The organism is Streptomyces sp. NPDC050636, from assembly GCF_040654775.1.
Taxonomy (GTDB): domain Bacteria; phylum Actinomycetota; class Actinomycetes; order Streptomycetales; family Streptomycetaceae; genus Streptomyces.
The window spans coordinates 1-54,775 of sequence record NZ_JBFAIP010000043.1; the positions used below are offsets into that span (position 1 = coordinate 1).

Here is a 54,775-nt window from a genome sequence, read left to right on the forward strand (position 1 = left end):
GGCCGGCTCACAACCGAGGAACTGGAGGAGCGCGTGGCGGCGGCGCTGGCCGCGCGCACCATTGACGATCTGGCCGGGCTGACCGATTAATCAGCTTCGTACTCGTCCTGCTCGTCGGGTGACTCGCTGGAGATGAAGTCGTCCTGCTCGTCGGGCTCGTTCTTGACCAGGATGTCGTACACCTTGTGCGCGGTGCTTTTCACGTGCTCCCAGTCGTCGTGGCTCCCGAAGGGGTGGGGTGGGGGCGACACCTTGGAGTCCCGCAGAGCGAGAGCTGCGTCGTGTGCGACGTCCAATGCCATGCCGAGCCGCTCCCGGTTCTCTCGGTCACGGTCCTCAGGGCTGTCCTGGTTCTTGGCCTTGCGGGTGTCCTGCTGTTTGAGGAAGCCCGCCATGGCCTTCGCCGGACTGGCGATTTCGTACAGCCGATACTCGGTGAGCCGCTGGGGGCGCCGGGTCTCCCGCGTCTCGCCTGCGATGATGACGGCGCCGTACTTGTCGACGTCGGGGATGTCGTACTCGTGTGCCGGCAGATCGGGGTTCCAGTACATCCAGGCCATGGCGAGCGTCCGCAGTCCGTGCTCGTGGCTGGCCAGGTCCGCGAGGATCGTGGGAGGCGAACCACGGAACGGGGCTGTGCCCTCGAAGAACTTGGATTCGCGGTCACGGGTGAGGTATCCATCCATGATCAGGGCGAAGCCACCCCCGATCATCAGGGTAATCCGTGCGTTGGCGTCGCCGGCGAGAGCGAGTTCGAGGAGGGTGCTGGGCTCCTTGTACACAGGGGACCAACGCTTGCCGGGAATACTGTCGGTGAGGAATCCACCATCGCCGAACGCGTTGCGAGCGGTCTGCAGCGTCGCTGGTTTGCGGACGCCCTTCAACTTGCGGTTCTTGGACCGACGCACGTCCCGGTCGATCAGCACACCGAGCATGAAGCTGAATTGCTTCGTGGTGACCGCCCGGCGCGCCATGATGTTGCGGATCTCGTACTTCGTCTCCGCGAACGCGACGCCGCTGGCGAGCCAGTAGGTCGAGTAGATACACCGCCAGATCGGGGAGGCCGTTGGGCAGCCGATTACGTCCGGCAGTTCCTCGAGGGGGGTGGCAGCGGTGATGATGTTCGCGTCGTCTCGACGCAGTTCACCGCGGACCACCAATGCCTCGACGACCTGGTTGGCGATGTTGTGCCACATCGCGTCCGGCGTCCATGGGTTCTTCTCCAAGTGCTCGCCCGCGACAAGGTTCTCCACCATGGTGACGAAGGAGAACCCGGCTGCGACATCCGTCTGCGTACTCACTGGCCGGCCTCCATGGTGTCGCCGTTGCGGGAACCGACGACCAGACGAACGGGCACGGTCGTGGACTGGCCGATCCGCACGACCTGATCAGTCAGGCCTCGCGGGTACGCGGCGTTGTAGGACGAGACCTCGTCCCGGATCGAGCGGCGAAGCGAGTTCGAATCGCGCAGCAGGTCCGCCACTACGGCGTCGGCCGCGCCGGCCTCTCCCTTGCCCGTACGCGTCTTAGCGGCAGAGGACAGCCGGGAGATGCCGTCCACGACTACTGGGAGGACTCGGCTGGGACTGTTGTCAGCGAACGTGACCCGGACGAGGATCACCAGCAAGGGGTCGGAGACTCCCCGCTGCATGATCGAGTCGGAGTAGTCGGCCTTGGGGACGCGCAGCGTGTGGGTGACGGTCTCCCGGACAAGGTCTGCCAGTTCCTTGGGAGACGAGAACTCGCAGTGGGCCTGCGCCAGCGGTCCCTCGGAGTCGTGGTCGTCCAGCAACTTCGGCGGCGGTACGGCCAAGGACAGCGCCGCGATCCGGGGCTGGTAGAGGGGAAACAGCATGCGGGTCCATGCCTGGCACTCGATGACGTAGAGGGACCCGCCCGGCACGCCCACCTCGCTCAGCAAGGAGACGCCGTTCGGCTGCGCGGTCACCAGCATTGCCGCCCGCTCGGGCTGCACCTGCAGACCTGCCGCGGCCTTGCGCGCACCCTCGCTGAGGTTCGTGAGGGGGTTCTTGTCCAAGCGTGTCGCGACCTTGCGCAGCGCCGCGGATTCGGCAACGTCGGCGAGGAGGGACGGCTTGCGGGTAATGCTGAGTTCGTCCGAGTCCCGGCCCTTGTCGGGGTCCTCGAAGAGAGGGATGTTCATGGTCACTGGCTAGCTACCTAACGTGACCCCTGCGGGCACAGCGTTACTGTGCGCACACTTTGGCGATTACTGCCAACGAGAAAGTTCGTCCGCCCACGGATTGATGGGGATCATCAGCCTAGGCAACTGACGATGTAGTCCGTGGCGCCTGCTGCAACAGGTTTCCTGCCGAACCTTCACCGCGGTGCAGCCGGGGCCCTATGCCCATGGCGTTCCGTTGGATCGCAGTGCCCCAGCGGGGCCGCCCGGATTTGGTGGTCCAGGCGTTGTGCAGTACTGGTGGTGCAGATCGACGCGGTTCATGTTTACACCGGCGCCGGACGTCCGTCAACTGGTCTAGTTTCGCGTGCCGTTACTGAATCGCCCACGTCTTCATGAAGCGCTCCACGTCGAACTGTCAGTGGCGCGACATAGTGTGCTGGCATGACGAGATCGGATGGCGACCATGGTGACGTGACGGGTCGGACGTATGCCCCTACCTCGGGCGTCCAGCCGTACTACGTGCTGGCTGCGGACGAACTGGCTGAGCGTTACGAGAGCTTGACGTTCGAGGCCGTGCACAAGGCGATCCTGCGCTTGCTGCCCGACGCCCCGGTGCGGGCGGTCGACATTGGGGCGGGTACCGGCCGGGACGCGGCAGCTATCGCCGGGCTGGGTCACGAGGTCACTGCGGTCGAGCCCGTGCAGGAGCTGCGGTTGGTGGCTCAGCGGTTGCACACCGACGCGCCCATCGTCTGGTTGGAGGACTCGCTGCCGGACCTCGAGCGGCTGGACGGCGAGTTTGGGCTGATTCTGCTGTCCGCGGTGTGGATGCATCTCGATGACGAGGAACGCGTGGTGGCGATGCGCCGGCTGGCCGAACTCCTGGCTGTCGGTGGCCTGCTCATCATCTCGCTGCGCCACGGGCCGCCGCCGGCGGATCGCAGGATGTTCGACGTGCCCGCCGACGAGACGGCCGCCCTGGCCAGAGAATGCGGCCTGTGCGTCCTTCATGTCAGTGGCGGGCAGGATCAGCTGGGCCGGGGAGAGATCCACTGGAGTGAGCTTGCCCTGCGGAAGGAGCAGGCGTGACGGCCGACGCATTCTTCTCGGCCGAGCCGTCGGCACGGGCGTCCTGGCGCTTGGCGATCTTGATGGGGGCCAACTCCCGCACGTACAAGTTCGCCCTGGGAGACGCGCTCCTCGAACATGCAGCGCACGGGCACCCCGAGATCCTGCTCAGTGAGCTTGCCGCGCCTTACGCCATGAGCCTGGTCGCACACGTGGCCCAGGCCCCGCAAGCACCCGAGGGCACCTCGATCGGCGAGTCGGATTTCCTCGCTGTCGCCACGGCCGAGAGCGAGGAGACGCAGAGGCTCAGCCGGCCCACGGACCGGCTACTGGAGGCCGCGATCAAGTCCATGCCGGCCATGGTCATGCAGAAGTTCCACAACCTGCGCGGCGGCAGCGAAGTCCCGCATCGCTTCTACGAGTTGGCCGGTAGCCCGCGCCAGCGCGTGGTACGCCTCACGCCGGACCTCCTGCAGGTGGCGCGTTCGGAACAGGCGGCCGGACTACGCGCGGAGCTCGTCGCGCGGTGGAGCATTGTGGAATGCTCCTTCGCCGCCGGCATCGGCCGTGCACTCATCGAGGAGGGCGTCGGCGTGGACTGGGCGTCGCTGAAGCTCACCGACAAGCGCCGACGCCGCCCGGTCACCGGCGTCGCCGATGCGCTGATCGGCTTCCAGCATGGCCGCTGCCTCATCTGCGACACCGTGCTCGACCTCGCCGACGCGGTCGCCGTCGACCATGTCTTTCCGTACTCGCTCATGCAGAGGTATGCGAGCGTGGGCGGTTGGCGCGGCCCCGATCTGGACGTTCTGTGGAACCTCGCCCCGGCGCACGAGGCGTGCAATAGCACCAAGAGTGATCGCCTCCCGCGCGCCGGCGAGCTCGAGCGGCTGGCGCGGCGGAACATCGCGATCATGGGATCGCCTCATCCTTTGAGGAAGACTCTCGAGCTTGCACTGGGACAGGCGCCACGACACCGGCACGGTGACCCGTGGCCGGACTTCCTGCGTGAGGTTCAGAAGTGCTGTAGCTGACTCGCCACCGCCACCGCCACCGGCTTCTAACTGAAGATCGTCGCCTCTTGCCCAGGCCAGGCCAGGGTGACCCCGACCCGGTGACACAGGTTGATCCATCGTGGATCCGACGGTTCCCGTTCCACCCAGAGCACGGCTCGAACTCCCTTGCCACGTCCTTGGAGTTGGTCGTGGTAGTCCAGGATCTGGCCCAGCCCGGTACGCAGCTGCCGCGCCTCGTTCGAAAGCGTCAACGACTTGACCTCGCAAACGGTGAGGTTGTTGCTGGAGTCCCGCCACGCGACGTCGAAGTCCGGATCCGATGCCATGGGCGAGAGGACTTCCATCCCCCGGGCCCGTGCGGATGCTGCCAGCTCATTTTGAAGGCGGCGGTGAGCCTTGAGGTTCCGTCCAGTGAGGTCCGGATCGGGGGTGCCGGGCTGCGCGGCGGCGGGCTGGACGTTCTCGTCGACGGGCCGGTAGCCGGTGCCCACGGGAACTTCCGGGGCCTGTGATGTGGTGCCGGCCGGCACCATGTGGAAGCGGATGACCTTACGCAGAGGGCCGCCACCTGTCTCTACGGCTTGGCCATCCGAGTGGGGGGCCACCGGGTCCAACACAAATTCCCCGACGTAGCGGACCGTGTCGCGGGAGCCCTCGAAGAGCCGCAGTCGCTTTCCCGTGATGCTGTGGTCGCGAATCGCCTTGTTGCCCTTGGTGAAGACCTGCTCGCCCTTCTGGCCTTCTCCCGTGTAGTGGAACGTGCCGTCCTCGCTCCACTCGTCGTAGTAGCCATGCTGATGGCCGGAACGCGAATCCGTGAAGATCAGCACGTTCGGGGTGCGCTTCGATGGGCAGATCCCGCCCTGACCGCTGCCGCCATAGCGCTCATGCAGTTTGACGCGTCGGATGGTCTCGCCCGGCTTCAGGTGCCACGTCGGGTCCTCGTCCCGAGCGTGATCCAAAGTGTTGGCGATCAAGTCCCATTGGGCGGCATCGAGTCGATGGGGGTTGCCGGCGAAGGGCTGCTTACGCAGGGAGGAGTCAGCGAAGCGCGGATCGTCGATAATCCGGCTGCGGGGGACAGAGCGTTCCAGCCACTCGTCGACGATCAGAGGGACGTACCAACGGGTCCCGGGATCCTTCTTCCAGTACTCCTCGTTGGCTGACGTGCTGAGGGATGGAGTCCCGGTGAGGTGGCCGCGGGCGACAAGTCCGCCATCGGCGCCTGTGATCCACAACGCGAACGTGTCGCCTGCAGCCAGCTCGTCCCGGTAGCGGTGCACGCTCCACGATGGGAGTTCCTGACCATCGCGCCGAAAGGCCTCAAGATCAAAAGTGTCCAGATTGCAGGTCAGAATCCACGCAGTCACAGTATCCCCGTCAGGCAGTCGAAATGATTTCTCAGCTGCATCCGAGGCTACGACATGCCACTGACACACAACCTTGGCTGCTTGGTTGGCCGGGGGGCAATGGGCTACGGCCGCCGCCCCACCTCTGTCGAGAGGCAAGAGCAGCGGCCGATTCAGCGCGTTTGCTGGGTGAGCGGCTAGGGAGAACCATCCTCGCCCGAGGAGTAACGGGGGGAGCGCCGGGGCGATCAACGGCAGTGCGTCGTGAACGCCCCGAAGCGCAAGGTCTCCCAGGCCAGGGCGAGTTGGCTCAGCACTCGATGACGTTGACCGCGAGCCCGCCCCGCGCCGTCTCCTTGTGCTTGACGTCCATGCGGTTGTCTTGACGGAGTCGGAGCGCTTTCGGCAGTCTCAATGGGTTGTCTTGGCGGAGGTTGGTGGATACCAATATCGACAATGTCAACCGTCAGGTGCGGCTGAGCTTCCTGGGTTGATGAAGATCGTCCTGGGGGTGGCCGGGAAATCTCCGTGCTCTGCGTGCTCGAAACGGAGAAGCTTTGCGCGGTACGGACTTGAACATGATCGAACGCCCCTACGGCGGATGCGGAAAGTGCCTGCTCGGCGTGTGTCGACTGTCACGGATGAAGGCAGCTACGTCGTCTCCCGAGCGCCAGAAGTAGGACGTTCTCACGGCCGCCGCATCCGTCGGTGGGCACATCATTGGCTGGGCGGATGACTGGGAGGTCTCGGGTGCCGCGGATCCGGTGACGCGGCCGAAGCTGGGCCCGTGGCTTCGTGACGAGCGGGGTCCGTACGACGGTCTCGTGGTTGCAGCCGTGGACCGCCTTGGGCGCAACGTCGTCGACTGCCTGAACACGGGCTACAAGATGCGTGATGAGGGGAAGCTGCGCGTCACGTACGGCCACGAAGGCTCGTGGGAGCTGGGCGACCCGACCGACGAGATCCGCTTCACCATGGAGGCGGGGGGCGCGCAGATGGAGCTGCGTGCCATCCGGCGCCGCAACCGCAACGCCACCATCAAGGCGCGGGCCGTCGGCAGGCCGAAGGGGAAACCGTCGTACGGGTTTCAGTACGTGCGGGTCGTGATGGGCGGCGAGATCGATCGGGAAGGTGAGTTGGCGCCTGTGGACCATCAGGCCGTCATGTACGGCAAGCCAGCGCGTGGCCGTCCGTGGTATCCGACGAGCCTGCGGAGCATTCTTCTCTCCGAGGCGGCCTGGGCTATCTGATGCACAACGGTAAGCCCGTCATCGGCCAGGAAGGGAACCCCGTTCGTCTATGCGAAGGCTTGTGGGATCGTGCCACCCACGAGGCCCTGAAGCGTGTTCTTGCGGCTAGGACTACGCCGTGGATGGGGCGCCGGTCGAACCGTGGCTACATGCTGATGGAGGTGGCGTTGTGCGGGCAGTGCCATCATCGGCTGTTCACGCAAACCTCCGTCAGCGAGCCGCTGCGGTATGCGTGCACCGTCCGGAACAAGGGATGGTTGAGCGCCAAGGACTGCCGCCCCGCGCCACTCATTCGCGGCCATCTCTTGGAGGAGTTCGTGGATGAGTTCGTGTCGGAATGGTTCCTGCAGAGGTTCGGCGACGGCGCGATATTCGAGACCGTCTACGACCCAGGAAACGGGGTGCCCGAACGTATCGCTGAAGTGCAGGCGACGCGGGAGCGACTCCGCGCTGACCGCGAGGCAGGTCTGTACGACGCCGCCGACGACTCCGAGTGGTTCCGGGACCGATACGCGGCGTTGGGGCGTGAACTGGCGGCTTTGGAGGCCGAACCGCGGCGTCCGCCGGGCACGGTCCAACGGCCGACGGGAGAGACAGTCGCGGACCGCTGGGAAACGGCGGTAGATGTCCAGGCCCGTAAGGAGATCTTGTTGGAATTCGGGGTGCGAGTCACGCTCTTCCCAGCTGGTGCTCCGGTCCGCTGTGTGGCCGGCGTCTTGCATGGGCCGGAGCGAGATCCTTCTGGTAACCCGTAGCCGAGGGGGCACTATACGACTATCCCGGCTCAGCCAAATTCTGGATTTCTTTGATCATCGGACCCCTGACTCTTGATCGTGTGTAGGGGTGACGTGGTGGTTGAAGGTGTTGGGTTCGGAACGACTGTCGGCCGATTTCAGGCCGAGGAGGAATGACTTGGTGGAAAGCCCGCGGCTCTGTCGTCGTGGTTGCTGACGGCACAGCGCGAAGAGGTGGGAGCAGTAGTGGCCTGGCTCTATGGCGGGCTGCCTCGAAGTCGTGACCGAGAGCATCGCATCGTCGTAGAGGACGTGATCAGGCGCAGCCATCCGCCCGGTCCAGCAGTCGGCGAAACGCTCCATCGTGCGGGCCGGGGTGAACAGATGGCTGCCCACGTCCGCCAGGAACTCGTGCAGCGGCTCCCAGGGACTACTGCACGGGGGGGTGCTCCTCGGTGTCAACGAAGCGGTTGACCAGGAGTGTGAGACGGCTGGGGATCCGGTCGGCGGGAAGCCGGCCGGCGCGGGTGAGGGTGATCAGGCCGTGCAGCGCGGCCCAGAAGGTCTCGACGTAGAGGCCGGGCTCCTCGTCCGGGCCCGCGTGCGCTTCCAGCGGGTCCAGCAGCGCCTGGAAGGCCTCGCGTAGGGGCGCGGGGGTGGCCTCGGCGGCGAAGGGGAGGCCGTTTTCGAGGCTGAACATCGCGTCGTACAGAGCCGGGCTGCCGGTGGCGAAGTCGGTGTAGGCGCGGGCCAGCGCGGCCACAGCCGGCCGTCCGGCGGGCTGCTCGGCCACCGCCGCGCGCAGGGCAGCGGTCAGCTCGGTCATGCCCTCCAGCGCGACCGCCCCGAGGATCTCGCGCTTGCCCCGGAAGTGGCTGTAGAGGACGGGCTGGCTGTACTCGATCCGCTCGGCGAGCTTGCGCGTGGTGACTGCGTCCCAGCCCTGGGCCTCGGCGAGCTCCCGGGCCGTGGAGACGATCAGCTGATGGCGGTTGGCCCGCTCTCGTTCCTTGCGTTCCTGTACAGACATGCCCCGATTCTAGCATCGCTAGACAAGCGAGCAATGGCATGTCTAGTATCGCTTCGGAATCTAGCACCGCTAGAAAAAGCCCTGGGGAGGGGTCATGCAGAACGCATTGGCAGTCGTCACGGTCGTCGTGGTCGGAATGATGGTGGGCGTGGAGTTCGCGGTGGCGGCGTTCGTCAACCCGATGCTGAACCGGCTCCCCGACGACAGCTGCATCGCCGCCCGCAGCGACGGGGCCCGAGTGCTCGGCCGGGTCATGCCGGTCTGGTACATCGGCTCGATGGTGCTCGGCGCGGTCTGGGCCGCCATGGCCTGGGGAGGCGCGGGCGCCTCGCTGGTCACGGCGGCCACCGCGCTGCTGGCGGTGAGCGTGGTGATGTCGGTGCTGCTCCTGGTCCCGATCAACAACCGGGCCAAGACCTGGACCGCGGAGGGCAGGCCCGCCGACTGGAAGCAGCAGGCGGGTCGCTGGGAGCGCTACCACTATGTCCGGGTGGGCGTGATCGTGCTCGCCTTCGCCCTGTTCGCGGTCGCCCTCAGCCGGTGACGGCGTCGGCGCCGTGTTCAGTCTTGCCGAATATGGTCAGGCGTCGTGTGATGCGGCGGAGGATCATCCGCCAGGGTCCGGTGAGGCGGATGAACGGTTGGGCAGGGCTGCTTGCGATCAGCGCTGTGCGGCGGCTGCGTGTGGGGCGTGGAGCAGTGGCAATGCGGTTGGTCGTGGGAAGGACTGCGGCGTGGAGGGCCGGGGCCAGCCGGATGAGTCGGGCAGTGAGGACGGGGCCGTGCAGCGCGACGCCTGCGAGGGCGAGCGCGGAGCACAGGGGGCCAGCCCACCAGGCGGAGATGACCGCAGTGGCGATCAGCGGGGCGCCGGTGAGCCAGGCGACCTCGTCGGTCCATTCCCGAAGTACCAAAAGTGCCTTGCTGGTTCGGGAGAGAGCGCTGGGCAGGTGAGCGACGGCAGCCTGGGCGACGACGCCGCCATGATCGCGCTCGCGCGCAGCCCCAAATCCTCGACGGCACCGGCAGCCAACTGAGCCGGAGAATCCGGCAGATCTTGTCGTCGAACCACGTAATGGGGATCGTGACGGCAGCCTTCAGGGCCAGCTCCTGACAGAGCCGCCCGCGCGCCGGCGAGCTCTGCGATGCGTTAATCGACCTCAGGCAGATGCTCCGTGACCAGTGCGCCGACGTGTTCGCACGGCGCCATGCTGTCGTCGCGGATCTCGAGGACGCTGCGGATGAAGGCCAGATGATCGTCGGCCGATGCTGGAGCAGTCCGCCGTAAGCTACCCCGCCAGACGCCCCGTACCGCGGCCGACGCCGCCGACGCCGTGGTGTTCCAGGCCGGCAATGAGGCTTCCCACACCTACGGGGTAGTCCTTCCAGGTCGGCACCGACGGAGCTCCGGTTCCAGCTCGGCGTTCTGGAGGCGACCGGCGAATCGGCTTCCGCGGACTTGGCGCGTACGGACCGGGCACCCACGGTGCGCAGGGTTGGGGACCTGGTCGAGCAAGCCCGACCGTCGGGTCAGCCCGTCGAGTTGAGCGAGCCGGGCGAGTGGCAAGCGCGGACCGTGGGCGTGAAGCTGGCTTCCTGCCGCGTGGTGCAGGAGGCGCTCACCAACGAGATGAAGTACGCGGCCGGACGGTGGTCCGGATCCGGCACGGTGAGGAGCACATCGAGATTGAGGTGACCACCGACGGGCCTGCCCTCTCGGCTCAAGCCGCGCCAGCGAGGCGGGCGCCGGGCCCTGGGGGAGGACGGGGCTGGGTGAGCTGCGTGAAAGGGTGCGGATGCTCGATGGTGAACTGGTCGCCGGCGCCGGCCCGAGGGCGGGTTCCGTCTCCGCGTCGTGATTCCCTCCCAGCCCGTTCAGGAGTGCCCCATGAGCGACTCGTTGCCACCGATACGGGTGCTCGTCTGCGACGACCGTGCACTGGTGCGCACCGGCTACGTCACCCATCTTCTCCGCGCAGCCCGACATGGAGGTCGCCGGGGAGGCCGAGAACGCGCACGCGGCAGTGGAGGCCGCGCGACGCCTGCGCCCCGAAGTGGTCGTGGTGGACATACGGATGCGCTTGCTCAACGGCATCGCGGCAACCAGGCTGCTGGCCGGTCCCGATGCCGTGGCACCACCCGAGGTTCTGGTCGTCACCATGTTCAACGTCGACGCCTACGCCTACGCCTACGACGCGTTGCGGGCCGGCCAGGAAAGACCTCGTGCGAGCGCTGACCCGCCGTGGGTTTCAGGTGCTGGAACTGATCGCCGAGGGGCTGTCCAGCGCGGAGATCGCCGCGGCCTTGTTCATCACGCGCGTACGGCCAAGACCTACGTGTCGCGGACCCTGATGAGGCTCGGCCTGCGCGACCGTGCCCAGGCCGTCGTTCCTCGCCTACCGGGTGGGGCCGGTGTCAGGCACCGACTGAAGCGGCGCGGTCGAGCCGCAGGGCGGCAGGCGAGTGCTCGACCAGTCAGGCGTCGAAGCGGTAGCGGGAGGCTTCGATGTGGCCGAGGTAGTGGTGGGTCCAGTCGCACAGTCCGTCGATCGTCACCCGCAAGGCCTGGCCCGCCTCGGTGAGGGTGTACTCGACCCGCGGCGGCACGACGGGGTGCACCGTCCGCTCGACCAGACCGTTGCGCTCCAGCATGCGCAGGTTCTGGGTGAGCATCTTGTGACTGACGCCTTCGATCTCGTTCCGCAACTCGCTGAAGCGCAGGGTGCGTTCACCGAGAGACTCGATGATCAGGAGCGCCCACTTGTTGGCGACGTCCGAGAAGATCTCCCGCGCCAGAGAGTCCGCGCGCCTCAGGTCCGCATCCTCGGGCGAGCCGCTGAACTGCTTGGTCACCATCAGGTTCCCCAGTCACTGAAAAGTGCGTTCTTCCATGTCAGCGGCCACTCTCCTACGGTTCCTGAGTAACCACAAGAGAGCGGCTAGAGAGCGGCTCTCATGGCAATGGAGGCGGGCAGCATGGCTATCACCCTGGTGAACCCCAATGGAATGCCGGAAATCGACGCCTACCGACAGGTGTCGATCGCGACCGGGTCGAGGCTGGTCTTCATCGCCGGGCAGGTCGCCTGGGACGCTGACGGTGTCACGGTCGGCGAAGGCGACCTCGCCGCGCAGGTCGAGCAGTGCTACCTCAACATCAACGCCGCCCTGGCCGCGGCCGGTGGCTCCTTCGACGACGTGGCGAAACTGACCGTGTATGTCGTCGACTGGACCCCCGACAAGATGCCTCTGCTCTTTGAGGGGATCACCCGGGCGGCCACGAAGCTGGGCGTCACCCCGGTACCGCCGGCCACGCTGCTGGGCGTTGCGGCACTGGACGTACCCGAGCACCTGGTCGAGATCGAAGCCACCGCCGTCATCGACTGAACGAATGTTCAACGATGTTCTTCGCGCTGGAACTGTCTGATGCCATTCCGTGGGCGTTCACGGATGCCCGCGCTCGACGGGGTCCGGGGCGGCGGTGGACGGGGGCCGGGGCCGAGCCGCAGCGGCTCGGGGCGATCGGCCGGCTGCCTATCAGCCGCTGAAGGTCGTCTTCGCCGGCTGGTAGCACGGCAACGCCCAAGCCCCGGGCGGCGAGCTTCGCGAGCACTTGTGGGGCTGCCGCCTCAAAGGCGACTCGGGGCCGGAATCCTGCCTGCGTACAGCCGCGTTCGAACACCTCGCGCACCCCGGTGCCGCGCGGCAGGCAGATCAGCGGCCGATCGCTCAGATCGGCCAGCGGGACGCTCGTGCGGTCTACGCGGTCGAGAAGCGGATCGCCAGGCGCAACAGCGGCAACCAGCGGAACGTCGATCACCGTCTGGAAGGCCAGTCCGGGCGGGGGCGCCTCCTCGGTCAGCCCGAGGAGGGCGATATCGAGCTCGCCGGTCAGGAGCGCGGCCTGCATCCGCTCCGTGGTGTCCTCGGTGAGTGCCACGTCCATTGCGGGGTGGGCGTCGTGGAAGTCCGCGAGGAAGGCGGCGATGTCGAATGCGTGGCCGGTGGCGCCGGAGACCAGCCCGAGCGTGACCCGGCCGCGCAGCAGCCCCGTGTACGCATCCACCGTCTGCCGCACCGCGTCCGCCGCGGCCAGTGCGGCGCGGGCGTACGGCAGGACCGCCCGGCCCACCTCGGTTGGCGTCACCGACCGGCCGGAGCGGTCGAGCAGGGGCTGGCCCAGCTCCTTCTCCAGCTGGCGGATCTGGGCGCTGAGGCCGGGCTGCGCCAGATGCAGCCGGGCGGCAGCACGGGTGAAGCTGCCCTCCTCGACGACGGAGACGAAGTAGCGCAACTGACGAAGCTCGATAACTAGTGATTCTAGGTGTCAGCAGAACCATCTATTGGAGATATCGCCCGCTCGGCCGCAGGCTTGATCACATGGAGAACGCGACAGAGCGCACGCGATCGAAGGCCGAAGTCAGTGCCGCTATCGCGGCAGAACGCCGAGAACTGGCCGACCTGTTCGACAGCCTGCGAGCCGATGAGTGGAACGAGCCGAGCCTCTGCACGGGATGGCGGGTTCGCGAGGTAGCGGCTCACATGTCGATGGGCTTCCGGCTCTCCTTGCCTGCCACGCTCGCCGAACTGGCCAAGGCACGCGGGAATCTCCACCGGATGACCGACCAGGTCGCACGCAGCACCGGCGGCCGCCCCACCGGCTTCGACAAGACGCTCTACAAGCGCCGCAACGAAGTTGAGCGGACGATCAATGCGCTCAAGGGATTCCGCGCCGTAGCTACCCGGTTCGACAAGAGGGCGTACATCTTCCACGGCACCGTGACTATCGCTGCCATTCGCCTTTGGCTTCGCTCGTGACCCGGCGGCCAGTGCCTAGGTGAGGGGCCTGTCCGAGAGGCCGTGAGGTGAAGCTGGGGGCTGTCGCGCCCACCAGCTTCAAGGCGCCCGGCCCGCCCGCCGTGTGCCTCCACACGCCCCGTGACCTTATGTGACTGATCCCATACGGTTAGTTGCGTCGGCTGGTCACATTCCAGTGACCCTGGCGCAACAGGAGGCATCATCATGCGACGCATCACCACTCTGGTCGGCACCCTCGCCGCAACCGCAACCCTCGCGCTGGCTCCCACCGCCACCGCAGCGCCCGCCGCAGCCAAGGTCCCCGTCAACGTGTGGGCGAGCGACGTCAATACACACGCCGACCCGTACACCACCTCCCCAGTCACGGGACAGGCAGGGCCGGGAACCGTCGAAGCCGTCTGCCAGGCCCCTGGCGGCAGCGTGTCCTACGGCGAGTACTACAACTACTGGTGGACCCAACTCGACAACGGCAGTTGGATCTCGGACATCTTCATCTCCGGCGGCAATAACGACGAACCCGTCCCCGGCATCCCCTACTGCTGAATCCGCTCAAACTCCGCGCTGCGGAGGCCCACTTCGCCCTTCGCCGGACCATGAACCTCTGAGGGGGCCAGTCATGACAGCTGCGCGCTACTTTCTGAGGCGGTGCCCGGCAGTTGCGGCGCTCGCGTCGTCCGTCGTCCTAGTCGTGTCGCTTGCGACCAGTGCCCAGGCGGCCAGCGGCCAGCTTACGTACATCAGGGCCGACAATGGAACGGTGGATGCCTTCGTCAACCCGCCCAACGACGTCTGTCTGCAGATTCCCGGGGGCGCAGTGCGCCTCGGCAATGACACGGACGCCACGGTGTTCGTCTATCCGGACCCCTCCTGTAGCCAGGGCTGGGACCTGGTGGGGGTCGGGGCACAGTGGGATGCGCCGACGGGTATGGCGGCACAGAGTGTGCGCTTCGGCTCAACGGGCTAAGCCTGCCTACTCGTAGCGCAGCCGCGTCTACGGCTTGTCCGACGGATTCCGGGTGCGGGACCCGTCGGACAAGCCCTAGTGCTGTGACCACATAGGTTCGCCGAGTTGGTGGTCATGTCGATCGGATGTGCCGTGATGTCCGGTCCGACTGCTGGAGGCGTGTAAGTCTGGACGGCGGAGGGAGGTAGTCGCGGATCGCTTGGTGCCGTGCTCGTTCCGGCTCAAGCAACCTTCGCGAGCGCCGGACAGTCTTGCCATATGCCGAGGCCGGGGAGGTGCCCTGGCCGACGCACCGGCTATATGGGAAGAAGACGCCTTGTTGAGTGTCTGAGTGAGGGTGGAGATGGCGAATCTGAACACCGTGGTGACGTGGGTTGACGCGCGCGAGAAACTGCCTCGGAGCGGTACACCGGTGGCAGCAGCGATCACGGGCCGGTATCCAGTTGATGGCGCCACTGAGTCCGATATGGCGTTGGGTGAGGAATTCTGGCTGGTGAGGCCGATGGTCTTCACGACTCTGCACTGGAGTGAGGACGGGGCAGAGCACAGAGACTGCTTCGTCGACTCCGACGGGGTTGTCCGTTTGCCCTACGGCCTTGCCAGTGATGAAACCGTGACTCACTGGGCTGAGCTGCCCACCCTGCCAGGAGGGATGACGCACGCCGTTCTTGGGGAAGACGTGCAGTCAGCTCTCCATAACGCGTGGGGCGCTGGTCCCATCACCTGACCCACAGCCTTGCTCGGACACTTTATGCGAGTGCCTACATAGCCGATCGGTCCAACTTGTGCTGTGACCTCGTAGGTTTGACGGGGGTGTTCAGGCTGCGGTTTTGAAGGGGGCGTCCGCCCCAGGGGATGCCCTTCTCGCTTCGGATGCGGGCGCGTTCCTTGCACGTGCAACCGGGTGATCAACTCGGCTCCGTCGGCGGGCGCAAGGGCGGCTTGCTCGGCGTCGTCGGCCAGCCGCTCCCGCTCCGCCGGTACCTCCCGAGGATGCTTGCTGTGCTTGAGGTAGTAGGGGCCATCCGAGGTCATCACCGCAACGTGCCCACTGCTGCGCCACGTCCTCTTGATCAGCCACGCTTCTCCAACGCCCCAGCCGTATCGATGGCTTCCTGAGGGAGAGCCACGACGTCGGCTGCCGCCGCACTCTCTCGCAGCAACGCGGCCTGCGGCTCCGTCAACGCATACTTCACTGCCCCGGGCTCCACTTGAATCGCTGTGGGCTGCCAAGATAGAGCGAGCGCGGTGACGCTGGGCCATCCATCGTTCCGCGTAGGGGTTCATGTCTCCGAAGCTGCCTCCACGGATCGCGCCGATGGAGTACACGGCCGTCCGGATCGCGGAATCCCACAGAGGAGGTCAGCCGTGCCTCGCTCGTGACGCTCATATGACGCTCCGAGGGCCTGACCGCCCACCCGAAGAGTCAGAGATGGGCCTCTGAACTGGTGTTTTTCTTGCCTCTGCAACATGTGGCGCGTTTGCTATGACCCACCATGTTCGGCATGCGGTCGGGATCACGATGAGCCCCGCCCAGGCCGCCTGGGCCAACGGCCAACACTGGCCGGGCTGCGAGGTCCGGGTCGAGAATTGGTTCGATCACAAGGCGGACGGGCCCTACGACGCGATCATCGCGATCGAGGCTGTTGAGCGCTTCGCCGGCAACACCGTGTGGCGGGCCCGGCGCGTGGCCCGGTACCGGGAGCTCTTCCAGCGCTGCGATGCCTGGCTGCGGCCGGCGGGACGGCTGTCTCTGCCGGCCAACGCCTGGAACGACCGCGGCTGGCTGCCGTCCATGCTGCTGCCGCCCCAACTGCTCACGCCGCATGCAAGGGGCCGGGGCAACCCGGTTCGCGTCGGCCTCCTGGCGATCCGCGACGGCGTCACGAACGTCCGTGAGGGCCTGCACGCGTCGCGGAAGGTGTTCCTTGAATGCTTCCTGCCGACCTGTGCCGAGCTGGTCGAAGCCGGCCGCGGCCTTTTCCGCGTCGTGGAAGCGCGAACCGACACCGGCGACGGCGTGAAGACGGTACGAGCGTGGCTGGAGCGGTCAGAGGCCAACCGGGCGCGCGGGGCGGAACTCATCGGCGAAAGCGCGGTGTCCGACATCATCAGGGAGCAGCGGACGGCACTCAGGTTCCTGAGCGAGGGCCGCTTCACGGTCCTGCGCATGGTGTTCGAGAAGGCATGAGCCGACTTCCGCGTCGAGGGCCCCTCTCGCGCCGTAACCGGGGTGGTCGGGTCGCTCATCGGTGATGACGAACCGGGTGCCCGGAAGCGCACCGCGCGTCGGACAGACCGGAACTCCGGGCCACCCTCGATGCTTGCGGAAGGGCCTACCGGTGGTCGTGGGGACGGGTGTGCGCCGGCTCTTCCGAGTATTCGGGGCAGTCGGGATTGCGGCAGGGGCCCGGTCGCCACACGGGGACGAAGATCCCGCATGTCTTGTGCCGTCGCTTGATGACCATCTTGACGGGCTGCTCGCAGACCGGGCACTCAAGCAAGCCATGCGGCTCAGTCTCATGCTCAATTTTGCCCATTCTTTAACGATAGTGTGCGGTGAGGGATGGCGACAGTGGACGTGCGGCAATCGTCTGCCGCCAGGCGGTGATGCGGTCAGTTTGCCGGCCGGGGCGGGTCGTCGGGCCGCTCATCCCGCCCAGCCTCAGAGCTCGCGTTGTGCCCGCGGTCGGCGGTGTCAGTGCCGGAGAGGACTGCGGCTTGCCCGCTCCGGGTGACGTCACTGGCTCCGGAGGACTTCTGAGGGGCGGGCCGGCGCAGGCTGAGGACGATGGATACGGCGAGGACAGCGGCGATGACGGCCAGGCTCAAGGGGGAGGGGATCTCCGGGATCGCGGGGCTGATCATCTTGTGGGACGCCTGGAGAATGAGCTTGACGCCGATGAAGGACAGGATGACCGCCAGGCCGACGTTGAGGTAGTGGAAGCGGTCCAAGAGGCCGGAGAGCATGAAGTACAGGGCGCGCAGGCCGAGGATGGCGAAGGCATTGCTGGTGTAGACGATGAAAGCGTCGTCGCTGACGGCGAGGACGGCCGGGACGCTGTCGACGGCGAAGATCAGGTCGGCCGCCTCGATCGCGGCGACCACCGCGAGCAGCGGTGTGGCGATGCGTTTGCCGGCCTCCTTGACGAAGAACTTCGTGCCGGCGTACTCGTCCCCGACCGGGATGATCTTTCTCAGCATCCGCACGGCGAAGCTGTTGCCCGGATCGAAGGTGTCCTCCTCTTCCTTGAGGAGTTTGTAGGTGCTGTAGAAGAGGACGGCGGCGAAGGCGAACAGGACCGCGGTGAAGCGGCTGACCACGGCCACGCCGAGGGACAGGAAGATCGCGCGGAAGACCAGGGCCCCGATGACACCGAAGAACAGCACGCGGTGCTGGTAGGCGCGAGGAACCTTGAAGTAGCCGAAGATGACCGCGAAGACGAAGAGGTTGTCGACCGACAGGCTCTTCTCCAGCAGCCAGGCGGTGGTGTACTCGGTGCCGGCGGTTGGGCCGAGGACGAGAAAGACGACCGCACCGAAGATGAGCGCGAGGCCGACCCACAGCCCGCTCCAGGCCGCAGCCTCCTTGAACCCGATGACGTGCGCGGTGCGGTGCGCCAGCAAGTCCACCACCAGCGACACCACCACCGTCGCCGCAAACGCTCCCCACAGCCAGAGCGGAACCTCAAGCACGCCAGCCACTCTCCCGCGGCCGGTGCCGGAGGCGCACCGACCTTTACGTAGGAGTCTGCGGCATTTCACCGCGTACGGCACGGCAGCACCGGCGTGGCCGTGGCCGTGGCCGGGCACGGCGCTGGTCGCCCAGCGCGGTCCGCGAAGCGCCGGTTGCCGCGCTCGCAGCTGTGCTTCGGGGAGCGGGGGATAGGCAGATGGCGGCATGCTTCCGTAGGGGCCGGCGGATCCGGTCAGGGAGGTGTGTGATGGCGCGAAACCACCCTTTCCACCTCGACACCGCACGTGGAGCCATCACGGCGAACCGGGCCCGGGGAATCGGGTGGACTTGGTGGACCTGATCGGTGACGTGGACCAGATGCGCGCTGCGTAGGGGCGGCTGCTGACCGAGGCACTGTCTGGGCACCGCGAGCAGTACCCGCCGTGACCGTACGACTGCAAGTCGTCCGTGGCCGTATCCAGCCGACGTTGATCGAGGTCAGCGACGGCGACCAGCTGATCGTGGTGGGCGCGCGCGGACGCGGCGGATTCGCCGGACTCCCGCTGGGCTCGGTCGGCCAGGCCGTCCTGCACCACGCACACTCACTGCCCTGTCACCGTGGTGCGCTCGGGCCTGTGATGCGGCCCGCTGGCAGCCATGCGGCTGAGGCTGTGAACAGCTACCTGTGGGATCTCGCACTCATCGCCGCGCTTGATCGTGCTCATCGCCCTGTTCGTGGCACCGAGATCGCCCTGATCTCGCTGTGCGAGACCTAGCTCCGCCGGCTCCGCGCGGCGCCACCGCTCCCCGGCTGGCTGCGGACCCCAACCGGGATCTCGCCACAATGCAGATCTGGCGGCCAGGGCCAGAGGGTCAGCGGACGTACTTGCGCTCGGCGAGGTCGGCGAGGTCGGCGACGGAGCGTCCGTGTCCGTCTACGGGGCGACCTGGGAATCGTTGATCTGGGGATCACAGGTGGTTACTCGCGGATCAGCGGTCGCCAGGTCTCCGTCGGCCGTAGGCGCCGATCCGGAGTCGTTGTTGTCCTCGCCGCTGTTTCGCGCTGCTTTTTCCGCGTGAGTTCCTTGGCCAGCTTTTCCGAGTGCAGTCTCATTTCTGCCTCGGCCCTGAGGCCGTACACCGTTGCCTCCTGAGCTTTACCGTCCGTGATCGGTGAGGGAGTGCCCGGGATGTGCTGTCCCTCGCCCGACGTCGGGCGAGGGACAGCGGTGGACGGGGCTCGCGTGTCTGTTGTGAGGGCGAGCTGTCCGCAGGTGGTGTGTTTGAGATGAGCTGCCGGTCAGGCTTTCACGAGCATCTCGATCGTGGTTCCCCGCTGTTTTGCCCAGTTCTCCAGTGTAATGCGGCAGGCGTGGTCGAGATGGCGCAGCTCGGAGAGGTCGAGTTCGACCGGCTTGTCGTGAGGGAGGGCTTCGAGGGTTTCGAGCATTCGGGGCAGGCGGAGGAACGTGGCGGAGCCGGTGAGGGTGACGAGGAGCCTGCCGTCGGTCGTCTCGTAGGTGTCGAGGTGGATGTGGGAGGTTTCCCAGGCGCTTTTGATCACGGCGAGGGCGATGCCGAGGAGGACGCCTTCGAACATGTTGGTGGTGATGATGGCGATCGCGGTGACGGCCAGGACAACGGCCTCGCCACGGTGCGCGCGCCACAGGGGCAACAGGTCCTTGACGGGGATGAGTTTGCAGCCGGCGTGGACGAGGACCCCGGCGAGTGCGGCCAGCGGAATGACGCCGATCGCGGCCGGCAGGAGGGCCGCGAACAGCACGAGCCACAGTCCGTGCAGGATGCGGGAGACCTTCGTTTTGGCTCCGGCCTGGACGTTGGCCGCGCTGCGCACGATGACAGCGGTCAGCGGCAGGGCACCGAGTACGCCGCAGATGGCGTTACCCACGCCCTGGGCCATCAGTTCCTTGTCGAAGTCGGTTCGCGGGCCGTCGTGCATGCGGTCGACGGCGGCGGCACTGAAGAGGCTTTCGGCCGAGGCGATGAGGGCGAAGGCGACTACCGTGCCAAGGGCGGCGAGGCTGCCCAGCGAGGCGAAGTCGGACATCCCCGGCGGCTGGATGGCGGAGAGGAGTCCTTGGACTTCGACGCGCGGGACGGTCCAGCCGGCCACTGCGGTCGCGGCGGTGGCCAGGACGACCGCGGCGAGCGGTGCGGGGAGCAGCTGGGCCTGGGCCGGGAGCTTCTTCCACAGGACGAGGACAGCGATGGTCGCTGCCCCGATGGCGAACGCGGTCAGGGCTTCGCCGGAGGTGGCGATCTCGGCGACCAGGTGCGGCACTCCCAGGATCTTGTCGATTCCGGAGCGGGGCTGCTTGACGCCGGCCATGGTGTAGAGCTGACCGAAGATCAGAACGAGTCCGATGCCGGCGAGCATGCCCTGTACGACCGCGACCGTGATCGCGCGGAAGAAGCGGCCGAACCGTAGTGCTCCCAAAGCGAGTTGGACCAGTCCGGCGATCAGGACGAGGGCACCCAGAACGCCGAGCCCGAACTCCTGAACCGCTTCGAAGACCAGGACGGTCAGGCCGGCGGCCGGGCCGCTGACCTGGAGGCTGCTGCCGGGCAGGAAGCCGACGACCAGGCCGCCGACGATGCCGGTTATCAGGCCGAGTTCGGCGGGCACTCCGGAGGCTACGGCCACTCCCACGCACAGGGGCAGGGCGACCAGGAAGACAACGAGAGAGGCTAGGACATCACGCCGCAGATGGGCGGGTTTTTTGAGGGTGGAGAGCATCAGTGGACTTCCTCGCACAACGGAAGCGGAAGGGGGGTACTCGGCGGCCCGTGGGGCGGGCGGATGCGGGTCACAGCGGCCGGAAAGACTTGTCGTCCGGCCCGTACTCCTGCACGGCTCCGGTGTGCACCTCGTAGTACCAAGCGTGCACCGCCAAGGTGCCCTCCGCGACCCGTTCCGCGATGCAGGGGTGGGAGTGCAGCCGCTCCAGCTGGGCGACCGCGTGGAGCTGGACCGCCTCTGCAACGTCCGGGGAGTGAGGTGCGGTCGTCTCGGGCTGGGATGCCGCCCGCTCCAACCAGCCTTGTACAGCAGGCAGGTTGGAAAGATCGCCTCCGCTCACCAGGGCGTTGACCGCGCCGCAGTGGGAGTGTCCGCACACGATGATGTCGCGGACGCCGAGCACGCGCACCGCGTACTCGATGGTGGCGGTTTCGGAGGCGGGGTGGTCGCTGCTGTACTCGGGCACGATGTTGCCCGCCGTTCGCAGCTCGAACAGTTCGCCGGGGCGTGCGCCGGTGATCAGGGACGGCACCACGCGCGAGTCGGAGCACGTGATGAACAGGACCTCGGGGCTCTGCCCGGCCTCAAGGGCGCTGAACTCCTCAGCGCGCTCTGCCACATGCGTCGTGAAGGAACGTGCGTTGTCAACCAGGGACTTCATGGTGGCCTTTCTCCTGCGCCCACGAGCGTGCTCACGGGCGCGGTGTGTTCAGGTCATCAGTCGATGGGATGTACGTCGGCGTGCCCGAAGAGCGGGACAGCCGATGTGCTTGTGCGTCTTCGTCGACGCGAAGAGGTCATCCGAGACGGGATGGCGCCCGCGCCTACAGCGCGGAACGCGTCACCATCGCTAGCGGCAGCAGCGGGAGCATCTGTGGTCGGGGAGGGACCATGCCGACCAGTGGCCGGAATCGCATGGAATCCGTCGCCGCTCCATCAGTACATCTCCCCCCGGATAACGTGGCCGTTGGCCAGGCCACATGCCTGCCACTGCGTCAAGGCTGTCCGCTTGGTGCAACCGCGAACACCTCTTTGCTCGGAGATTACCTCATGACTGAAGGTCAAGTCGCGGTCAATCATCGGATCATACGGGTGATTGGCGCATTGCCGACTGTGATGTGCCCAGGCGTACGCCCCATAGGGTGAGAGTGGAAGAGCGCTTCCATGAGCGCCCCGACTCTTCGGAGTCCGTCTTCGTCAAAGTGGCACGGCCTGCTCACCCATCGTTCGCTTGCGCTAATTGGGCTCGGCGGCGTGCGTGTCGGGGCGGTATGCGCCCGAGTGGCCAGGGCGAGAGGCAGGAGTACCAGTGTCGATGCTCTTCCGGCTGCCAGTAGAGGAGTATCTGACGGATGCGGCAGCCATGCCCGAGGTCATTCCCGCTGTGTCCCGTGGCGGCGAGCGCGTCAACGATCCCGTGGCTTCGCGCGGCCGTCAGGTCGTGGGTGGCTCCGGGCAGGGCAGGGCAGGGCAGGGGAAGCCCAGAGGAGTCGGCCGAGCGGGTCGGTGAGGACCTGCACATTCATGCCGTGCCGCTTGTGTTTGCCCGAGTAGTAGGGGTGTCGGCGGCGATCCGGTCGATCGGTAGCAGGGTGCCGTCCAGGATCACGAATTCCTTCGTCCGGGCCGTCTCCATCGCCTTGGCCAGGGTCGGTGCGCGAGCGGCCAGGACTTCGATGGCCTCGCGTTTGTACCGGTAGACGGTCGCGATGCCGATTCCGAACCCGGCGGCAAGCTGGGCGTAGGTGTCGCCGCACCGCAGGTGGGCCAGGGCGAGCAGCGCCTGACGGCCGGCGGGCAGTCGTCGCCACCGCGTACCAATCGCCCGTTGCCGGACCGCGAGCTGCTCGGTCAGGTGCCGCAGGGTGCTGCTGGACAGATCGATCGCGGACGGGTAGACAAGCACGCGAAGCTCCTGGCGGACACGGGTGATCTTGGTCGAGAACCCGTCTACCAGGAGCTTCGTCGTTACGTACAGTCCTTGCCCCCAACAGCCCGACGTCGCGGACAGGTTGAAAGGGCTCATTGTCAGACCCGTGCGCCATGTTTGATCTATGCGAACACTCTTCAGCGGCGAAGTGCACGTGGCCTACGGGCAGATCTATGTCTGCAGCGACGACGGCCACTCCCTCGAAGATTCTTTCGCCGGGCAGCGGGCCGGGCTGTGCGGCGGGGCGGTGCCAGGCCAGCTCTTTCTGCTGACCGGAATGCACACCGGCTCCGTCCCGTTCACCGTCGAGCTGCACGAGAGGGAGCCGCCCCTGGACGCCGACGTCTGGGAGGACATCGTCGAGGTGTCGTTCCGGCCCGAATCGGACGAGATCGAGCTCGTGGAGTGGGACAGCGGCCGGTATCCGCTCCCCCTCTCCGAGACCTCGTACCGGGTCCGGTACCACTGCCGGGGCATGGACGAGGCGCACAACGCCGTACGCGACGCGGGCGAACCCGTGCTGGATGAGTATCTGCTGCGATTCTGGCCGAGCCCGCCGGCCCCGGACCGCGTGGTCAAGGAGACCAGCCAAGCCGCCGCCTATTACCACGAGTTCGCGCGCAAGCAGCCCCCGGGCCCCACCCCCGAGGAGCGAGCCGAGGCCGAGCGCCAGGCCCGCGAGGAGGAGGAGCGCACCAAGCTGCAACAGGAGATGGACGCGTGGGGTGGGCGCCTGCCCAGCGACCGGCTGCGGGATGTCCGGGACAAGCTCCGGGGGGTCCAGGGCTATCCGAAGGGCCTCGTGGGCCTTGATGCCGCACTTGTGCACGCGATCGACGCCGCAGGTCCCAAGCAACAGCGCGCGCTCGCCCGCTGGGCAGCGCACCGCGCCTGTGCGACAGCAGGGCTCAGCGAAATCGACTGGGTAGCGCGTGGCCTAGTGGAGCTCGACCGGGGCGAGCCCTACTCGCCGCCGCTGGACGACCCACGACGGCTGCGGGACGCCGCACTCTCCGACGCGCGCGTTCCACGGTCCCACGACGGAACCCCCGGCTTGCCCCAGGCCGCCGCCTTCGCCGCTCTCTTCGATGCTGCAGCCCCCGACCCCCTCAAGGCGGCGCTGGACGCCCTCCTCGCCGCGGCGGTTACCCATGAAACCGACTGCCCCCACCTCTTCGCGGAGGTCCGCCACACCTTCCCAGCGACGGCCATCGCGCCAGAGGCGGAGAGGAGCGACCGCCAGTAGCGGAACCACGTGCTGACCTTCCGTATCGCGCCCCGAGCGCAGCACCTGTGCCCGGCTGGCCAGCTCAGACTGAGGATGGAAAACGCTCACTCTCCCGTTCTCCACGTTCCGTGGTCTCCTCGGCGCACAACGACGAACCAAGGTCGACGGCACCGCGTGAGCGAAGGCTGCGCGAAAGGCGTCACGGCGGCACCGGGGAACACCGCCAAGGCGGCCTGGCTCAGCGTAGAACCCGCAGGCCCTACCCCGACTGGCCGGTCACCGCCGGGCGTTGCCTGGTGCGAGCGGACTGGTGACCTCGGCGATCGCCTCCGGCGACGGCTTGAAGTGGCGACGGGCGTTCTCCGGCTTGTTGTGCTTCGATTTCCTATGAGGATCAGCAGCGAGGCGCCCTGCTTCCCCGAGGTGGGACAGGACGGAGTGGAAGGCGTCGCAACGAGACCTCCGTCTAGCGTCTTGGCAGCTGCCTCCGGGACCGGGGCCGCCTAACGTCCGCAGATTCGCTGACTGCAAGGCTCGCTGGCCAAGACACGGACATGCTCTGGCCGGCTCTGCCCCTAAACGAATGAGTCCAAGGGGTGCTGTTGCGGTCAGTGATCGTAGGCGGTCAGTGACCGCTTGATGGGCTGCCCGGTCTTGTCGTTGTGCCAGATCGCCGCCGTGAGCGCAAGGATCCGGCACAAGACCCGGGCCGCCACCCCTGTCGGGCTCTTGCCGCCGTGTCGTTCCCGGTCGAGCTGCCCCTCTCGTCCTATGTCCGCAGGCGATTTCATGGATTCATTCAGCTAGCGGGTACGGGCGCGGGCGCGGAGTACCTCGTGGTACTCCTCGACCGCTTCCCCCAGCGCTCCCAAGCGGTCTCGCATGCCACCGCACGTGCGTGTTTCCACGAGGGTCCGCAGGACGTAGTCGGGCGAGAACCCCGCCCCGAAACCATTGGGGGTGTTGGCACTGATCAACGGCTCGTTGGTGAACACCGACTCCTCGTCGTCGGAGTGTTGGTAGGTCCAGCGGCACGGCCAGAGCCGCAGCGCGGTCTCTCCGACGTACCTGACCGCGCCCTCGAAGAACGCGTCTCCGGCCGCCGCCTCCAGTGCGGCGGGGCCATCGAAGCGGTCCAGCACCAGCCGTTCCAGCGCCGCGAGCGAGTCCAGCGAGTGGTCGAAGGGGAAGTCGTCGGGCAGATGGGTCGTCCGCCACCGCTCCAGCGCGGCGTCCATGGGCGCGAGCCACTCGTCGAGACACCGGCGGGACTCCTCGCTCGCATGCAGGCGGTCGTCCTCCGCGTACCACGCGGGCGTATCGGGTTCCGCCGTGGGGACCCCGTCGCGCGCCCCGTGGCCGAGGTCCACCGGCATCGGCAGACCGAACTCCTTCAGACCCTCGGCCTGGTCGGGCGTCAGCAGGAGCCACCAGGCGTCATAGGAGTCCTCTTCCAGTTGGTAGAAGGCCCGGGGATCGTCGTTGCCGGGCACGAGGTCGCCGATGATGTCGAAGGCGGTGTTCCAGTCCATGTAGCGGTAGTTGTCCGAGGGGTCCTTCGTCCGGTGCCATATCGACCGCCCATTGCGCCGGAAGTGCAGGTACTCGAGTCCCTCCGCGACCTCCACCCGCTCGACCTCATCGACCACCACCGATCCGCCCGTGCTCGCCGCTATCTCGAACACCATCTCCTCGAGATCGACACCCATCTTTTCGGGCGTCTGGAAGCCGAGGCCGTCGCAGAAGTCGAGGAGGCAGGTCAGCTCGTCGGCGTCCTCGGCGTCCTCGAATTCTTCGTCGAGGTCCATGCCGATGCCGGCCGCCTCCGCCAGGCCGGCTGCGGTCTGTTCCTCCGTCGCTATGCCCAGCCGGACCAACGTCTCCGCAAACCCCTGGAGGGTGCGTGGTATTGGGTTGTCCATGACAGCACCCTCGCACATTCCGGCCGCCGCGCGGCACGGATCTCCCGTTAGATGAATGAGTCCATGGGATGGCCTGCGGACATAGGACGAGGATGTCCAATGTCAGTGTGTGAAGACAGACCTGGACACCCTCGCGACGGCACCCTATGCCAGGATCGACGACGAGTTGAAGGCTTCGCCATGGTTGGCCCCATGGCGACCTACCGTCGGAATCATGCCCACGCTCAGTGACGCCGAACTGATCACCATCGCGGTCATGTCAGCGCTGCTCGGGTACACCTCCGAGCGGCGCTGGCTGCGCCGCGTCGGGCGGGACTTCGGTCACCTGTTCCCCCGCGTACCCCAGCAGTCCGGCTACAACAAGCGGCTACGCGCAGCATCCTCGCTGCTCACCAGCATGATCCGGATCCCGGCCCGGGACACCTCGCTGTGGAGCGACGATGTGTGGCTGGTCGACTCCCCCCGGTCGGCTGCGGATGCTCCCGCGAGACGGCCAAACGCTCGGACCTGGCAGGCTGGGCCCAGTACGGCTACTGCGCGTCGCACTCACGGTACTTCTGGGGCTGCGGCTGCACCTGGTGTGGACACTCGGTGGGCTGCCGATCCTGTTTGCTCTCACCGGCGCGAAGGCCGACGAGCGCGAGACACTGCGCGACATGCTCGATGCCGCGCCCGATGTCGAAGCAGCCGACAGGGGTGGCGGCCCGGGTCTTGTGCCGGATCCTTGCGCTCACGGCGGCGATCTGGCACAACGACAAGACTGGGCAGCCCATCAAGCGGTCACTGACCGCAACGGCACCCCTTGGGCCGTGCCCCGTCCGCAGTTGCTCGGATGGTGCGACTGGACGGGCGACGGCTGGGACTACCGGGCCGAGCTCTACCAGCATGTCGACATGCCCCCGGTGTCCCACAGCCCGGTCCTCCACCATGGGGTGAACCTGCCGGATGTCTGGTGGCACGGCCTCCACCAGGCCCTCGGTCACCTCGCGCTCGTCCACACCGGACGCCAGGCGGTGCGCGAGCAGTACATCCGCCGCCGGGTCCCGGAATACACCGGCATCACCCCCGGCGAGATCACCTGGACCACCGCACACGGGGACCTCCACTGGGCCAACCTCACCGGACCACAGCTGACCCTCATGGACTGGGAGGGCTGGGGCACCGCCCCCGTCGGCTACGACGCCGCGAACCTGTACTTGCACTCCCTGCCCGTACCGGAACTTGCAGAACGGGTCCGCAAAGAGTTCGCCCACATCCTGGGCACCCCCGCCGGCCGGGTCGGTGAGCTGACTGCCTGCACCGAAGTCCTTCAGGCAGCCGCCCGCGTGCCGTTCTACGGCGATCTCGCCGACCACGTACGGCAGCACGTCGACCACTTGAGGCAGGTCGCCGGGCCCGGCGACCAACCTAGCTGCCCAACAACCGGTTCCTGACCGCGGCGAGGACTTCCGTGCGGCTGCGCGGGCCGTTGTCGGCTGCGATGAGGTGGTCGCCGATGCGCAGCGAGAAGGTGATGCGGACGGCCCACCGGGCCGCGGACCTTGACTTTTTCCAGGATGGGGATGAACCGGGGACTGTCGGCGACCTGCCCCTCGGTCACCTCGAAGACCAGCGGGCGGCAACGCCGGTCGGATGCCAGGTGAACCTTGCTGGTCAGCCCGCCGCGCGAACGGCCGAGCGCCGCGGCCTTCAGCCTCGCGCGGCGTCGGTGCCGGATGCGCCGCCGCTCAGCCCGGCCGGCCTCTTCCTCTCCCCTCAAGAGTCAGAACCCAACAACCACTGATCACGACTCCGAAGAGGCCCTAGCTCGGAGAGTCGAGCAACCACCTCGTTGTCAGTTCGTGGACGTCGGCACGGCTGCGATCGCCGTGGTCGGCGAACATGAACTGGTCGGCGATGTACAGCGAGAAGGTGATCAGGCAGCGTGCCTCGACTTCGCCCTCGTCGGCGCAGAAGGCGCGGAACAGCGAACGCAGGTAGTCCATGTGACGGTTGTCGACGCGCCGAACGCGTTCGGCGACCGCCGGATCGCGCCGGGCCCAGTCGCGAATCGCCAGGTCGGTCGTGATGTCTGTGTCGAGCCCGTCGCCGGTGTCAACGATCGCGAACAGGTAGCGCAGCCGGGCTTTCGCATCGCCGCCTTCCTTCTCGACGCGTGCTTCCACGTCGTCGGTGATCTCGCGTTCCCAGCGGTCGAGCATCTCCTGGAGCAGGGCGCGCCGGTCGGCGAAGTATCCGTAGAAGCCGCCCTTGGACACGCCGAGAGCCTTCGCCAGCGCCTCGATCTGGACGGCATCCGGGCCGCCTGTCGCGAGCGCACGCAATCCTTCATCGATCCATTTGTGACGCGGGGTGCGAGCCACCGCCATGATCTGCTCCGTTCCGCCTCGATCACCCATCTGTACGCCATCGTATAGATGGGTGCTAGGCTTCATTTATACGATGCCGTATAGATAGGGGGAGTCATGGCCCTCCCACACGCCACGCGCACATCCCGTCTGAACAAGCCGAAGCTCACGCGCGCGGCCGGCTGGATAGCCGTGGCCTTGGGCGTGATTCACATTGTCGTGTCGCCGCTGGACAATCAGGACGTCTGGTCGGACATCTTTGACCAAGGGCCGTGGCAGACCATCTCGCTGGACGTCACCCCCGAGAACCTGGCCTACTCCGAGGCATTCTGGGTCGCGCCAGGCAGCTTCGGGGTGCCGGTGCTGCTGCTCGGCGCTTTCGTGCTGTGGACGGCGAAGCGGGGCGAGCGGGTGCCCGCCCCGTTCGGCTGGGCCATGACCGCCTGGGGCGTGGTTCTGGTTGCCCTGCTTCCCGCCTCACCGGCATGGGCCTTGCTGCTGGTCGGGGTGCTGCTCGTACTGGCCGCGCGTGGCCCCAGCACAAGGGACGCCGAAGACCATTGAAAAATCCCACTGAGTCGGAGGAACTGGATATGGTCCGCACTGTGGTCCCTATGGTGTTGACGATTGTCCTCATAGCAATCGGCTTGTTGCACTTCATCTGGGCGTTCTCCCCCTGGCCGATGAAGGATGCAATGACGTTTACCAAGACGATTGGCGGCAGCGACGACGGCAAGATGCCGCCGGCACCGAGCACCGTTCTGGTGGGTCTGGCGCTGATCGGCGGCGCAGCGCTCACCCTCATGGTCAATGAGTCCATCCCGGCGATCGGCCCGGACTGGCTGCGGTTGGCGGGCATGTACGGCCTGACGGTGGTTCTGCTCGCCCGTGGCCTGGGTGGCTACTTCATGAACTCCGGAGCCGCCAGCGAATTCCAGCGGTTGAACACTGTCCTGTACTCGCCATTGTGTATGGCACTCGCAGCCCTGAGCGGCATTGTCGCGGTAGCCGCGAGCAGGCGTTAATCTCGATCTTGCATGAAGGCCCGTCAGTTAGCTGGCGGGTCCTTTTCATTCGTTGGTGGCTTGGGTTTCTGCGGGTGGGCAGGCTGTCGGCCCACCCAACGCGACAGCCGGGCCCACAGCACGTCAGCACTTCGTACACCTCGGGAATGTCCCGTCACGGACTGCCCGTGCGAAAGCGCCACACCACCCCGTTGAGCTGGTCCCGCAGTCGCTGCGGGTTGGGACCGCGCTCCCCGATCGGGAGGAACGGCTCGACCAACTCTCACTCGCCACCGCTCAGATCGCCACGCGTCATACCGGCCTTCTACCCGGCCGCACCCCTCTCACGGGAGCAGACCGCGGCCCTGAAGATCAGAACTCAGAACAGGCCCTAACGCCTCGACTGGATGTGTAGGTACTCATGGTTCGTGACACAGGTGGTGCCTGTTGGCCTACGGTTCTTCCACTGTCTCAGGTCGATGGCACGCAGCTCAGTCTCACGAACGTGGCATCTCCCTACGCCCAGTGTTCGATAGCTCCAGTCGGCTGTTTGTAATCGCCGACGACGGGGGGCGACCCGAAGGCTGTTCCGTCACTGCCGTGCGGTTGCCGCGTTCGCCTGGCATGGCTTGGGTGATCTGCGCGGATGATCGGAAGTGGATGGGCAACGCAGCGTCATGTCGTGGGTGGGGCTCAGCGGACGGGCAGAGGACGCGGCCCGGCGCTCCCCGCCAAGCACGCCAACCTCAACGTGCTGGGCCGCTACAGCATCCGCGCTTCGGCCCCGGCAGACGGCGGGCTGCGGCCCCTGCGCGATCCGGACGCGGTCGACCCCGCGGACGAGGACGGCGCCAGCGGCTGACGGCGGCCGTCAGCCGACCTACCCACGAGGGCCACTTCGCCTTCGCGTTGTCACTGCTCAGCTCGGCGGCCTTGCGGCAGGCCGGTCGGTCGTAGACGGCGTCTTTGCGGTGGCCCTGCCCGAGGGCGAGCCGTCCGCACTTCGGGCACCACACCATGGCGTCGCCCGCCCGTCACGGTGATGCCGTGCTCACGGGCCAGGCGGTCCACCGCCTGCCGCACACGCCGGCGCGTCTTGAGCTCCGCCTGCCACGGTGGGGTGTGCGGCAGGCGTCAGTGGCCGGCGGGGGTGGGCGAGATCTGCTGCATGAGGCTGAGCAGGTCCGGAGCGACCCACTCCTCGGCGATCTGGTCGCCCTCGAAGCGGTAGACCTCGACGCTCCGATAGCTGACCTCGCGGCCGGTCGCCTCGAACTGCTGGAACGCACCCTGGTGAGTGCCCTGGAAGTGGACCAGCACCGTCACCTTGTCGCCGACGCCGAACATGTCCTGGACGTTGATCCTCAGGTCGGGGAAAGCTTCCTTCATGATCTTGGTGCCCTGATGCCAGACGTCACGGCCGTGCAGCGGGTCGGGGCACCCGGGGACGTTGGCGATGAAGTTTTCGGTCAGCATCTGCGCGGCCTCGTCGAAGTCGCCGCTCTCCACGAGCTGGTACGCGGTGCGCATCAAGGCCATGTTCTTCTCGACGGTGGTGGTCATCTCAGGGGTCCTCTCGGGGATCGTCCCGCTGCTCGGTGATTGCTTCGGGCCGGATGCCACTCAGTAGAAACTGTTACGTCGCGGCAAGGTCAAACCGGACGCGGCTCCCCCTGGCGCCCTCCACCGCGGGTGCGCTGTGCAGGCCATCCGCCGTTCAAGGGCGCCCTTGACCGTGCCGCGACGTCACGGTTTGTACTGGGGACCATTCGAATTGGCGAGATCGTCGCGCTCGTCGGGGTCGCCCCACGGGCCGTGCGGAACTACCACCATCTAGGGCTGTTGCCCGCGCCCCTACGGCGTAATAACGGTTACCGCGATTACGGCATTCGGGAGGCTGTCCGGCTCGCCCGGATCCGGCCCGTCGCAGACATCCGCGTTGATGCAGCGTGACGCGACGCGTCCTACGACACAGAGGCGGTCACACCCTCAACTGCCCTCGGGGGCGCCCTTATCACGGGAGACAGCCGGAAGTGGATGGGGTCCGAGTAGGAAATGGACCAGGAAACCGGTGTAGCTGTCGGAAGTCTTGGCAGGCCGTGGTCCAGGCCATGACGTCGGAATTTGCCCGTCGGAACTCGTACACGGGCCGCAGGCGGCCAGCGCAGCGGAGATTGCGATCAAGAACCGGCTCCTGCCCTTGTGAGCCTGTCTCGTTGTGCGTACGGGGCAGGCTCACGCAGCCGCTTCCCTCAGGCTCCGACGTAGTCCGCCAGGTGCTCGCCCGTGAGGGTGGAGCGGGCGGCGACGAGGTCGGCGGGGGTGCCCTCGAAGACGACCTGGCCGCCGTCGTGGCCGGCGCCGGGGCCGAGGTCGATGATCCAGTCGGCGTGGGCCATGACGGCCTGGTGGTGCTCGATGACGATCACCGACTTGCCGAACTCGACGAGCCGGTCGAGCAGGCCGAGCAGCTGCTCGACGTCGGCGAGGTGCAGGCCGGTGGTCGGCTCGTCGAGGACGTAGACGCCGCCGCCCTTCTCTCCCATGTGCGTGGCCAGCTTGAGGCGTTGGCGCTCGCCGCCGGAGAGGGTGGTGAGGGGCTGGCCGAGGCTGAGGTAGCCGAGCCCGACGTCCGCGAGGCGTTCCAGGATCTTGTGCGCGGCCGGGATACGGGCCTCGCCGGAGTTGAAGAACTTCTCTGCCTCGGTGACCGACATCGCGAGGACCTCGCTGATGTCGCGGCCACCGAGGTGGTAGTCGAGCACCGATGCCTGGAACCGCTTGCCCTCGCAGTCCTCGCAGGGGCCGGAGACGCCGGCCATCATGCCCAGGTCGGTGAAGATGACGCCGGCGCCGTTGCAGGTGGGGCAGGCGCCCTCGGAGTTGGCGCTGAACAGCGCGGGCTTCACGCCGTTGGCCTTGGCGAACGCCTTGCGGATCGGGTCGAGGAGTCCGGTGTACGTGGCCGGGTTGCTGCGCCTGGAGCTGCGGATGAGGCTCTGGTCGATGGACACCACGCCCTCGCCGGCCGGGATCGAGGCGTGGACGAGGGAGCTCTTTCCGGAGCCGGCGACGCCGGTGATGACGGTGAGCACGCCGAGCGGGATGTCGACGTCGACGTTGCGGAGGTTGTGCGCCGTGGCGCCGCGGATCTCCAGCGCGCCGGTGGACTTGCGCACCTCGTCCTTGAGGACGGCCCGGTCGTCGAGGTGGCGGCCGGTGACGGTGTCGGAGGCGCGCAGTCCTTCCAGGGTTCCTTCGAAGCAGACGGTGCCGCCTGCCGTGCCGGCCCCGGGGCCCAGGTCGACGACGTGGTCGGCGATGGCGATGGCCTCCGGCTTGTGCTCCACGACGAGCACGGTGTTGCCTTTGTCCCGCAGCCGCAGGAGCAGGTTGTTCATGCGCTGGATGTCGTGGGGGTGCAGGCCGATGGTGGGCTCGTCGAAAACGTACGTGACGTCGGTGAGCGCGGAGCCGAGGTGGCGGATCATCTTGACGCGCTGCGCCTCGCCGCCGGACAGCGTGCCCGAGGGCCTCTCCAGCGAGAGGTAGCCGAGCCCGATCTCCACGAACGAGTCGAGGGTCTGTTGGAGCACGGTGAGCAGCGGGGCCACCGAGGGTTCGTCCAGGCCGCGGACCCATTGTGCGAGGTCACGGATCTCCATCGTGCAGGCGTCGGCGATGCTGATCCGCTTGATCTTCGAGGTGCGGGCTCCTTCGCTGAGCCGGGTCCCGTCGCACTCGGGGCAGTCGGTGAAGGTGACAGCGCGGTCCACGAACTCCCGGATGTGCGGCTGCATCGAAGCCCGGTCCTTGGCCAGGATCGACTTCTGGAGCTTGGGGATCAGCCCCTCGTAGGTGAGGGTGGCGCCGCCGCCCTTCACCTTGGTCGCCTCCCGGTACAGGAAGTCCTGCATCTCCTGCTCGGTGTACTTGGCGATCGGCTTGTCCGGGTCGAGGAAGCCGGACTCGGCGTACGTGCGCACGGTCCACCAGTTGTCGGACTTCCAGCCGGGGATGGTGAAGGCGCCCTCGGCGATCGACTTGGAGTCGTCGTAGAGCTGGGTGAGGTCGATGTCGGACACGCTGCCGCGGCCCTCGCAGCGGGGGCACATCCCGCCGGTGCGGCTGAAGTTGGCCTCGACCGCCTTCTTGTTGCCGCCCTCGACGGTGATCGAACCGCTTCCCTTCACCGAAGCGGTGTTGAACGAGTAGGCGCTCGGCGGTCCGATGTGCGGCTGGCCTAGCCGGCTGAAGAGGACGCGCAGCATGGCGTTGGCGTCGGTGGCGGTGCCGACCGTGGAGCGCGGGTCGGAGCCCATCCGCTGCTGGTCGACGATGATCGCTGTCGTCAGCCCGTCGAGCATGTCGACCTCGGGCCTCGCCTGTGAGGGCATGAAGCCCTGCACGAACGTGCTGTAGGTCTCGTTGATCAGCCTCTGGGACTCCGCGGCGATCGTGCCGAACACCAGCGAGCTCTTGCCCGAGCCGGAGACGCCGGTGAAGACCGTCAGCCGGCGCTTCGGGAGCTCGATGCTGACGTCCTTGAGGTTGTTCTCCCGCGCGCCGTGCACGCGGATCAGGTCGTGGCGGTCGGCAGCGTGCGGCGCAGAGGACCGCGGCTGCGACGTGGGGGTGTGCGTGTGCTGAGCCATGCTCGTCGTTCTCCAAGACTGTTGTGCGGCCGAAGTAGCTGTGCGGATCCGTGGCCTTACTGGTGTCGCGGAGCCGCTGTTGCGCGGTAGGTCGGTGCCGACCGCGCCAGGGCGGGCCCGGCCTCCCATCCGGCGAACCGGATCGGAGGCCGGGGCCGGGTTCGTTAGCGGCTCAGGTCCCGGAACCGCTTCACCGCCAGCGGGAAGAACACCGCGATCAGGGCTACCGGGCAGGCCACCGCGAGGAGTTCCGCGTGCTGGGCGGCCCAGGAGTCGCCGACCGCGCCCGGGTTGCCGAACAGGCCGCGTACCGCGGTGGCCGTCGCAGACATCGGGTTCCACTCCACGATCGCGCCCAGCCAGGAGGGCATCGATTCGGGCGAGGCGATGGCGTTGGAGAGAAAGCTGACTGGCCAGACCAGGATCTGCACGGCCTGCACCAGTTCCGGCTTGCCCGCGACCATCGCCAGGTGGATGCCGATCCACAGCATCGCGAACCGCAGCAGCAACAGCAGCCCCACCGCTCCCAGGAAGGAGGCGAAGCCCTCGTGCCAGCGCCAGCCGATCGCGTATCCGACCGCGATCATCACCGTCAGGCCGACCGCCGACTGCAGCATGTCGGCGACGCTCCGGCCGACCAGGACCGCGCCGGAGTTCATCGGCATAGAGCGGAACCGGTCGATGACCCCCTTGCCGAGGTCCTGGGTGACCGAGAGCATCGTCGCCTCAAGACCGAAGGCCATGGTCATGGTGAGCATGCCGGGGACCAGGTAGGACTTGAAGTCCCCCTCGATGCCCTGTCCGCCACCGATCAGGTAGCTGAACATCAGCAGCATCATCACGGGGAAGACCAGCCCGACGACCACCTGAACGGGCTGCCGCGCCCAGTGCGCCAGCTCGCGCCGGGTCATCGTCCAGGAGTCGGCCGCCGCCCAGCTCAGCTTCGAGCCCGTGCCGTGCGTCGTGCTCACACCGTGCGTCGCACTCATACGGCGTCCTCCTTCGTCAGGTGTATGAAGACCTCGTCGAGCGTCGGCCGCCGTACCGCGATGTCCTCCGCCTCGATGCCGGCCGCCTCCAGCGTCCGCACGGTCTCGGTCAGCGCGGCCATCCGGTCACTGACCGAGGCGCTGACCATCCGCCGGTCCTCGTCCACCACCACGTCACCGGGCAGGAGCGAGGCCGCGCGGGCCAGCTGGCCCGTGTCGTGCAGGACCACGTCGATACGGTCGCCGCCCGTCTTGGACTTCAGCTCGTCCGCCGTACCCTCCGCGATGACCTTCCCGTGGTTGATCACCGCGATCTGGTCGGCCAGTTGGTCGGCCTCCTCCAGGTACTGCGTGGTCAGCAGTACGGTCGTGCCGCCGCCGACCAGTGAACGCACCGCGTTCCACACCTCCGTGCGGCCGCGGGGGTCAAGCCCGGTCGTGGGCTCGTCCAGGAAGAGCACCTGGGGCTGGGAAATGAGCGAGGCGGCGAGGTCGAGCCTGCGCCGCATGCCGCCGCTGTACTGCTTGATGGCCTTGTTGCCGGTGTCGGCCAGCCCGAACCGGGCCAGGAGCTCATCAGCCCTGGCGCCGGCGCGGCGCGCGCCCAGGTGGTAGAGGCGCCCGAACATCTCCAGGTTCTGGCGGCCGCTGAGCTCCTCGTCGACGGCGGCGTTCTGTCCGAGCAGCCCGATCCGCGAGCGCACCTCGTCGGCCCGGGTCCTCACGTCGATGCCCGCCACCTCGACACGCCCCGCCTCAGGGCGCAGCAGCGTGGACATGATGCGGACGGCCGTGGTCTTGCCGGCGCCGTTCGGGCCGAGAATCCCCTGGACGGTCCCGGCTCGGACCGTGAGATCGAGGCCGTCCAGGGCCTGCTTGTCCCCGTACTTCTTCCGCAGACCTTCGACGACGATCGCCAGATCGTGGTCAGACAAAACACCCTCCATCGGCCATTGATCAAACTTGACTAGAGGTTGGCAAGGTAGGGCACCTCGGGCTGGTTAGTCAAACTTGACTACGTCGCGAAGGCGTAGGGCTGCAGGGCTAGTCAAGCTTGAATAGAGGTAATCTAGTCAAAATTATCTAGCAGGGAGATACTCATGTCGGCGATCCGGCTACTGGTCCTCGGCGCGGTCCGCCAGCACGGACGGGCGCACGGCTACCAGGTACGCAACGACCTGGAATTCTGGGGCGCTCATGAGTGGTCCAACGCCAAGCCAGGCTCGATCTACCACGCGCTCAAGCAGATGGCGAAGCAAGGACTCCTCATCGCGCACGAGGTCGCGCCGAGCACCGTCGGCGGCCCGCCCCGCGTCGAGTACGAGATCAACAACAAGGGAACCGAGGAGTACTTCACGGTGCTGCGCGAGGCCCTGCGCTCGCACGAGCAGAAGACTGACGTCCTGTCGGCCGGCCTCGGCTTCATCGTCGACCTGGCCCGGGACGAGGCCGTCGCACTCCTCAAGCAGCGGATCACGGGGCTCGAGCAGTGGCGCGCCGGGGTCACCGAGTACTACACGCCGGAGGACGGGCCCGGGCAGTTTGGTCACATCGGCGAGATCATGAATCTGTGGGTGCACTCGGCCGACCTCGGCGTGGAATGGACGCGCGGCCTGATCGAGCGGATCGAAGGCGGCGCGTACACGTTCGCGGGGGAGGGTGAACCCTTTGTGGGCGTGCTCGCGGACGATGAGCCGAACCCGTTCGCGACGGGGCCGCACCCGGAGGACAACCGCTAGCGACACATACTGGCGGCGCCGGCGTCGGATTCGCCGCTCAGCATTGGCGGGCGGGATCGGACGGATGCCCGGTTACCGCCAGTGCATTCCAGCGGGCCCGTGGCTGGAGTGGGTGGCCCAGGTGGTCACCACGATGGCCATCGAGGCCGTCATCACCTGACTCGGCGCCGGACGCCCCGACCCGGACCTGGCAGCCGTCCGCATCCGCCAGTCCGTCGATGGCGTCGTCCTCGCCACAACACCCCTCACCTGCAGAGCCCACGGCTCCTGAAGGACCCGCCCAGAGCCCGGGGCGCGACGACCAGCGGACTTCTGAGTCCTGTGACATGGCAGGAGGCAACGGAACGTTCATCTCCTCCTCGGACGGCCTGGATAGGACCCGGCAGGGCGGAGCTGAGTGCCGTCCTTGAGCAAGGCGAGGCGGACGGTGGCGAGGCTTGTGCCCTCTCGCTCAGCGATGGTCTGGAGGGACAGGCGGTCCTGCTCGTACCAGGTGCGCCATTACGTGCTCACTCGTTGGGGGATGCCCAGGGCACGCTGACGGCCCCCGCATGATCCTGCATTCCGCCACGGAATCAGATTCATACGAAGGCCGCAGAGGTGAGCTTGCTGAACCACGATGCCCGGCGGGACGCGTTCGACATCACGTCACACTTCCGGGAGGACTTCTACGCGTGCCTGACTCTGCGCGGTGACACCCTGTTCGAGCTGTGTGACGCGATGCTCTGCGAGAACGGGCCGGTGACCTCGCCGGTGGACCTGACGTTGCTGGCCGAGCACCGCCGTGGGCACGGTGCGTTGTATGACGCGCTGAACTGCGGCCGCATCGACGCGGACGGGCTTCGCCGCGCTCTGGCTGTGCTTCCGCAGCCCGAGGCCGCCGACAATCGGCTCGCCCTCGCGGTCGACGTGACCAACTGGCTGCGTCCCGACGCCCCGTGCAGCCCAGAGCGCCTGTTCTGCCACGTCTACGGCCGCAGCGGACGCTCCACCGACCAGTTCATCCCGGGCTGGCCGTACTCTTTCGTCGCCGCCCTGGAAACCGGGCGGACCTCGTGATGCCAGCTGCTGGACGCGGTCCGCCTGGGTCCCGACGACGACGTCGCCGAGGTCACCGCGGCCCAGGTCCGCCGCGTCGTGGCCGACCTGATCGACGGCGGCCAGTGGGAGCCGGAAGAGCCCGACATCCTGGTTGTCTTCGACGCCGGCTACGACGCCCCGCGCATCGCCTACTTGCTCGACGGCCTGCCCGTCGAGGTGCTGGGGCGGATGCGTGCGGACCGGGTGATGCGCCGTCCGGCACCTCGCGAAAGGAGTTCGCCCTGACCCATTCCTGCGGTGGTCGCTATCCCAAGTACGGAAGCGAGTTCCGCTTCGCCAAACCCGAGACCTGGGGCGAGCCGGATGCCGCGACGACGCAGGTCACCGACCGGTACGGCACTGCCCAGGCCATGGCCTGGGACCGCATCCACCCCCGGCTCACGACCCGCTCCGCATGGATCGATCACACCGGCGAACTCCCCGTCCTCGAAGGTACGTTGATCCGCCTGGCAGTCGACCACCTGCCTGGCGGCCAAGACCCGCTGCCGCTGTGGCTGTGGTCCTCGAAGACCGGCATGACCAGCGAGGGCATCGACCTGCGCTGGCAGGCGTTCCTCCGCAGGTTCGACCTTGAACACACCTTCAGAATGATCAAGACCACGCTCGGGTGGACCCGCCCCAAGCTCCGTACCTCTGAAGCCGCGGACCGGTGGACGTGGCTCGTGATCGCTGCCCACACCCAGCTCCGGCTTACCCGCGAGGCCGCCGCCGATCTCCGCCACCGCTGGGAAAAAGCGGCTGAGCCCGCCCGGCTCACCCCGGCCCGCGTCCGCCGAGGGTTTCGCCCCCTCCGCCCGCACCTGCACTGCCCAGCCCGTGCGCCGAAACCCTCAACGCCCGGACCAGGCAGGCCAGTCGGGTCGAAGAACCGTCATCCCGCCGCCCGTCACGACGTGGGCAAAACGACCAGCGACCCGAGACCATCACCGAACGCAATCGCCTCAAGGCCGCAAAGATCAAATAACAAGCTGAGTGACTCTGCCGGGGATCTTGGCGCTGTCGATGTCAGCTGACCGGCGTGCTGCCAGGCTCGGACGGTTGTCAGTGCCCGCTGCTACGTTCAAGCCGTTCGAATCACTCACGCCAAGGAGCATCAAATGGGGTCTCAACTCAACCCGTGCCTCGCCTTCAACGGCAACGCACGGCAGGCGATCGAGTTCTATCAGGACATCCTCGGCGGCCAGCTGGATATGGGCACCTACGCCGAATACGGCTCGCCGAACGTGCCTCACCCCGACAAGATCATGCACGCCACGCTCCGCACCCCAGACGGCTACACGCTGATGGCGTGGGACGTTCGGGAAGAGATGCCCCACACCCCGGGCAATAACGTCGCGGTCTTCCTCGACGGCGACGACGCCAAACTCCGCGACTACTTCGAGAGGCTGTCCGCCGGCGGTACCGTGACGCTGCCCCTGGACAAGCAGTCATGGGGTGACGAGGCCGGCTCGCTCGTCGACCAGTTCGGGATCACCTGGATGGTCAACATCACCCAGCAGCCCAGATAGACCACGGGGCAGCATCAACGTCCGATTCCGAGGTTAAAAGGCAAGCTGAGTGCCCATGAACAAACTGATCATTTAGGGGTGTTGGGCGGTCGGTCGGGCCAGTCTGCGGGCCACCGTGATGACGTGACGCTTGCGGCTCGCCACTTTCTTGCCCGCGTCGTAGCCGCGGCTGTCGGCGTCGACGGTCTCCGCGGCCCGTACCGACTGCGAATCGATGATCGCGGGAGTGGGATCCGCGTCCCACCCCTCCGCCTGACGGACCTGGTCACGCAGATCGCTATGGACCGCGTGGACGTCACCATCCTGGTACCACCTGGCGAAGACGGCATGCACAGTGCGCCAGGGCGGGAAGTCCGCGGCAGGTTGCGCCACTTGCACCCGTTGTCGACCACATAGAAGATCGCGTCGACGGCCTGCCGTCGGCAGTACTCCTCCGGGCGTCCGCCGTTGCCGTCCAGCCACGCCGGCCAGGGCATCACCGCCTCGAAAGATCGACGAGGCACCGTTGGGCTGCCGCGGCCGCCATTCCCCCAGTACCGCCCGCACCATTCATTCCCCGGGACCGCCCGCCCCGGTAGCGCTTCCCGGTCGTCGAGCGCCGGCTGGCTCGAAGTCGTTGTCGACGCCGGTCGCGGGACGGTCCCGCCGCGACGCCGTCACCGATAGTGCACCAATGGCGATAAGCGACCAGCCGCCCGAGACCGGTTCCAGCACCGATATCGGGATTCCGACGGCCAGCAGGACCCATCCGGTTTCCGCGGGTATCGCGCCCGTGGCCGTCACCGATCTCCTGACGAGGAGTCCGAACCCGAAGAATGCCAGTCCGCTGACCATGAACCACAGGGCCATCATGCGGGCGTCATCGTCATTGTGGACGGTATTCCACAGCCCGTCGGAGAGGATGCCGCGCCAGTGCGGGTACGCGGCGACGACGCCCACCGCCATGTGCACCACAGCAGCGGCGAGGATCAGGCGGGGAACCCAGTGGCGGAGACCTCTGGTGTCGCGCTTACGGGGTTCCGGGCATACGGGGAAACTCATGATGTCGTGCTCCCTTCAGGGGTGCCGGGTGCCGAGCGTGCACCCGCCTTTGTCATGCCGACGACCACCAGGTGGTGGAAGGGGCGGATGACGTTGAAGTAGAACGGACCGGTCCAGCGGTGGTAGGTGACGACGGTGGTCACCTCGAACCTGGCGCGGCCGTCCGTCAAGGGCGTCCGGACGACGGCGAGGCGACCGGTCAGGTGACTGTCGGTGGCTTCGAGGACGACGTACTGGTCTTCTGAGGCGTCGGTGACGGTGAAGAAGGCGATCCGGCTGCCGGCAGCGAAGGAGATCTCCTCCGGCCGTAACAGCCGACCGGACGGGATGTCGGATTCACGCAGCCGCAGGAGCCTGGCCAGCACCGCCCTGGCGCGGAACAGCGCCCTCACCCAGCCGGGACGCCAGTTGACGGCTCCGGCCACGAACTCCCTTAGGGGTGCTGCGGATTCGGCCGTCTTCACGTCGATGTGGTCGGCGCCGGAGAGGACGGAAGCCAGTTCGGGGGTGGCCTCGATGATGTTCACGATGTGTCCTCCTCGATGCGTGGGTCAGGAGGCCGACTGGTCCGGACGCGGGAGCAGCATTTCGTACATTTCACGCAGCTCCGCTTTCGGGAGTGGGGGCATCACATGCTCCGCCCCCACCAGCAGCAGATAGAGAAGCTTGGCCGTCTGGTCCGGCCTTTCCTGACCGGCCTGTTCGCACAGGTCCCGCAGATATCCGATACGGGTGGCGTCCACCCGCTCCTGCACCCGTGCCGCTTCGGGATCCTGTTTCGCCCAGGCCCGCATGGCGACCTCCAGTGGCGGACTGACGTCCTTGGTCACCTCTGCCAGGAGCCTGCGCAGTCTCTCCGGCGCCGAAAGCATGTCCACGGCTTCCACTTCATCGATGACCGCCGTGGTGCACTTGGACTCGAAGTGGCCCAGCAGCCGGGCCCGGTACTTCGGCATCGAACCGAAGTGGTGGTAGAAGGCCCCCTTCGACATGCCCATGCGCTCACACAGCCGCTCCAGCGTCACCGCCGGGGCACCCTGCTCCGCCAGTAGCACCAGTCCCTGCTCCAGCCACGACGTTTGCTCAGCGCTCACTCTGACTCCCCGCTCCACACCAGTGCTTCATACCAAAAGGTTTGGTATGGAGCACTCTAGCGTGTGCCCGAGGCGGGACCGGGACCGGGTGCTGTGACTGAGTGCCCGTCGTGAACAAACTGATCGCAGAGCAGTTGGGAGCAGAACTGGCGGAATGACCTGACAGGCCAGGACCTCTCGGTAGCAACAGCGGTGTCGCAGCCCTGCCGCACCAAGAGGTCCTGTGATGCCGTCGTACGCGTCTCTTCCTGCCGCTGTCACCCGCGCTGAAGAAACCCGCGGCCCCTGCGTGGCCTGCCGCTTCGGCCACGGTGTCCGGCATCCGGTGCGGCCGAGGAGAGCTCGGGGAGCGGGTCGGCTCCCAGATGGCTCCCGGAGGCAACTTGGGACACCTTCAGACGGCGACACTGAGATGACGACCGCCGCAGCTGCTTAAGGCGCCCCTCGCCATACAGAATCACGTGATTCGGAATCAGTGGACCGGATCGAGCGCCGGGATCAGGAAGCCGCGGGGTCGGGCCTGGGGGCGGCGCTCTCGATGGTCCAGCACACCACGGCGATCTCCGCCTCGGTCGGTTGCCCGGTCCGCCCCGCCCGTCAGCGGCTCGCTGTCAGCGGAAGCGGAGGGAGCCGGGGCCGTCGTGCATACCGTTGTGGTCGCCGAAGTCGCGCACCTTCTCGCCCGGTGCCAGGGGGAAGCGGGCGCCCTTGTAGTTGGTGTGCCGGTAGAACGTGACCGTGCGGTTGCCCTTGTTCTTGGCGGAGCCGATGCGGTTCCAGCCGCGGGGCGGCAGATTCGGCACGTTGCGGGTGAAGGTCGCGTACCTGCCCAGGACCTTGGGGTGCTCGAAGACCTGGACCTTGGGGTTGGGCTTGGCCGCGGCAAGGTCCGGGTGACCGTCGGCGGAGGCCGGCAGCGCGGCGCCGAGCGTGAGTGCAGCAGCGGCGGCGCCTGTAGCGGCTATGTGACCGATACGCATGAGGAACTCCTTTGGTTGGCTATTTTCGGATACGTGGGGGCTATTGGTCGGATGCGTGATGCCGGCCGTGCGTGCGGCCCTCACGGTCCAGGACGCGGCGGGCCGCTGCCATCCAGCGGTCCTTGCGGGCTTTCGCCTCGTGCAGCCGGCCGGCGTTCTCCTTCTGCCGTATCAGGCGACGCTGGATACGGGTCTCGGCCGCTGCCCATACCGTCACCAGCTTCGCCGACTTCTGACAGGCCACGTCGGCGCGGGCGGTGGCGCGTTCGGCCGCGGTGGGCTCGGTCGTCTCCCAGCGCTCGCTGTCGGCGGCGGCGAAGGGGTCCGGGTAGTCGAAGCCTGCCTTCGCCATGCATGTGTGCCATGTACGCAGGGCGTCGCGTACTTCGGGGGCCCGCCGGGAGGTTTCGAGGGCGGTGCCGGTCAGCTGGTTGAAGGCGCGGTAGTCGAGGGGGGCAGTGTCGCCGACGAGTTGGTGTTGGGCGGTCTTGAGGCAGCCGCCCTTGCCGGAGGACCCGTAGGCCGCGCGCTGCACCTCGGCGGGGAGCGCCTCACGCTCGTCCCAGGCCCGGTTGCGCCGTACCACCGACGGCGGGTCGGGGCGCGGGTGGTATCCGTAGCGGACGACTTCCGCCTCGTCGGCTCCGTATCGTCGGAGGTTGGGCGGCTCGGTGTCCTGGGCGTCCACCCGGGGCAGGGTTTTCCACTCCATGTCGAGGTCGTTCATGCACCGGCGCATGAGGATGTCCTGTGCGTCTTCCACGGCGTGGGTCTCAGCCACGGTCGATGCGTAGGCGTCCAGTGGCAGCCGGAGCTGCTGGGCCTGCCGGGACACCGGCGGGGGGTGCGAGGTGGGCGTGGACTCGTGCTGCGCGGCTGTGCAGGCGGTGGTGGCCAGGAGCAGCAGTGCGAGCGCGGTGGTGGCCCGGGCGCGGGAGGGCGACATGGTTGCCTCTCGTCGTGCGGTGTGCGGTGTGCGGTGTGCGGTGCGCGGTGTGTGTTGAGTGGGGTGCGGTGGCAGGTAGGGCAGGGTGCGGCCCCAGTCGCCGCACCCCGCCTGTCAGCAGTTAGTTACTGACGGAACCCGCTGTCAGCTGAACTTGATGGAACTCGTCGCGTCGCTCATGTTGGGGTGGTCGCCGAAGTGGGGCTCCTTCTCGCCCTTCGTCAGGGAGAAGCGGGCGCCCATGTAGTTCTTGTGCTGGTAGAACTTGACCGTGCGGTTGCCCGCGTTCTTGGCGGAGCTGATGGTGTCGTTCCAGCCGTACTTCGACAGCTTCGGAATGTTCTTGGTGAAGGTCGTGCTCCTGTTCTTGTAATTGGCGTCCTGGAAGACGTGGACCTTCCGCTTCGCGGCGGCCGCCTGGTCGGCGGCGACCGGGGCGTGACTGTCGGCGAAGGCCGGCAATGTGACACCGAGCGTGAGTGCGGCGGCGACAGCGCCCGCACTGGCTATGTGACGGATACGCATGATGCGTTCCCCTCTGGTTAGTTCTCACATGAGGCACGTGAGACGGGTGATGTATTGGCCGGTTTCTGTGGCTCGTGTTCGACCGGCACTTCGTACGCTAAGAGCTCCCGTGCGCTGGAGGTTCAAGCAGTTGTGAAAGAGATCACATGGACCATTGGGCAGCTGGCGGCCTGCACCGGGCTGCCGGTGAAGACGGTCCGGTACTACTCCGACGTCGGTCTGTTGCCCGTCGCCGAGCGAAGCGTTGGGGGCCACCGCCGCTACCGGCCGGAGGCGCTGGAACAACTGCGCCTGGTCCAGCGGCTGCGCGCGCTGGACACCCCGATCTCCACCATCACCCAGCTGGCTTCCGGCGAACGCAGCCTCGGCGACCTCATCGCCGACGAGATGGGCCTTGTGCGGAGCCGATTAACCGAACTCCACTGGCGCCAGGCCACCCTGGAGGCACTGGACGACTGCTCCGCACAGGAGCGGCTCCGCCGTCTGGAGGTGTTGTCCCGGGTTCAGCGTCTGCCGGAAGCCCAAGACCGGCTCGCGGGGGCATGGGGGCAGACGATTCCCGCATCCATACCGGCGCGCCTTGCCGATGCCATCACCGCGCAGGCCGTTCCGGAACCTCCGGAGAAACCCACCGCGGAAGTGGTCCTGGCCTACGCCGAACTGCACACACTCACCAGGCACCAGGACTTCCCCGTCTACTGGGCCTGCCACCACGTGCGCGACAAGGCGTCGCTGTACTCAGGACTCCTCGATGCCTCCGAGCTCGCCACCGACACGGTCGCCGACGGCCTGCCACCCCAGCCCGGAGAGGCTCTGGACCACTTCTCCCGAGCCTGCGCCCGCTCCCGTGGCGAGGACGACACACCCGAATTCCGCGCCTTCATGAGTGCGGAGCTGCACAGCACCATCCCCCTCTTTCGCCGCTATTGGCAACTCGTCGCCACGATCACGGCTGCTCAGCGCCCCAACCTGGGGATCACGCACTGCTGGCTGGTCGAAGCCCTCGCTTCGCGGCAACAGGCCGCGCCGGTGTCAGCGCGATAGCGCCGTCCCACCGACGGGCCCCAAGGAGTGAGATCACGACTCCGACAGATCGCGGGTGGACCTGGTGCAGGCTACGAGCCTCGAACATGGCGTGAGGCAAGCAGGCAGGATCCCAAATGAATGCGCGGCAGGGCGAAGAGACGGGTGTCGCCGTCGGAGGTTTTGAGGTCGGCGTCGGGGACTCGACGGCACGCCAGCGGGTGGCGGGCCGTCGACCGGGTACCGGATGTCCAGCGCGGTGATCACGCCGCCCAGGTACCGGTTGACGTCGTCGAACTCGATGAGCGAGGCGAGTACGTCGCGCAACGCGTCGGTCTGCGCCCCCGGTCGGGACAGTGCCGCCTGCGCCCGGGTGTTGTGCAGCACCCGATCCGCGACGGGGTGCCGCTCGGCGTGGTAGTCGTCCAGCAGGGTCTCCGGCGCCCGGCCGCGCACCACCGAGGCCAGCTTCCAGCCGAGGTTGACCGCGTCCTGCACCCCCAGGTTCAGCCCCTGGCCCCCCGCGGGGTAGCGGATGTGCGCCGCGTCGCCCGCCAGCAGCACACTGCCTTCCCGGTGCCGCTCGGCTTGCCGTGCTGCGGCATCGCCGAACCGGGAGAGCCAACGGGGGCTGTGCATACCGAAGTCGGTGCCCGCGAGCCTGACCAGCGACGCCCGCAGCTCTTCGAACGTCACGGGATCCTCCCGGCCGGCTGCCGATTGTGATCTTGATCCTTCTCCTTGCGGGTGGTCGGTGGTCAGCGTCTTGGCCACCGGGTGGAAGTTCAGGGTGATGCCACCATCTTGCCGTCATGTACGGCCAGCTGGTGTTCCGGTCCGCTGCGTGGCCGGCGTCTTGCATGGGCTGGAGCGGAATTCTTCTGGTGCCCCGTAGGCGAGGGCGTTACACGACTAACCAGGCTCAGCCGAATTCTGGATTTCTTTGAGCATCGGACCCCTGACTCTTGATCGTGTGTAGGGGTGACGTGGTGGTTGAAGGTGTTGGGTTCGGAACGACTGTCGGCCGATTTCAGGCCGAGGAGGAATGACTTGGTGGAAAGCCCGCGGCTCTGTCGTCGTGGTTGCTGACGGCACAGCGCGATATGTTCTGTGATCAATCGTCCATGGAACGTGCCGATGACAGGGCGCGGATAGCGATATGTCTGCAACGGAAGTTGTGACAACGAGGTCTGGGATGGCTGTCAGTCATGTGAGCCCAGCCTTCTCGATCGTGGAACAGGGGATCGTGGTGTCGGGCGATCTGCGGCTTGCAGCATGAACTCGGGGCTTTTTTTGGGCTGGGTGGCTGTCGCGATCACCCGGTCCACGCCTTCCTCGTCGTCGTCCTGGACGAGCTGGGCGGTTACAACGACTTCTGCAGGAGTCCTGCCTGACTTCCGTCGCGCCGCCCGTGCCTGGGCCTTCAAGCCCGGATAGCGTCTTGCGGATTCGCGCATCCATGGCGGTTGCGTGTTGCAGATCACGACGAATGCGTCTCGTGATTCTAGGTGAGATGGCTTGATCGGGGCGGTGTTCACGTGTCGATGGCTCATTGGGTGGGACATTCAGGCGAGTTGGGGCACAGGGCGGGCGCGCGGCTCCGCGAGACGTCTAGGCGACAACAAGGCCCAGGTGTCTGACCTGGGCCTTTGTTATGGAGTGGGTGACGGGAATCGAATCCGCGCTCTGAGCTTGGGAATCAGGGGGATTTCGGGTGCCTATGCCTTCCTGAGCAGGGGAAACGCTGTAGCTGGGGTGGGTGTGCTGGGCTGCGTCTCTGTCCCTTGTTGACCGCTGTCTACCCCTCTGTCTGGCACGACACTGGCACGGCGGTGCATTCGGCCCCGGAACGGGTTTTCCCGCAAAGGGAGCCTCGGTGTGCTGGTGGGGCCGGCAGATTGATCCGCGCCGGAGTACGACCCGGGCAGCGCCACGCTGACCGAGCGCCGACGGGCGAAGGTGGCTGAGCTGAAGGCCCTGGACTGACAGGAGGTCAGGCCCCCGGCCACGGTCAGCTCGTACCCGCAGGCGGCATCTGTACAGCGAGAGTCCTCACCCTCGGGGCGCGCCCGCCATAGCGGCCACCCACGCGGGGCACCTTTGCGACGCGTGTTCGGCAGCGATGCGGCCCACCGGCCGGAGTACGTCCTCATGTACCCAGCGGTACGGTTCACGGTCCGCGATCGCCGTGATCGGTATCCGGGACGGACCGTAATGCCGCTTGCCTGTTCCGGCCGTCGGGACCTAGTGTGAATGCGCTTTCATCGTAGGTGTACGTGCAGATCACACAGCGGGGTGGGTTCCATGACCGTTTCCGGCGCCGCCCCCACGGTGTACGACGTCGCAGAACGGTCCGGGGTCTCCATTGCCACGGTGTCCCGGGTCTACCGCAACCCCGAGTCCGTGCGGTCCGAAACCCGGGAACGGGTTCTCGCCGCGGCCCGTGACCTCGGCTATGTGCCAAGCGGCAACGCGCGTGGACTCGCCAGCCGTTCCACCGGCGTCCTGGGCCTGTGCTTTCCCGACTCCTCCGATCCGGGCACGGACGCGGAGGCTGCCGAGGCCGCGGACGACGACGCGGCGATGCTGTATTCCGACCAGATCATTCGCGGCATGGAACGTGCCGCCCGCCGCCACGGGTACGCGCTGCTGATCGCGGCCTCGCTGAAGGGCGGCCCGGAGAGCCTGGTCGCCAAGGTGGCCGGACGGGTCGACGGGTTCGCGGTGCTCGCGCGGACCGTGCCGACCATGGAGCTGGATGTCATCTCCCGGCGCCAGCCGGTGGTGATGCTGGCCGGGCCCCGGGAGAGCCTGGACACGGCGGACCGTCTGGATCACATCGAGGCCGCCAACTTCGACGGTCAGCGCGAGCTGACCCGTCACCTCATCCAGGACCACGGCGTGCGCCGCCCCGCCTACATCGGCTCTTCGGAGGAGTCTCCGGACGCGGAGGCGCGTTTCCGGGGCTTCCTGGCGGCCTGCCGTGACGCGGGGGTGGAGGTCGGCGGGGAGCCGGTCGTGCGCGTGGGGGTGATGACGCACGCGGAAGGGGCTCGTGCCGCGGAGGTGCTGTGCGAACGGGCCGGTGAGCGGCCCGATGCCTTCGTCTTCGCCAATGATCAGATGGCCGTGGGGGCCTTGCATGCGCTGGAGCGGCGTGGCGTGCAGGTGCCGGGCGATGTGGTGGTGACGGGCTTTGACGGGATTCCCCTCAGTCGCCTCGTGCGCCCGTCGCTGACCACCGTGCATCAACCGATGCTGCACATGGGTGAGGCGGCCGTGGAACTGCTGGTGGAGCGGCTGAGCGGCTCACGCACCGGGGATCCGGTGTCGGTGATGCTCCCCGTGACGGTCGTGCGTCGCGCGAGCTGCGGGTGCGGCGACGAAGAGCCAGCCAGGCCGGGCGAACGGTGAGCCGTACCCGCGGACCGCGAGCGGTGCGCGGGTGATCAGGCACCAGAGCTACTGAGCCGGCGGTTGGCTGGATTCGGTCGGCGTCTGCTGTGAACGGTGGACTCGGGATGCCCGAGGGTCGGGCGCAGTAGGTCCGACGTCAGCTCATTCACTCTCGGTATATGAATCAGGATAAACGTGAGCGTTTGTCCTCCTATTCATTCGAGGCTCGTTACGGGAACGTAACCAGACGTCCTCTTGTCGCGCTTCGAGGGTCGGCCGCAGAGTGATGTATGCGCTTACAGGGAGCGCATACATCGGCCACGCTCGACGAGGAGTCGTCCATGCACCACGCCGCCAGAACCACCTCGCTCGCCCTCGTTGTGGCGTCCGCTCTGACCTTGACCGCATGTGGCGGCTCGGGGGGCGCGGACGTGGGCGCCGAGGCAAAGCAGACCCTGACCGTCTGGGCTATGGGGACGGAGGGCGAGAAGCTCGCCGACGTCGCCAAGACGTACGAGAAGGCCCACGCCAACGTCACCGTCAAGGTGACCCCGGTCGGCTGGGACGTGGCACACCAGAAGCTGGTCGCCGCGGCCGCCGCTGGCAAGCTTCCGGATGTGATGCAGATGGGTTCGAGCTTCCTGGGCGAGTTCGCCGATATGGGGGCGCTGGAGCCGGTTGACACCAAGGCTTTCAAGAAGGGTGACTTCTTCCCTGCCGCCTGGGACCAGGGCACCTACGACGGCAAGTCCTACGGTGTTCCCTGGTATGTCGACACCCGCGTCCTCTTCTACCGCACCGACTTGGCGAAGAAGGCCGGCCTCAAGGGTGCCCCGGCCACCATGGCGGACCTCCGGAAGGCGGCGGAGGCGCATCAGGGCAAGGCTGGCACCAAGTGGGGACTGCACATCCAGCCGAGCGGACTGGACGCCGTGCAGAGCTTCTATCCCTTCCTGTACTCAGCCGGCGGCGCGGTCCTCGACGACAGCGGCAAGCCCGTCGTCAACAGCCCCGATGCCGTGAAGGCGCTGGAGAACTACGGCAGTTACTACGACAAGGGTCTGAGCGACAAGGCGTTTCGGCCGGGCTACGACGTCATGAAGGACTTCAACAGGGGAGCCGTGCCGATGTTCTTGGGCGGCCCGTGGCAGGTGGGCCTGCTGAACGACAACTACCCCGGCCTCAAGGGCAAGTGGGCCGTGGCCGCCGTACCGGCGGACAAGGCGTCGGTGTCGAATGCCGGCGGGTCCAGCCTCGCGATCTCCGCCGAAAGCACGCACAAGGCAGCCGCAAAGGAGTTCATCAGCTACCTCACCGACGCCAAGGGCCAGGCCGACTGGTACGAGCGCACCAAGGACCTGCCGGCCAACACCGCGGCGTGGGAAACGGGTGAGCTCGCCGGCGACGCGAAGATGGAGGTGTTCCGGAAGCAGATGGAAACCGCGAAGGCGCTGCCTGCCCAGCCCAAGCTGACCGAGATCACCTCGAAGGTCGACGAAGCCATCGGGTCGGTCACCCAGGGCAAGTCCTCCGCGAAGGCGGCGCTGGACGAGGCGCAGTCCGCGATCGAGAGCCTGGTGGGGTAGCCGGTATGTCTCTGGTGACCAGATCGGCCGACGGTGCGGCCGTGTCGAAGACCAAGACCCGGCGGGCCGGCAGCGCGAAGCCGCCGGCCGCGGGGGCGGGGCGGCGGGGCGGGCGCCGTTCGCAGGGCCGGCGCAATCTGCACGGCTGGCTGTTCTCCACCCCGTTCCTGGTGTTGTTCGGCGTCTTCATGCTGTTCCCGATCGTGGCGACGCTGTGGATGAGCTTCACCGACTTCGGAGTACGCGACGTCAGACGGCCCCTGGAGGCGCAGTTCGTCGGCCTGGACAACTACGCGAAGCTGTTCGGCGACGACACGTTCCGCACGGCCCTGTTCAACACCGCCTATTTCGTGGTCGTCGGGGTGCCGCTGACCATTGTGCTCGGCCTGCTGGTGGCGCTGTTGCTGAACAACGGCATCGACCGGGCCCGCACCTTCTTCCGGGTCGGCTTCTACGCCCCGGTCGTCACCTCCATCGTCGCGGTCGCCGTCGTCTGGCGCTTCGTGCTCGACCCGTCGGACGGCCTGGTCGCCGGCCTCGCCGCCGAACTGGGCACGAAGGCACCGGACTTGCTCGGCTCCGAGACCTGGGCCATGCCGTCGCTGATCCTGATGGCCGTCTGGCGGAACCTGGGCACCGTCATGGTGCTGTTCATCGCCGGCCTGCAGGCGATCCCCACCGAGGTGCGGGAGGCCGCGCGGCTCGACGGTGCCGGCGGCTGGCAGGAGCTGCGGCGCATCACCGTACCGCTGCTGCGGCCGACGATGCTCTATGCCACGGTCATCACGACCATCGGCTATCTCAACGTCTTCGAGGAGCCCTTCGTGATGACGCAGGGCGGGCCCTCCAACGCCACCTTGACGGTGTCGCTGGACATGTACCGGGAGGGCTTCAACTTCTTCCACATGGGCTATGCGAGCGCCATGGCTTACGTCCTGTTCGTGGTGATCGCGGGCGTCACGGTGCTCCAGCTCCGACTGCTGAAGGACAACACCCGATGAGCGCCCCCACGGCATCCACGCAGACCGCCTCCACCCCGGGTGGCCGGCGTCGCGAGGGCCGCGTCCGCCGGCCTGTGCTGTACCTGGTCGCTTCGCTGGGCCTACTGGTGATGGCGGCGCCGTTCCTGTGGATGGCACTGTCCGCCTTCAAGACCAGGCAGGACCTGACTGCCAGCCCACCGGTGTGGATCCCATCGCGGTGGACGCTGGACAACGTCAGCGCGCTGCTGGACCAGCTGGACATGCCGCTTTACTTCGTGAACTCGCTGGTCGTGGCCGTTCTCGTGACCGTCTGCAATCTGCTGTTCTGCTCGATGCTCGGCTACGCGCTCGCGAAACTCGACTTCACGGGCCGCTCCAAGGTCTTCGGTATCGTGCTCGCCGCGCTGATGGTGCCGGGCAACCTACTGATCCTGCCGCTGTATGTGCTGATGAGCGGGATGGGCCTGATCGACACCTACGCCGGGCTCGTCCTGCCGTTCGCCGCGAGCGCCTTCGGGGTTTTCCTGATGCGGCAGTTCATGCAGTCGGTGCCGGACGAGCTGCTGGAGGCGGCCAGGATCGACGGTGCCGGCGAGTGGTACATCTTCTGGCGCATCGTGCTGCCCCTGGTCAAACCCGCCCTGGCCACCCTGACGATCTTCACGTTCCTCGGCTCGTGGAACAACTTCGTCTGGCCGCTGGTCGCCACCAACGACCCCGGCAAGTACACGCTGCCGGTAGCACTGGCGACCTTCGCCAACGACCCCAACCGCACGGTCGCCGGCGGCAACGGCATGCTCATGGCCGGCTCCCTGCTGGTGGTGCTGCCCGTCCTGGCCGCCTTCGTCGTCCTGCAACGCCACTTCACCCAGGGCATTGCGACCGCCGGCCTGAAGTAGCTCCCGAGGTCCTCACACAAACGGGCCGACCACCAATCGCACGCGCACCAAGTGCGTCACCTGCGCTGCCCGCACGGCCGGCCCGTCCCCCGATCAGAGAGACAGAAACGGACCATGACCGACACCTCCCTCCGCTTCCCCGACGGCTTCCTGTGGGGCGCCTCCACCGCCGCCCACCAGATCGAGGGCAACAACGTCAACAGCGACTGGTGGCGCAAGGAACACGACCCGGCGGCCAAGATCTCAGAACCCAGCCTGGACGCCTGCGACAGCTACCACCGCTGGGAGCAGGACATGGACCTGCTCGCCCACCTCGGCTTCACCGACTACCGCTTCAGCATCGAGTGGGCCCGCATCGAACCGGCCCCAGGCGCCTTCTCCCGCGCCGAGATCGCGCACTACCGCCGCATGGTGGACGGCGCCCTGGCCCGCGGGCTGCGCCCCATGGTGACCCTCCACCACTTCACCGTGCCGCGGTGGTTCGAGGACCTCGGCGGCTGGACCGCCGACGGCGCCGTGGCACTGTTCGCCCGGTACGTCGAGAACTGCGCGCCGATCATCGCCGATGGTGTCCGCCATGTGTGCACCATCAACGAACCCAACATGATCGCCGTGATGGCGGGCCTCGCCAAGCGGGGCGAGCAGGGCTTCCCGCCTGCCGGACTGCCGTACCCGGATGAGGAGACCACCCACGCGGTGATCGCCGCGCACCACGCCGCGGTCAAGGCGGTACGGGCCGTCAACCCGGACATCCAGGTCGGCTGGAGCATCGCCAACCAGGTCTACCAGGCACTGCCCGGAGCCGAGGAGACCACCGCCGCCTACCGCCACCCCCGCGAGGACGTCTTCATCGAGGCCGCCCGCGGCGACGACTTCATCGGCGTCCAGTCCTACACCCGCACCGAGATCGGCACCGACGGCCCCATACCCGCCCCCGAGGACGCCGAGCGCACGCTGACCCAGTGGGAGTACTACCCCGCCGCCGTGGGCCATGCCCTGCGCCACACCGCCGACGTCATCGGCCGCGACGTGCCGCTGATCGTCACCGAGAACGGCATCGCCACCGGCGACGACACCCGCCGCATCGACTACTACACCGGCGCCCTCGCATCCGTCGCCGCTGCCATCGAGGACGGCCTCAACGTCCAGGGCTACCTGGCCTGGAGCGCGCTGGACAACTACGAGTGGGGCTCCTACGCGCCCACCTTCGGCCTCATCGCGGTCGACCCGGTCACCTTCGAGCGCACACCCAAGCCGTCCGCCGTATGGCTCGGCGCGCTCGGCCGCACCCGCGGACTGCCGCGTACCGCTTCCTGACCGCGCCACCGCGCCCGGCGGCCACCGACGCTGCCCCATGCGCCCGGGAGCCGGTGGGCCCTGACACCCACCGGCTCCCGCCCACCGCCTCCCGCTCCACCGTCTCGCTTTCGAGGAGTTGAGCCCGCATGAACCGTCGTCGCTTCCTCACGACTGCCACCGCAGCAACTGCGGCCGTCTGCGCCACCGGACCCACCACCTTCGCGGCCACGTCACCCCGTGCCCGCACGGCTTCGGACACCACCCTGCTGCGCACCTGGTTCAAAGCGACCTACCGCTCGATCACGGCCATGACCACGGACTTCGGCCTGACCGCCGACAAGATCGACGCAAGCCGCCCAGGGGCCCCCGTCCCCTCGCCGCAGACCTCGCCGACCAACATCGGCTGCGGGATGTGGTCCACGGTGGCCGCGGCCGGCCTCGGCGTCATCTCCCCGTCGCTCATGCACGACCGGCTCGCCCGCATGGTCGCGGCCGTGGAGAAACTGGAACGCGCGCACGGCTTCTGGTTCAACTGGTACGACGCCCATGACGGATCGGTCCTCGCGACGTGGCCGGAGAACGGAGACCCGGTCCGGCCGTTCCTGTCCACCGTCGACAACGCCTGGCTGGTCACCGGCCTGAAGATCGCAGCCGACGCCGCTCCGGCACTTCGCCCGCGCATCGCCCAACTCCTCGCCGAAGCCGACTGGTCGTACTTCTACACCCCCTACGACCCGGCCGACCCGACGGCGGGCCCCGGCCAACTCCTCGGCGGCTACTGGCCAGACAAGCCCGGCAACGGTGAACCCACCGGCTTCCACTATGGAGCCCTGAACACCGAACCCCGCATGGCGAGTTACCTCGGCATTGCCGACGGCTCACTGCCCACCGACCACTACTGGCACCTCCATCGCACCCTGCTCCCCGGCATGGGACAAGAACAGCAGCCCGAGGGTATTTACGTCACCGTGGACGGCGTACGCGTCTGGCAGGGCCACTACACCTACCGCGGCCGCAAGCTTGTTCCGACCTGGGGTGGCTCGATGTTCGAGGCCCTGATGGTGCCGCTGTTCGTGCCCGAGGCAGAGTGGTCGCCGAAGTCCTGGGGCACCACTCACCGTCGCTATGTGCGTAGCCAGATCGAACACGGCCTGATGGAGGAGAAGTACGGATACTGGGGCTTCTCGCCCGCCGGCATCCCCGAAGGGGGATACCGCGAATACGGCGTCGATGCGATCGGCATGCAGCAGGACGGCTACAACAGCCTCGGAGTGGTCACCCCCCACGCCTCCTTCCTGGCCCTGCCCCAGGCACCCGACGAAGTCATCGCCAACCTCCAAGCGATCGCCCGGAACCTCGGCGCATACGACGACCACTACGGCTTCCGCGACTCCGTCAACGTCACGACCGGCCGCATCAGCGACTTCGTCCTCGCCCTGGACCAGGGAATGATCGCCGCCGCCCTGGCACAGCACCTGCACCCCGGACTCCTGCAGCGTCCCTTCCGCACCGCAGGCTTCCGCTCACGAGTACAGCCCCTACTGGGCAAGGAGCACTTCAGCATCTGAGCCCGGGTCTGCGCCGGTAGTGGCGGTGCGCTTGCCGGCCGCACCGAGGTCGGCCGGGGCCCAGCTCAGCGCTGTCGCTCCAGGAGCACCCTGCCCATGACCTCATCAGGCGACGTTTGTGGTGCCGTGGGCGCAGTCTGACGTCGCCACGAACACGATCGCGGCCAGCACCTCCATCGGCCCACACCTCGCTGAAGGGAGT

At 67.2% G+C, this 54,775-nt stretch carries 52 protein-coding genes and 11 pseudogenes; 32 read left to right on the plus strand and 31 right to left on the minus strand.

The window, feature by feature from the left end; genetic code table 11:
- A partial coding sequence (locus tag AB0I10_RS25890; RefSeq protein WP_363155055.1) for a DUF1707 domain-containing protein occupies positions 1-90 on the plus strand: 90 nt, incomplete at its 5' end.
- Here AB0I10_RS25890 and AB0I10_RS25895 read toward each other — a convergent pair.
- Positions 87-1,301, minus strand: coding sequence for a hypothetical protein (locus AB0I10_RS25895; protein ID WP_363155008.1), 1,215 nt, complete (start codon positions 1,299-1,301; stop codon positions 87-89). The genes AB0I10_RS25890 and AB0I10_RS25895 overlap by 4 nt on opposite strands.
- The gene (locus AB0I10_RS25900; protein ID WP_363155009.1) at positions 1,298-2,164 is read right to left on the minus strand and encodes a hypothetical protein; all 867 of its coding nucleotides are present in this window, start codon (positions 2,162-2,164) and stop codon (positions 1,298-1,300) included. The genes AB0I10_RS25895 and AB0I10_RS25900 overlap by 4 nt, the downstream gene beginning before the upstream one ends.
- Before the next feature lie 423 nt (positions 2,165-2,587).
- Between AB0I10_RS25900 and AB0I10_RS25905 the strand changes: the two genes are divergently transcribed.
- Entirely contained in the window at positions 2,588-3,235 is a 648-nt protein-coding gene (locus AB0I10_RS25905; protein ID WP_363155010.1) for a class I SAM-dependent methyltransferase, read from the plus strand.
- Entirely contained in the window at positions 3,232-4,248 is a 1,017-nt protein-coding gene (locus tag AB0I10_RS25910; protein ID WP_363155011.1) for an HNH endonuclease, read from the plus strand. Before AB0I10_RS25905 ends, AB0I10_RS25910 begins: the two co-directional genes overlap by 4 nt.
- A gap of 26 nt (positions 4,249-4,274) precedes the next feature.
- Here AB0I10_RS25910 and AB0I10_RS25915 read toward each other — a convergent pair whose 3' ends face one another.
- Complete coding sequence (locus AB0I10_RS25915; protein ID WP_363155012.1) at positions 4,275-5,669, minus strand: hypothetical protein; 1,395 nt, start codon at positions 5,667-5,669, stop codon at positions 4,275-4,277.
- A gap of 629 nt (positions 5,670-6,298) precedes the next feature.
- Here AB0I10_RS25915 and AB0I10_RS25920 point away from each other — a divergent pair.
- Together AB0I10_RS25920 and AB0I10_RS25925 are read left to right on the plus strand one after the other, a co-directional pair.
- A complete protein-coding gene (locus AB0I10_RS25920) occupies positions 6,299-6,829 on the plus strand; it encodes a recombinase family protein (protein ID WP_363155056.1) in 531 nt (176 codons plus the stop codon).
- Positions 6,830-6,978: 149 nt separating this feature from the next.
- Positions 6,979-7,584, plus strand: coding sequence for a hypothetical protein (locus AB0I10_RS25925; protein WP_363155013.1), 606 nt, complete (start codon positions 6,979-6,981; stop codon positions 7,582-7,584).
- A gap of 54 nt (positions 7,585-7,638) precedes the next feature.
- On the opposite strand, the gene AB0I10_RS25930 is transcribed toward AB0I10_RS25925, so the two are convergent.
- Positions 7,639-7,959, minus strand: a complete 321-nt coding sequence (locus tag AB0I10_RS25930) for a hypothetical protein (RefSeq protein WP_363155014.1) — start codon at positions 7,957-7,959, stop codon at positions 7,639-7,641.
- Positions 7,960-7,993: 34 nt separating this feature from the next.
- Positions 7,994-8,593 carry a TetR/AcrR family transcriptional regulator gene (locus AB0I10_RS25935; protein WP_363155015.1) on the minus strand — a complete coding sequence of 200 codons (600 nt, stop codon included), beginning with the start codon at positions 8,591-8,593 and terminating at the stop codon, positions 7,994-7,996.
- A gap of 94 nt (positions 8,594-8,687) precedes the next feature.
- Here AB0I10_RS25935 and AB0I10_RS25940 point away from each other — a divergent pair, with 94 nt between their 5' ends.
- Positions 8,688-9,137 (plus strand): DUF1772 domain-containing protein, encoded by a 450-nt coding sequence (locus tag AB0I10_RS25940; protein WP_363155016.1) that lies wholly within the window; start codon positions 8,688-8,690, stop codon positions 9,135-9,137.
- Here AB0I10_RS25940 and AB0I10_RS25945 read toward each other — a convergent pair.
- Together AB0I10_RS25945 and AB0I10_RS25950 are read right to left on the minus strand one after the other, a co-directional pair.
- A complete protein-coding gene (locus tag AB0I10_RS25945; protein ID WP_363155017.1) occupies positions 9,127-9,507 on the minus strand; it encodes a hypothetical protein in 381 nt (126 codons plus the stop codon). The two genes, AB0I10_RS25940 and AB0I10_RS25945, sit on opposite strands and share 11 nt — an antisense overlap.
- 616 nt (positions 9,508-10,123) lie before the next feature.
- On the minus strand, positions 10,124-10,318 hold the full coding sequence (locus AB0I10_RS25950) for a hypothetical protein (RefSeq protein ID WP_363155018.1): 195 nt from the start codon (positions 10,316-10,318) through the stop codon (positions 10,124-10,126).
- Positions 10,319-10,578: 260 nt separating this feature from the next.
- Here AB0I10_RS25950 and AB0I10_RS25955 point away from each other — a divergent pair.
- Positions 10,579-10,740, plus strand: a pseudogene (locus AB0I10_RS25955) (DNA-binding response regulator); the annotation flags it as partial.
- Positions 10,718-10,945: a LuxR C-terminal-related transcriptional regulator gene (locus AB0I10_RS25960; protein WP_363155019.1), complete on the plus strand. Its 228-nt coding sequence runs from the start codon at positions 10,718-10,720 to the stop codon at positions 10,943-10,945. The pseudogene AB0I10_RS25955 and the gene AB0I10_RS25960, both read left to right, overlap by 23 nt.
- 123 nt (positions 10,946-11,068) lie before the next feature.
- On the opposite strand, the gene AB0I10_RS25965 is transcribed toward AB0I10_RS25960, so the two are convergent.
- The gene (locus tag AB0I10_RS25965) at positions 11,069-11,449 is read right to left on the minus strand and encodes a helix-turn-helix domain-containing protein (protein ID WP_363155020.1); all 381 of its coding nucleotides are present in this window, start codon (positions 11,447-11,449) and stop codon (positions 11,069-11,071) included.
- Between the two features lie 120 nt (positions 11,450-11,569).
- Here AB0I10_RS25965 and AB0I10_RS25970 point away from each other — a divergent pair, with 120 nt between their 5' ends.
- Positions 11,570-11,977 carry a RidA family protein gene (locus tag AB0I10_RS25970; RefSeq protein ID WP_363155021.1) on the plus strand — a complete coding sequence of 136 codons (408 nt, stop codon included), beginning with the start codon at positions 11,570-11,572 and terminating at the stop codon, positions 11,975-11,977.
- Here the strand turns inward: AB0I10_RS25970 and AB0I10_RS25975 are convergent.
- Positions 11,967-12,899: a LysR substrate-binding domain-containing protein gene (locus tag AB0I10_RS25975; RefSeq protein WP_363155057.1), complete on the minus strand. Its 933-nt coding sequence runs from the start codon at positions 12,897-12,899 to the stop codon at positions 11,967-11,969. The genes AB0I10_RS25970 and AB0I10_RS25975 overlap by 11 nt on opposite strands.
- 71 nt (positions 12,900-12,970) lie before the next feature.
- Between AB0I10_RS25975 and AB0I10_RS25980 the strand changes: the two genes are divergently transcribed.
- The 5 genes from AB0I10_RS25980 to AB0I10_RS26000 all read left to right on the plus strand — a co-directional run bounded on the left by AB0I10_RS25980 (position 12,971) and on the right by AB0I10_RS26000 (position 16,563).
- Positions 12,971-13,408, plus strand: a complete 438-nt coding sequence (locus tag AB0I10_RS25980) for a maleylpyruvate isomerase N-terminal domain-containing protein (protein ID WP_363155022.1) — start codon at positions 12,971-12,973, stop codon at positions 13,406-13,408.
- Positions 13,409-13,612: 204 nt separating this feature from the next.
- Positions 13,613-13,951, plus strand: coding sequence for a hypothetical protein (locus AB0I10_RS25985; RefSeq protein ID WP_363155023.1), 339 nt, complete (start codon positions 13,613-13,615; stop codon positions 13,949-13,951).
- Positions 13,952-14,165: 214 nt separating this feature from the next.
- Positions 14,166-14,372, plus strand: coding sequence for a hypothetical protein (locus AB0I10_RS25990; protein ID WP_363155024.1), 207 nt, complete (start codon positions 14,166-14,168; stop codon positions 14,370-14,372).
- A gap of 343 nt (positions 14,373-14,715) precedes the next feature.
- Positions 14,716-15,099, plus strand: coding sequence for an AQJ64_40280 family protein (locus AB0I10_RS25995; protein ID WP_363155025.1), 384 nt, complete (start codon positions 14,716-14,718; stop codon positions 15,097-15,099).
- 759 nt (positions 15,100-15,858) lie between these two features.
- A complete protein-coding gene (locus AB0I10_RS26000; protein ID WP_363155026.1) occupies positions 15,859-16,563 on the plus strand; it encodes a hypothetical protein in 705 nt (234 codons plus the stop codon).
- Between the two features lie 425 nt (positions 16,564-16,988).
- Here the strand turns inward: AB0I10_RS26000 and AB0I10_RS26005 are convergent, their stop codons facing one another.
- Positions 16,989-18,068: a TerC family protein gene (locus AB0I10_RS26005; protein ID WP_363155027.1), complete on the minus strand. Its 1,080-nt coding sequence runs from the start codon at positions 18,066-18,068 to the stop codon at positions 16,989-16,991.
- Positions 18,069-18,444: 376 nt separating this feature from the next.
- Here AB0I10_RS26005 and AB0I10_RS26010 point away from each other — a divergent pair.
- A pseudogene (locus AB0I10_RS26010) lies at positions 18,445-18,687 on the plus strand (universal stress protein); the annotation flags it as partial.
- 661 nt (positions 18,688-19,348) lie between these two features.
- Here the strand turns inward: AB0I10_RS26010 and AB0I10_RS26015 are convergent.
- The 3 genes and pseudogenes from AB0I10_RS26015 to AB0I10_RS26025 all read right to left on the minus strand — a co-directional run.
- Entirely contained in the window at positions 19,349-20,806 is a 1,458-nt protein-coding gene (locus AB0I10_RS26015) for a SulP family inorganic anion transporter (protein ID WP_363155028.1), read from the minus strand.
- Between the two features lie 70 nt (positions 20,807-20,876).
- Positions 20,877-21,470 (minus strand): carbonic anhydrase, encoded by a 594-nt coding sequence (locus AB0I10_RS26020; protein WP_363155029.1) that lies wholly within the window; start codon positions 21,468-21,470, stop codon positions 20,877-20,879.
- Between the two features lie 738 nt (positions 21,471-22,208).
- Positions 22,209-22,715 (minus strand): annotated as a pseudogene (locus AB0I10_RS26025) (transposase family protein); the annotation flags it as partial.
- Between the two features lie 148 nt (positions 22,716-22,863).
- Here AB0I10_RS26025 and AB0I10_RS26030 point away from each other — a divergent pair.
- Positions 22,864-23,985, plus strand: coding sequence for a hypothetical protein (locus tag AB0I10_RS26030; protein WP_363155030.1), 1,122 nt, complete (start codon positions 22,864-22,866; stop codon positions 23,983-23,985).
- Positions 23,986-24,243: 258 nt separating this feature from the next.
- Here AB0I10_RS26030 and AB0I10_RS26035 read toward each other — a convergent pair.
- The 3 genes and pseudogenes from AB0I10_RS26035 to AB0I10_RS26045 all read right to left on the minus strand — a co-directional run.
- A pseudogene (locus AB0I10_RS26035) lies at positions 24,244-24,351 on the minus strand (site-specific integrase); the annotation flags it as partial.
- A gap of 224 nt (positions 24,352-24,575) precedes the next feature.
- A pseudogene (locus AB0I10_RS26040) lies at positions 24,576-24,698 on the minus strand (IS982 family transposase); the annotation flags it as partial.
- Positions 24,699-24,770: 72 nt separating this feature from the next.
- Positions 24,771-25,889 carry a hypothetical protein gene (locus AB0I10_RS26045; protein WP_363155031.1) on the minus strand — a complete coding sequence of 373 codons (1,119 nt, stop codon included), beginning with the start codon at positions 25,887-25,889 and terminating at the stop codon, positions 24,771-24,773.
- A gap of 109 nt (positions 25,890-25,998) precedes the next feature.
- On the opposite strand from AB0I10_RS26045, the pseudogene AB0I10_RS26050 reads away from it, so the two are divergent.
- Both AB0I10_RS26050 and AB0I10_RS26055 read left to right on the plus strand, forming a co-directional pair.
- A pseudogene (locus AB0I10_RS26050) lies at positions 25,999-26,681 on the plus strand (hypothetical protein); the annotation flags it as partial.
- Positions 26,682-26,698: 17 nt separating this feature from the next.
- A complete protein-coding gene (locus tag AB0I10_RS26055; protein WP_363155058.1) occupies positions 26,699-27,322 on the plus strand; it encodes a hypothetical protein in 624 nt (207 codons plus the stop codon).
- A 143-nt stretch (positions 27,323-27,465) separates the two neighbouring features.
- Here AB0I10_RS26055 and AB0I10_RS26060 read toward each other — a convergent pair.
- Both AB0I10_RS26060 and AB0I10_RS26065 read right to left on the minus strand, forming a co-directional pair.
- Positions 27,466-27,576: pseudogene (locus tag AB0I10_RS26060) on the minus strand (IS5/IS1182 family transposase); the annotation flags it as partial.
- 115 nt (positions 27,577-27,691) lie between these two features.
- Positions 27,692-28,258 (minus strand): TetR/AcrR family transcriptional regulator, encoded by a 567-nt coding sequence (locus tag AB0I10_RS26065; RefSeq protein WP_363155032.1) that lies wholly within the window; start codon positions 28,256-28,258, stop codon positions 27,692-27,694.
- A gap of 96 nt (positions 28,259-28,354) precedes the next feature.
- On the opposite strand from AB0I10_RS26065, the gene AB0I10_RS26070 reads away from it, so the two are divergent.
- From AB0I10_RS26070 to AB0I10_RS26080, 3 genes are all read left to right on the plus strand, one after another.
- The gene (locus AB0I10_RS26070; RefSeq protein ID WP_363155033.1) at positions 28,355-28,801 is read left to right on the plus strand and encodes a DUF6463 family protein; all 447 of its coding nucleotides are present in this window, start codon (positions 28,355-28,357) and stop codon (positions 28,799-28,801) included.
- A gap of 50 nt (positions 28,802-28,851) precedes the next feature.
- Positions 28,852-29,262, plus strand: a complete 411-nt coding sequence (locus AB0I10_RS26075; RefSeq protein WP_363155034.1) for a DUF3995 domain-containing protein — start codon at positions 28,852-28,854, stop codon at positions 29,260-29,262.
- 661 nt (positions 29,263-29,923) lie between these two features.
- A complete protein-coding gene (locus AB0I10_RS26080; RefSeq protein WP_363155035.1) occupies positions 29,924-30,103 on the plus strand; it encodes a hypothetical protein in 180 nt (59 codons plus the stop codon).
- 272 nt (positions 30,104-30,375) lie between these two features.
- Here the strand turns inward: AB0I10_RS26080 and AB0I10_RS26085 are convergent, their stop codons facing one another.
- Positions 30,376-30,804 (minus strand): ester cyclase, encoded by a 429-nt coding sequence (locus AB0I10_RS26085; RefSeq protein ID WP_363155036.1) that lies wholly within the window; start codon positions 30,802-30,804, stop codon positions 30,376-30,378.
- Positions 30,805-31,008: 204 nt separating this feature from the next.
- Between AB0I10_RS26085 and AB0I10_RS26090 the strand changes: the two are divergent.
- Positions 31,009-31,161: pseudogene (locus tag AB0I10_RS26090) on the plus strand (MerR family DNA-binding transcriptional regulator); the annotation flags it as partial.
- 332 nt (positions 31,162-31,493) lie between these two features.
- Here the strand turns inward: AB0I10_RS26090 and AB0I10_RS26095 are convergent.
- The 3 genes from AB0I10_RS26095 to AB0I10_RS26105 all read right to left on the minus strand — a co-directional run bounded on the left by AB0I10_RS26095 (position 31,494) and on the right by AB0I10_RS26105 (position 35,832).
- Positions 31,494-33,896, minus strand: coding sequence for an excinuclease ABC subunit UvrA (locus tag AB0I10_RS26095; protein ID WP_363155037.1), 2,403 nt, complete (start codon positions 33,894-33,896; stop codon positions 31,494-31,496).
- 164 nt (positions 33,897-34,060) lie between these two features.
- Positions 34,061-34,885 carry an ABC transporter permease gene (locus AB0I10_RS26100; RefSeq protein ID WP_363155038.1) on the minus strand — a complete coding sequence of 275 codons (825 nt, stop codon included), beginning with the start codon at positions 34,883-34,885 and terminating at the stop codon, positions 34,061-34,063.
- On the minus strand, positions 34,882-35,832 hold the full coding sequence (locus AB0I10_RS26105) for an ATP-binding cassette domain-containing protein (protein ID WP_363155039.1): 951 nt from the start codon (positions 35,830-35,832) through the stop codon (positions 34,882-34,884). The genes AB0I10_RS26100 and AB0I10_RS26105 overlap by 4 nt, the downstream gene beginning before the upstream one ends.
- Positions 35,833-35,985: 153 nt before the next feature.
- On the opposite strand from AB0I10_RS26105, the gene AB0I10_RS26110 reads away from it, so the two are divergent.
- The 3 genes and pseudogenes from AB0I10_RS26110 (at position 35,986) to AB0I10_RS26120 (ending at position 39,233) form a co-directional block, all read left to right on the plus strand.
- Positions 35,986-36,624 carry a PadR family transcriptional regulator gene (locus AB0I10_RS26110; RefSeq protein WP_363155040.1) on the plus strand — a complete coding sequence of 213 codons (639 nt, stop codon included), beginning with the start codon at positions 35,986-35,988 and terminating at the stop codon, positions 36,622-36,624.
- A 606-nt stretch (positions 36,625-37,230) separates the two neighbouring features.
- Positions 37,231-38,689, plus strand: a pseudogene (locus AB0I10_RS26115) (NF041680 family putative transposase).
- 133 nt (positions 38,690-38,822) lie between these two features.
- Entirely contained in the window at positions 38,823-39,233 is a 411-nt protein-coding gene (locus AB0I10_RS26120) for a VOC family protein (RefSeq protein WP_363155041.1), read from the plus strand.
- A gap of 72 nt (positions 39,234-39,305) precedes the next feature.
- Here the strand turns inward: AB0I10_RS26120 and AB0I10_RS26125 are convergent, their stop codons facing one another.
- The 8 genes and pseudogenes from AB0I10_RS26125 to AB0I10_RS26160 all read right to left on the minus strand — a co-directional run bounded on the left by AB0I10_RS26125 (position 39,306) and on the right by AB0I10_RS26160 (position 43,819).
- Positions 39,306-39,605 carry a transposase gene (locus AB0I10_RS26125; RefSeq protein WP_363155059.1) on the minus strand — a complete coding sequence of 100 codons (300 nt, stop codon included), beginning with the start codon at positions 39,603-39,605 and terminating at the stop codon, positions 39,306-39,308.
- Between the two features lie 29 nt (positions 39,606-39,634).
- Positions 39,635-39,709 (minus strand): annotated as a pseudogene (locus AB0I10_RS26130) (transposase); the annotation flags it as partial.
- 73 nt (positions 39,710-39,782) lie between these two features.
- Positions 39,783-40,274: a DUF6463 family protein gene (locus tag AB0I10_RS26135; RefSeq protein ID WP_363155042.1), complete on the minus strand. Its 492-nt coding sequence runs from the start codon at positions 40,272-40,274 to the stop codon at positions 39,783-39,785.
- The gene (locus AB0I10_RS26140) at positions 40,271-40,801 is read right to left on the minus strand and encodes a DUF2867 domain-containing protein (protein WP_363155043.1); all 531 of its coding nucleotides are present in this window, start codon (positions 40,799-40,801) and stop codon (positions 40,271-40,273) included. Before AB0I10_RS26140 ends, AB0I10_RS26135 begins: the two co-directional genes overlap by 4 nt.
- A gap of 24 nt (positions 40,802-40,825) precedes the next feature.
- Entirely contained in the window at positions 40,826-41,368 is a 543-nt protein-coding gene (locus AB0I10_RS26145; RefSeq protein WP_363155044.1) for a helix-turn-helix domain-containing protein, read from the minus strand.
- A gap of 611 nt (positions 41,369-41,979) precedes the next feature.
- Positions 41,980-42,348: a beta/gamma crystallin-related protein gene (locus AB0I10_RS26150; protein ID WP_363155045.1), complete on the minus strand. Its 369-nt coding sequence runs from the start codon at positions 42,346-42,348 to the stop codon at positions 41,980-41,982.
- Positions 42,349-42,388: 40 nt separating this feature from the next.
- The gene (locus tag AB0I10_RS26155; protein WP_363155046.1) at positions 42,389-43,294 is read right to left on the minus strand and encodes a hypothetical protein; all 906 of its coding nucleotides are present in this window, start codon (positions 43,292-43,294) and stop codon (positions 42,389-42,391) included.
- Positions 43,295-43,438: 144 nt separating this feature from the next.
- Complete coding sequence (locus AB0I10_RS26160; RefSeq protein ID WP_363155047.1) at positions 43,439-43,819, minus strand: peptidase inhibitor family I36 protein; 381 nt, start codon at positions 43,817-43,819, stop codon at positions 43,439-43,441.
- Positions 43,820-43,951: 132 nt separating this feature from the next.
- Between AB0I10_RS26160 and AB0I10_RS26165 the strand changes: the two genes are divergently transcribed.
- Positions 43,952-44,863 (plus strand): MerR family transcriptional regulator, encoded by a 912-nt coding sequence (locus AB0I10_RS26165; protein WP_363155048.1) that lies wholly within the window; start codon positions 43,952-43,954, stop codon positions 44,861-44,863.
- A 213-nt stretch (positions 44,864-45,076) separates the two neighbouring features.
- Here the strand turns inward: AB0I10_RS26165 and AB0I10_RS26170 are convergent.
- Positions 45,077-45,535 (minus strand): annotated as a pseudogene (locus tag AB0I10_RS26170) (FAD-dependent monooxygenase); the annotation flags it as partial.
- Between the two features lie 1,611 nt (positions 45,536-47,146).
- Between AB0I10_RS26170 and AB0I10_RS26175 the strand changes: the two are divergent.
- The 6 genes from AB0I10_RS26175 to AB0I10_RS26200 all read left to right on the plus strand — a co-directional run bounded on the left by AB0I10_RS26175 (position 47,147) and on the right by AB0I10_RS26200 (position 54,573).
- Entirely contained in the window at positions 47,147-48,256 is a 1,110-nt protein-coding gene (locus AB0I10_RS26175) for a LacI family DNA-binding transcriptional regulator (protein WP_363155049.1), read from the plus strand.
- A 323-nt stretch (positions 48,257-48,579) separates the two neighbouring features.
- On the plus strand, positions 48,580-49,824 hold the full coding sequence (locus AB0I10_RS26180; protein WP_363155050.1) for a sugar ABC transporter substrate-binding protein: 1,245 nt from the start codon (positions 48,580-48,582) through the stop codon (positions 49,822-49,824).
- Positions 49,825-49,829: 5 nt separating this feature from the next.
- Positions 49,830-50,825: a sugar ABC transporter permease gene (locus AB0I10_RS26185; RefSeq protein ID WP_363155051.1), complete on the plus strand. Its 996-nt coding sequence runs from the start codon at positions 49,830-49,832 to the stop codon at positions 50,823-50,825.
- Complete coding sequence (locus AB0I10_RS26190) at positions 50,822-51,706, plus strand: carbohydrate ABC transporter permease (protein WP_363155052.1); 885 nt, start codon at positions 50,822-50,824, stop codon at positions 51,704-51,706. The genes AB0I10_RS26185 and AB0I10_RS26190 overlap by 4 nt, the downstream gene beginning before the upstream one ends.
- A 114-nt stretch (positions 51,707-51,820) precedes the next feature.
- Positions 51,821-53,023, plus strand: coding sequence for a family 1 glycosylhydrolase (locus AB0I10_RS26195; RefSeq protein ID WP_363155053.1), 1,203 nt, complete (start codon positions 51,821-51,823; stop codon positions 53,021-53,023).
- Between the two features lie 128 nt (positions 53,024-53,151).
- Positions 53,152-54,573, plus strand: coding sequence for a glucoamylase family protein (locus AB0I10_RS26200; protein WP_363155054.1), 1,422 nt, complete (start codon positions 53,152-53,154; stop codon positions 54,571-54,573).
- Positions 54,574-54,775 lie beyond the last annotated feature (202 nt).

Bases quoted from the DNA above. Each gene is read 5' to 3' on its own strand.
- AB0I10_RS25900 (WP_363155009.1), bottom strand. From the start codon at position 2,164: ATGAACATCCCTCTCTTCGAGGACCCCGACAAGGGCCGGGACTCGGAC.
- AB0I10_RS25905 (WP_363155010.1), top strand. From the start codon at position 2,588: ATGACGAGATCGGATGGCGACCATGGTGACGTGACGGGTCGGACGTAT.
- AB0I10_RS25925 (WP_363155013.1), top strand. From the start codon at position 6,979: ATGCTGATGGAGGTGGCGTTGTGCGGGCAGTGCCATCATCGGCTGTTC.
- AB0I10_RS25935 (WP_363155015.1), bottom strand. From the start codon at position 8,593: ATGTCTGTACAGGAACGCAAGGAACGAGAGCGGGCCAACCGCCATCAG.
- AB0I10_RS25940 (WP_363155016.1), top strand. From the start codon at position 8,688: ATGCAGAACGCATTGGCAGTCGTCACGGTCGTCGTGGTCGGAATGATG.
- AB0I10_RS25960 (WP_363155019.1), top strand. From the start codon at position 10,718: ATGCCGTGGCACCACCCGAGGTTCTGGTCGTCACCATGTTCAACGTCG.
- AB0I10_RS25965 (WP_363155020.1), bottom strand. From the start codon at position 11,449: ATGGTGACCAAGCAGTTCAGCGGCTCGCCCGAGGATGCGGACCTGAGG.
- AB0I10_RS25970 (WP_363155021.1), top strand. From the start codon at position 11,570: ATGGCTATCACCCTGGTGAACCCCAATGGAATGCCGGAAATCGACGCC.
- AB0I10_RS25980 (WP_363155022.1), top strand. From the start codon at position 12,971: ATGGAGAACGCGACAGAGCGCACGCGATCGAAGGCCGAAGTCAGTGCC.
- AB0I10_RS25985 (WP_363155023.1), top strand. From the start codon at position 13,613: ATGCGACGCATCACCACTCTGGTCGGCACCCTCGCCGCAACCGCAACC.
- AB0I10_RS25995 (WP_363155025.1), top strand. From the start codon at position 14,716: ATGGCGAATCTGAACACCGTGGTGACGTGGGTTGACGCGCGCGAGAAA.
- AB0I10_RS26000 (WP_363155026.1), top strand. From the start codon at position 15,859: ATGACCCACCATGTTCGGCATGCGGTCGGGATCACGATGAGCCCCGCC.
- AB0I10_RS26015 (WP_363155028.1), bottom strand. From the start codon at position 20,806: ATGCTCTCCACCCTCAAAAAACCCGCCCATCTGCGGCGTGATGTCCTA.
- AB0I10_RS26020 (WP_363155029.1), bottom strand. From the start codon at position 21,470: ATGAAGTCCCTGGTTGACAACGCACGTTCCTTCACGACGCATGTGGCA.
- AB0I10_RS26030 (WP_363155030.1), top strand. From the start codon at position 22,864: ATGCGAACACTCTTCAGCGGCGAAGTGCACGTGGCCTACGGGCAGATC.
- AB0I10_RS26045 (WP_363155031.1), bottom strand. From the start codon at position 25,889: ATGGACAACCCAATACCACGCACCCTCCAGGGGTTTGCGGAGACGTTG.
- AB0I10_RS26065 (WP_363155032.1), bottom strand. From the start codon at position 28,258: ATGGCGGTGGCTCGCACCCCGCGTCACAAATGGATCGATGAAGGATTG.
- AB0I10_RS26070 (WP_363155033.1), top strand. From the start codon at position 28,355: ATGGCCCTCCCACACGCCACGCGCACATCCCGTCTGAACAAGCCGAAG.
- AB0I10_RS26075 (WP_363155034.1), top strand. From the start codon at position 28,852: ATGGTGTTGACGATTGTCCTCATAGCAATCGGCTTGTTGCACTTCATC.
- AB0I10_RS26085 (WP_363155036.1), bottom strand. From the start codon at position 30,804: ATGACCACCACCGTCGAGAAGAACATGGCCTTGATGCGCACCGCGTAC.
- AB0I10_RS26095 (WP_363155037.1), bottom strand. From the start codon at position 33,896: ATGGCTCAGCACACGCACACCCCCACGTCGCAGCCGCGGTCCTCTGCG.
- AB0I10_RS26100 (WP_363155038.1), bottom strand. From the start codon at position 34,885: ATGAGTGCGACGCACGGTGTGAGCACGACGCACGGCACGGGCTCGAAG.
- AB0I10_RS26105 (WP_363155039.1), bottom strand. From the start codon at position 35,832: ATGGAGGGTGTTTTGTCTGACCACGATCTGGCGATCGTCGTCGAAGGT.
- AB0I10_RS26110 (WP_363155040.1), top strand. From the start codon at position 35,986: ATGTCGGCGATCCGGCTACTGGTCCTCGGCGCGGTCCGCCAGCACGGA.
- AB0I10_RS26120 (WP_363155041.1), top strand. From the start codon at position 38,823: ATGGGGTCTCAACTCAACCCGTGCCTCGCCTTCAACGGCAACGCACGG.
- AB0I10_RS26135 (WP_363155042.1), bottom strand. From the start codon at position 40,274: ATGAGTTTCCCCGTATGCCCGGAACCCCGTAAGCGCGACACCAGAGGT.
- AB0I10_RS26150 (WP_363155045.1), bottom strand. From the start codon at position 42,348: ATGCGTATCGGTCACATAGCCGCTACAGGCGCCGCCGCTGCTGCACTC.
- AB0I10_RS26155 (WP_363155046.1), bottom strand. From the start codon at position 43,294: ATGTCGCCCTCCCGCGCCCGGGCCACCACCGCGCTCGCACTGCTGCTC.
- AB0I10_RS26160 (WP_363155047.1), bottom strand. From the start codon at position 43,819: ATGCGTATCCGTCACATAGCCAGTGCGGGCGCTGTCGCCGCCGCACTC.
- AB0I10_RS26175 (WP_363155049.1), top strand. From the start codon at position 47,147: ATGACCGTTTCCGGCGCCGCCCCCACGGTGTACGACGTCGCAGAACGG.
- AB0I10_RS26180 (WP_363155050.1), top strand. From the start codon at position 48,580: ATGCACCACGCCGCCAGAACCACCTCGCTCGCCCTCGTTGTGGCGTCC.
- AB0I10_RS26185 (WP_363155051.1), top strand. From the start codon at position 49,830: ATGTCTCTGGTGACCAGATCGGCCGACGGTGCGGCCGTGTCGAAGACC.
- AB0I10_RS26190 (WP_363155052.1), top strand. From the start codon at position 50,822: ATGAGCGCCCCCACGGCATCCACGCAGACCGCCTCCACCCCGGGTGGC.
- AB0I10_RS26195 (WP_363155053.1), top strand. From the start codon at position 51,821: ATGACCGACACCTCCCTCCGCTTCCCCGACGGCTTCCTGTGGGGCGCC.
- AB0I10_RS26200 (WP_363155054.1), top strand. From the start codon at position 53,152: ATGAACCGTCGTCGCTTCCTCACGACTGCCACCGCAGCAACTGCGGCC.